The 57,671-nt window shown below is 39.3% G+C and carries 54 protein-coding genes and 1 tRNA gene (1 of these 55 running past the window's edge); 22 read left to right on the top strand and 33 right to left on the bottom strand.

Annotation, left to right across the window (positions count from 1 at the left end; genetic code table 11):
• The 4 genes in view from E4661_RS10795 to recF are tightly spaced (at most 21 nt apart) and all read right to left on the bottom strand, a layout consistent with a single transcriptional unit that may run on beyond the window.
• Positions 1-104, bottom strand: the 5' portion of a protein-coding gene (locus E4661_RS10795) for a GNAT family N-acetyltransferase (RefSeq protein ID WP_136467186.1). It extends 403 nt beyond the left edge of the window; only the first 104 of its 507 coding nucleotides appear in the window; it begins with the start codon at positions 102-104; its stop codon lies off the left edge, out of view.
• Positions 105-125: 21 nt separating this feature from the next.
• Positions 126-422 carry a DciA family protein gene (locus E4661_RS10790; RefSeq protein WP_136467184.1) on the bottom strand — a complete coding sequence of 99 codons (297 nt, stop codon included), beginning with the start codon at positions 420-422 and terminating at the stop codon, positions 126-128.
• Entirely contained in the window at positions 422-844 is a 423-nt protein-coding gene (locus E4661_RS10785; RefSeq protein WP_136467182.1) for a lipocalin-like domain-containing protein, read from the bottom strand. The genes E4661_RS10790 and E4661_RS10785 overlap by 1 nt, the downstream gene beginning before the upstream one ends.
• A 1-nt stretch (position 845) precedes the next feature.
• Positions 846-1,925, bottom strand: coding sequence for a DNA replication/repair protein RecF (recF, locus tag E4661_RS10780; protein WP_136467436.1), 1,080 nt, complete (start codon positions 1,923-1,925; stop codon positions 846-848).
• A 126-nt stretch (positions 1,926-2,051) separates the two neighbouring features.
• Here recF and E4661_RS10775 point away from each other — a divergent pair, with 126 nt between their 5' ends.
• The 7 genes from E4661_RS10775 (at position 2,052) to E4661_RS10745 (ending at position 8,299) form a co-directional block, all read left to right on the top strand.
• Positions 2,052-2,813 carry a tetratricopeptide repeat protein gene (locus tag E4661_RS10775; RefSeq protein ID WP_136467180.1) on the top strand — a complete coding sequence of 254 codons (762 nt, stop codon included), beginning with the start codon at positions 2,052-2,054 and terminating at the stop codon, positions 2,811-2,813.
• Positions 2,814-2,816: 3 nt separating this feature from the next.
• Positions 2,817-3,299 carry a 6,7-dimethyl-8-ribityllumazine synthase gene (gene ribH / locus E4661_RS10770; protein WP_136467178.1) on the top strand — a complete coding sequence of 161 codons (483 nt, stop codon included), beginning with the start codon at positions 2,817-2,819 and terminating at the stop codon, positions 3,297-3,299.
• 231 nt (positions 3,300-3,530) lie between these two features.
• Positions 3,531-3,815 (top strand): riboflavin synthase subunit beta, encoded by a 285-nt coding sequence (locus E4661_RS10765; protein ID WP_136467176.1) that lies wholly within the window; start codon positions 3,531-3,533, stop codon positions 3,813-3,815.
• Complete coding sequence (mutL, locus tag E4661_RS10760; protein WP_136467174.1) at positions 3,815-5,662, top strand: DNA mismatch repair endonuclease MutL; 1,848 nt, start codon at positions 3,815-3,817, stop codon at positions 5,660-5,662. Before E4661_RS10765 ends, mutL begins: the two co-directional genes overlap by 1 nt.
• Positions 5,663-6,397 carry a rhomboid family intramembrane serine protease gene (locus E4661_RS10755; protein ID WP_136467172.1) on the top strand — a complete coding sequence of 245 codons (735 nt, stop codon included), beginning with the start codon at positions 5,663-5,665 and terminating at the stop codon, positions 6,395-6,397.
• Between the two features lie 3 nt (positions 6,398-6,400).
• Positions 6,401-7,264: a rhomboid family intramembrane serine protease gene (locus tag E4661_RS10750; protein WP_136467171.1), complete on the top strand. Its 864-nt coding sequence runs from the start codon at positions 6,401-6,403 to the stop codon at positions 7,262-7,264.
• A gap of 129 nt (positions 7,265-7,393) precedes the next feature.
• On the top strand, positions 7,394-8,299 hold the full coding sequence (locus E4661_RS10745; RefSeq protein ID WP_136467169.1) for an endonuclease/exonuclease/phosphatase family protein: 906 nt from the start codon (positions 7,394-7,396) through the stop codon (positions 8,297-8,299).
• Here the strand turns inward: E4661_RS10745 and E4661_RS10740 are convergent.
• From E4661_RS10740 to udk, 11 genes are all read right to left on the bottom strand, one after another.
• On the bottom strand, positions 8,291-8,599 hold the full coding sequence (locus E4661_RS10740; RefSeq protein WP_136467167.1) for a DUF6122 family protein: 309 nt from the start codon (positions 8,597-8,599) through the stop codon (positions 8,291-8,293). The two genes, E4661_RS10745 and E4661_RS10740, sit on opposite strands and share 9 nt — an antisense overlap.
• Positions 8,592-9,224 carry a WbqC family protein gene (locus tag E4661_RS10735; protein ID WP_136467165.1) on the bottom strand — a complete coding sequence of 211 codons (633 nt, stop codon included), beginning with the start codon at positions 9,222-9,224 and terminating at the stop codon, positions 8,592-8,594. Before E4661_RS10735 ends, E4661_RS10740 begins: the two co-directional genes overlap by 8 nt.
• A 15-nt stretch (positions 9,225-9,239) precedes the next feature.
• Positions 9,240-10,940 carry a signal peptidase I gene (gene lepB, locus E4661_RS10730; RefSeq protein ID WP_136467163.1) on the bottom strand — a complete coding sequence of 567 codons (1,701 nt, stop codon included), beginning with the start codon at positions 10,938-10,940 and terminating at the stop codon, positions 9,240-9,242.
• Positions 10,941-10,988: 48 nt separating this feature from the next.
• Positions 10,989-11,690 (bottom strand): 4-hydroxy-tetrahydrodipicolinate reductase, encoded by a 702-nt coding sequence (gene dapB, locus E4661_RS10725; protein ID WP_136467161.1) that lies wholly within the window; start codon positions 11,688-11,690, stop codon positions 10,989-10,991.
• Between the two features lie 3 nt (positions 11,691-11,693).
• The gene (locus E4661_RS10720; protein WP_240751459.1) at positions 11,694-12,350 is read right to left on the bottom strand and encodes a DUF5683 domain-containing protein; all 657 of its coding nucleotides are present in this window, start codon (positions 12,348-12,350) and stop codon (positions 11,694-11,696) included.
• Complete coding sequence (locus tag E4661_RS10715; RefSeq protein ID WP_136467158.1) at positions 12,343-13,254, bottom strand: ParB/RepB/Spo0J family partition protein; 912 nt, start codon at positions 13,252-13,254, stop codon at positions 12,343-12,345. Before E4661_RS10715 ends, E4661_RS10720 begins: the two co-directional genes overlap by 8 nt.
• Positions 13,255-14,028: a ParA family protein gene (locus E4661_RS10710; protein WP_136467156.1), complete on the bottom strand. Its 774-nt coding sequence runs from the start codon at positions 14,026-14,028 to the stop codon at positions 13,255-13,257. It abuts the gene before it with no gap.
• A 135-nt stretch (positions 14,029-14,163) separates the two neighbouring features.
• Positions 14,164-16,242, bottom strand: coding sequence for a methylmalonyl-CoA mutase (gene scpA, locus E4661_RS10705; RefSeq protein WP_136467154.1), 2,079 nt, complete (start codon positions 16,240-16,242; stop codon positions 14,164-14,166).
• Positions 16,235-17,632 (bottom strand): methylmalonyl-CoA mutase subunit beta, encoded by a 1,398-nt coding sequence (locus E4661_RS10700; RefSeq protein ID WP_136467152.1) that lies wholly within the window; start codon positions 17,630-17,632, stop codon positions 16,235-16,237. Before E4661_RS10700 ends, scpA begins: the two co-directional genes overlap by 8 nt.
• Entirely contained in the window at positions 17,629-17,958 is a 330-nt protein-coding gene (locus E4661_RS10695) for an FtsB family cell division protein (protein ID WP_136467150.1), read from the bottom strand. Before E4661_RS10695 ends, E4661_RS10700 begins: the two co-directional genes overlap by 4 nt.
• A gap of 1 nt (position 17,959) precedes the next feature.
• Positions 17,960-18,568 carry a uridine kinase gene (gene udk, locus E4661_RS10690; protein ID WP_136467148.1) on the bottom strand — a complete coding sequence of 203 codons (609 nt, stop codon included), beginning with the start codon at positions 18,566-18,568 and terminating at the stop codon, positions 17,960-17,962.
• Positions 18,569-18,746: 178 nt separating this feature from the next.
• On the opposite strand from udk, the gene E4661_RS10685 reads away from it, so the two are divergent.
• Genes E4661_RS10685 through E4661_RS10675 form a run of 3 tightly spaced genes read left to right on the top strand, consistent with a single transcriptional unit; the run spans position 18,747 to position 22,245 of the window.
• Positions 18,747-19,247, top strand: a complete 501-nt coding sequence (locus E4661_RS10685; RefSeq protein ID WP_240751458.1) for a biotin/lipoyl-containing protein — start codon at positions 18,747-18,749, stop codon at positions 19,245-19,247.
• Between the two features lie 8 nt (positions 19,248-19,255).
• Entirely contained in the window at positions 19,256-20,698 is a 1,443-nt protein-coding gene (gene accC / locus E4661_RS10680) for an acetyl-CoA carboxylase biotin carboxylase subunit (RefSeq protein WP_136467146.1), read from the top strand.
• Between the two features lie 5 nt (positions 20,699-20,703).
• Positions 20,704-22,245, top strand: coding sequence for an acyl-CoA carboxylase subunit beta (locus E4661_RS10675; RefSeq protein WP_136467144.1), 1,542 nt, complete (start codon positions 20,704-20,706; stop codon positions 22,243-22,245).
• A 45-nt stretch (positions 22,246-22,290) separates the two neighbouring features.
• Here the strand turns inward: E4661_RS10675 and E4661_RS10670 are convergent, their stop codons facing one another.
• Positions 22,291-22,611: a GIY-YIG nuclease family protein gene (locus E4661_RS10670; RefSeq protein WP_136467142.1), complete on the bottom strand. Its 321-nt coding sequence runs from the start codon at positions 22,609-22,611 to the stop codon at positions 22,291-22,293.
• A 212-nt stretch (positions 22,612-22,823) separates the two neighbouring features.
• Between E4661_RS10670 and E4661_RS10665 the strand changes: the two genes are divergently transcribed.
• Positions 22,824-24,032: a multidrug effflux MFS transporter gene (locus E4661_RS10665; RefSeq protein ID WP_136467139.1), complete on the top strand. Its 1,209-nt coding sequence runs from the start codon at positions 22,824-22,826 to the stop codon at positions 24,030-24,032.
• 111 nt (positions 24,033-24,143) lie between these two features.
• Here the strand turns inward: E4661_RS10665 and E4661_RS10660 are convergent, their stop codons facing one another.
• From E4661_RS10660 to nagB, 3 genes are all read right to left on the bottom strand, one after another.
• A complete protein-coding gene (locus E4661_RS10660; protein ID WP_136467137.1) occupies positions 24,144-25,220 on the bottom strand; it encodes an anhydro-N-acetylmuramic acid kinase in 1,077 nt (358 codons plus the stop codon).
• Positions 25,221-25,230: 10 nt separating this feature from the next.
• The gene (locus tag E4661_RS10655) at positions 25,231-26,295 is read right to left on the bottom strand and encodes a glycoside hydrolase family 3 protein (protein ID WP_205728951.1); all 1,065 of its coding nucleotides are present in this window, start codon (positions 26,293-26,295) and stop codon (positions 25,231-25,233) included.
• Between the two features lie 347 nt (positions 26,296-26,642).
• Positions 26,643-28,577 carry a glucosamine-6-phosphate deaminase gene (nagB, locus tag E4661_RS10650; protein WP_136467133.1) on the bottom strand — a complete coding sequence of 645 codons (1,935 nt, stop codon included), beginning with the start codon at positions 28,575-28,577 and terminating at the stop codon, positions 26,643-26,645.
• Positions 28,578-28,794: 217 nt separating this feature from the next.
• Between nagB and E4661_RS10645 the strand changes: the two genes are divergently transcribed.
• Positions 28,795-29,544, top strand: a complete 750-nt coding sequence (locus tag E4661_RS10645) for a DeoR/GlpR family DNA-binding transcription regulator (RefSeq protein ID WP_136467131.1) — start codon at positions 28,795-28,797, stop codon at positions 29,542-29,544.
• 5 nt (positions 29,545-29,549) lie between these two features.
• The gene (murQ, locus tag E4661_RS10640) at positions 29,550-30,359 is read left to right on the top strand and encodes an N-acetylmuramic acid 6-phosphate etherase (RefSeq protein WP_136467129.1); all 810 of its coding nucleotides are present in this window, start codon (positions 29,550-29,552) and stop codon (positions 30,357-30,359) included.
• A gap of 3 nt (positions 30,360-30,362) precedes the next feature.
• Here murQ and E4661_RS10635 read toward each other — a convergent pair whose 3' ends face one another.
• Positions 30,363-31,484: a PQQ-dependent sugar dehydrogenase gene (locus E4661_RS10635; protein ID WP_136467127.1), complete on the bottom strand. Its 1,122-nt coding sequence runs from the start codon at positions 31,482-31,484 to the stop codon at positions 30,363-30,365.
• Between the two features lie 146 nt (positions 31,485-31,630).
• On the opposite strand from E4661_RS10635, the gene E4661_RS10630 reads away from it, so the two are divergent.
• Positions 31,631-39,949, top strand: coding sequence for a T9SS type B sorting domain-containing protein (locus tag E4661_RS10630; RefSeq protein ID WP_136467124.1), 8,319 nt, complete (start codon positions 31,631-31,633; stop codon positions 39,947-39,949).
• A gap of 81 nt (positions 39,950-40,030) precedes the next feature.
• Positions 40,031-40,327, top strand: a complete 297-nt coding sequence (locus E4661_RS10625) for a hypothetical protein (RefSeq protein WP_136467122.1) — start codon at positions 40,031-40,033, stop codon at positions 40,325-40,327.
• A gap of 295 nt (positions 40,328-40,622) precedes the next feature.
• On the opposite strand, the gene E4661_RS10620 is transcribed toward E4661_RS10625, so the two are convergent.
• From E4661_RS10620 to E4661_RS10595, 6 genes are all read right to left on the bottom strand, one after another.
• On the bottom strand, positions 40,623-41,078 hold the full coding sequence (locus E4661_RS10620) for a hypothetical protein (protein ID WP_136467120.1): 456 nt from the start codon (positions 41,076-41,078) through the stop codon (positions 40,623-40,625).
• Between the two features lie 10 nt (positions 41,079-41,088).
• Positions 41,089-41,811, bottom strand: a complete 723-nt coding sequence (locus tag E4661_RS10615; protein WP_136467118.1) for a hypothetical protein — start codon at positions 41,809-41,811, stop codon at positions 41,089-41,091.
• A complete protein-coding gene (locus E4661_RS10610) occupies positions 41,786-42,211 on the bottom strand; it encodes a hypothetical protein (protein ID WP_136467116.1) in 426 nt (141 codons plus the stop codon). The genes E4661_RS10615 and E4661_RS10610 overlap by 26 nt, the downstream gene beginning before the upstream one ends.
• Before the next feature lie 7 nt (positions 42,212-42,218).
• On the bottom strand, positions 42,219-42,575 hold the full coding sequence (locus E4661_RS10605; protein WP_136467114.1) for a hypothetical protein: 357 nt from the start codon (positions 42,573-42,575) through the stop codon (positions 42,219-42,221).
• A gap of 153 nt (positions 42,576-42,728) precedes the next feature.
• Positions 42,729-42,929 (bottom strand): Arm DNA-binding domain-containing protein, encoded by a 201-nt coding sequence (locus E4661_RS10600; RefSeq protein ID WP_136467112.1) that lies wholly within the window; start codon positions 42,927-42,929, stop codon positions 42,729-42,731.
• Positions 42,930-43,174: 245 nt separating this feature from the next.
• A tRNA-Lys gene (locus E4661_RS10595) sits at positions 43,175-43,247 on the bottom strand.
• Positions 43,248-43,364: 117 nt separating this feature from the next.
• Here E4661_RS10595 and E4661_RS10590 point away from each other — a divergent pair.
• Positions 43,365-43,880 carry a shikimate kinase gene (locus E4661_RS10590; protein WP_136467111.1) on the top strand — a complete coding sequence of 172 codons (516 nt, stop codon included), beginning with the start codon at positions 43,365-43,367 and terminating at the stop codon, positions 43,878-43,880.
• Here E4661_RS10590 and E4661_RS10585 read toward each other — a convergent pair.
• Together E4661_RS10585 and E4661_RS10580 are read right to left on the bottom strand one after the other, a co-directional pair.
• The gene (locus tag E4661_RS10585; protein WP_136467109.1) at positions 43,872-44,369 is read right to left on the bottom strand and encodes a phosphoribosyltransferase family protein; all 498 of its coding nucleotides are present in this window, start codon (positions 44,367-44,369) and stop codon (positions 43,872-43,874) included. The genes E4661_RS10590 and E4661_RS10585 overlap by 9 nt on opposite strands.
• 35 nt (positions 44,370-44,404) lie before the next feature.
• A complete protein-coding gene (locus E4661_RS10580; RefSeq protein WP_136467107.1) occupies positions 44,405-44,776 on the bottom strand; it encodes an RNA-binding S4 domain-containing protein in 372 nt (123 codons plus the stop codon).
• Positions 44,777-44,855: 79 nt separating this feature from the next.
• On the opposite strand from E4661_RS10580, the gene E4661_RS10575 reads away from it, so the two are divergent.
• Complete coding sequence (locus E4661_RS10575; RefSeq protein ID WP_136467105.1) at positions 44,856-45,869, top strand: FKBP-type peptidyl-prolyl cis-trans isomerase; 1,014 nt, start codon at positions 44,856-44,858, stop codon at positions 45,867-45,869.
• Between the two features lie 57 nt (positions 45,870-45,926).
• On the opposite strand, the gene E4661_RS10570 is transcribed toward E4661_RS10575, so the two are convergent.
• Genes E4661_RS10570 through E4661_RS10560 form a run of 3 tightly spaced genes read right to left on the bottom strand, consistent with a single transcriptional unit; the run spans position 45,927 to position 48,423 of the window.
• On the bottom strand, positions 45,927-46,556 hold the full coding sequence (locus E4661_RS10570) for an outer membrane beta-barrel protein (protein WP_136467103.1): 630 nt from the start codon (positions 46,554-46,556) through the stop codon (positions 45,927-45,929).
• 51 nt (positions 46,557-46,607) lie between these two features.
• A complete protein-coding gene (locus tag E4661_RS10565; RefSeq protein WP_136467101.1) occupies positions 46,608-47,561 on the bottom strand; it encodes a transketolase family protein in 954 nt (317 codons plus the stop codon).
• Positions 47,562-47,577: 16 nt separating this feature from the next.
• Positions 47,578-48,423 carry a transketolase gene (locus E4661_RS10560; RefSeq protein ID WP_136467430.1) on the bottom strand — a complete coding sequence of 282 codons (846 nt, stop codon included), beginning with the start codon at positions 48,421-48,423 and terminating at the stop codon, positions 47,578-47,580.
• A gap of 157 nt (positions 48,424-48,580) precedes the next feature.
• Here E4661_RS10560 and tgt point away from each other — a divergent pair, with 157 nt between their 5' ends.
• The 5 genes from tgt (at position 48,581) to E4661_RS10535 (ending at position 54,847) form a co-directional block, all read left to right on the top strand.
• A complete protein-coding gene (tgt, locus tag E4661_RS10555; RefSeq protein WP_136467099.1) occupies positions 48,581-49,711 on the top strand; it encodes a tRNA guanosine(34) transglycosylase Tgt in 1,131 nt (376 codons plus the stop codon).
• Positions 49,712-50,794, top strand: coding sequence for an LptF/LptG family permease (locus tag E4661_RS10550; protein WP_136467097.1), 1,083 nt, complete (start codon positions 49,712-49,714; stop codon positions 50,792-50,794).
• A 99-nt stretch (positions 50,795-50,893) separates the two neighbouring features.
• Positions 50,894-51,847 carry an acetyl-CoA carboxylase carboxyltransferase subunit alpha gene (locus E4661_RS10545; protein ID WP_136467095.1) on the top strand — a complete coding sequence of 318 codons (954 nt, stop codon included), beginning with the start codon at positions 50,894-50,896 and terminating at the stop codon, positions 51,845-51,847.
• A gap of 167 nt (positions 51,848-52,014) precedes the next feature.
• Positions 52,015-53,559, top strand: coding sequence for a replicative DNA helicase (dnaB, locus tag E4661_RS10540; protein WP_136467093.1), 1,545 nt, complete (start codon positions 52,015-52,017; stop codon positions 53,557-53,559).
• Positions 53,543-54,847, top strand: coding sequence for an asparagine synthetase B (locus tag E4661_RS10535; RefSeq protein WP_240751457.1), 1,305 nt, complete (start codon positions 53,543-53,545; stop codon positions 54,845-54,847). The genes dnaB and E4661_RS10535 overlap by 17 nt, the downstream gene beginning before the upstream one ends.
• Positions 54,848-56,099: 1,252 nt before the next feature.
• Here the strand turns inward: E4661_RS10535 and E4661_RS10530 are convergent.
• Together E4661_RS10530 and E4661_RS10525 are read right to left on the bottom strand one after the other, a co-directional pair.
• Positions 56,100-56,471 (bottom strand): hypothetical protein, encoded by a 372-nt coding sequence (locus E4661_RS10530; protein WP_136467089.1) that lies wholly within the window; start codon positions 56,469-56,471, stop codon positions 56,100-56,102.
• A complete protein-coding gene (locus E4661_RS10525) occupies positions 56,468-57,541 on the bottom strand; it encodes a DUF6688 domain-containing protein (protein WP_168796362.1) in 1,074 nt (357 codons plus the stop codon). The genes E4661_RS10530 and E4661_RS10525 overlap by 4 nt, the downstream gene beginning before the upstream one ends.
• Positions 57,542-57,671 lie beyond the last annotated feature (130 nt).

Raw genomic sequence — 57,671 nt, 5'->3', positions numbered from 1 at the left:
AATTCCAACCAGTTTGGGCTATTCAACAGCTCAAGGATAAATTTGGAATCTGTTACCTCAGCTTCGCAAATTTGCAATCTTGGTGTTTTGGTAATTGCTTTCATCCCTATATCCAATAATAGAGGTTAACGAAGGACGATTTTTTTTATCAACTCCCTACCCAGTTCCTCATTGAGCATTGCTACAATCTTACTTTTTCCCATACTTAATTCTTCACGAAGCACGGAAGAAGATAAGGACACGTATAAGGTTTCGTTTTTTAGTTCGACGCCATTGGTATAGTTGTTTACTCCGTTACCCATAAGTTTAGCCCATGCATCTTTGGCATTGACCTTGTCCATGCCTTTTTGTAGCTTATTTTCCTTAATAAACTCGTTTAACGCTTCACTTAAGGGAATATGTGAATTGTTTCTTTTTGCCATTATTTGGGGATTTGGATGGGCTGGAACCGTTTGTATGAATATAAAATACCTTCTTCATTTCGAACTGCAAAGGATGTTGAGTCCAATTGAATCAACTTTTCATCCCATTGGTCCAAACTGTTTTTATAAGTAAGGGTGAAAACATCGTTGGTTTTAATCATTGTAAAAGACTCTACATTGTTGGAAGTCGAATAGGTGCCATTAAATTTAGGCTGCATTTTTTTTCGAAAACCCGAATCACCATCTAAATGAATGAAGTCAATGGTAGAACTTATTTTATAATCTTTTTTGGACCCGTCAGGAAAGGTTACTTCGGAAATTTCCCAATACCCATTTAAATAATGAAGGTTTTCCTTGGGAATCAAACTTTCTTTGCAGGAGAAAAGCAATATAAACGTTCCAAAAAGTAGAATCCTGTTCATACTACAAGTTAAATATTTTATAGCTCTGCTGAATATTTTTAACAACGTTTTCTGTGCGTTCAGGATGCGTATCGCTGATGAAAATCTGTCCAAAATTTTCATTGTCCACCAACCCTACAATTTGTGAGACCCTATTTTCGTCCAATTTGTCGAAAATATCATCCAGTAACAAAATTGGGGTGGTTTTGGCTTGTGCTTTCATGAAATGAAATTGAGCTAATTTCAATGCTATTAAAAAAGATTTTTGCTGTCCCTGACTGCCAAATTTTTTAATGGGATGCCCAGCAATGGTAAAGTCTAGGTCATCCTTGTGGATGCCAACACTGGTATATTGTAGGGCTCTATCTTTGTCAAGGTTGGTATCTAAAAGTTCAATCAGTCTCTTTTCAGAAAGTTGACTTTTGTAGGATAGCATTATTTGTTCATCTTTTTCTGAAATATGTGCGTATTGTTCCTGAAATATTGGAATGAAAGATGAAATAAAATCAACTCTTTTTTTGTGGATTTCGGTCCCTAACTGGTCAAGTTGCTCATTGTATACGTCTAAGGTATCCTTATCGAAGGTGTTGTTGGCGACAAAATACTTTAGCAAAGAATTCCGTTGAACCAAAACTTTGTTGTATTTGATCAAGGTTTGAAGATAGGCTTTGTCCGACTGGGAAATTACACCATCCACAAATTTTCTACGTGTATCACTTCCTTCAATAATCAAATCGCGGTCAGAGGGAGAGATGATTACCAAAGGTAAAAAGCCAATATGTTCCGAGAACTTCTCATAGGCTTTACCATTTCTTTTAATTACTTTCTTTAAACCTTTTTTAAAGCTGCAAATAATCTTTTCTGTTCTGCCTTCTTTCTCAAATTCACCCTCTATTACAAAAAAATCGGTATTGTGCTTTATGTTTTGAGTGGAAACAGGATTAAAATAACTTTTACCAAAAGAAAGGTGGTAAATGGCATCCAAAATATTGGTTTTTCCTACTCCATTATCACCCACCAAACAATTGATTATGGGGTCGAATTCCAAGATTTTGGAATCGAAATTTTTATAATTAACTAAGGATAAGTGCTTTAAAAACATAAAAAATAAAAGAAACACAATGTTTCGATTGGTCTTGGAACCAATTAAAGAATCCAAAAATAACGAATAAATTAGCTTTCGGTTTTGGATAAAAACTTTATTTTTGCCCGATTAATAAAATCAAGGATGGCAACATACAAGAAGCGAGGCTTTAAGCCAAAAAATAAGGTTGAGGAAGTACAATTCGATGAGCAGGACAGTACAACCGCTGAGGTATTCAATACCTTGGATGAAAGTGCTTCCAAGACCGAGGCCTGGGTCCAAAAAAACCAAAACTATATTTTAGGGGTTATCGGTGCCATTGCTTTGGGTGTTTTGGGATATTTGGGATACAATGAGTTCATTCAGAAGCCTAAAGAAGCATCCGCCGCCAATGAACTGTATTACCCACAACAATATTTTGACCAAGCACTGACCAATGAAACCGCTAAGGATTCCCTGTTTACTTTAGCTCTTAATGGAGCTGAAGGAAAATATGGTTTTTTGGATATCATTGAGGAGTACAAAGGGACCAAAGCAGCAAATTTAGCCGAATATTCTGCAGGAATGACCTATTTGAACCTTCAAGAATATGACAATGCCATTGAGCATTTGGAAAAGTTTTCTTCCGATGACGCTGTATTGGGTGCTATGGCCAAAGGGGGAATAGGTGATGCTTTTTCCCAGTTGAACCAGCCCGAAGACGCATTGGATTATTACGAGAAAGCAGCTGCGCACAGTGCAAACGACTTCACTACTCCACGGTTTTTATATAAAGCCGGTGTTATAGCTCTCGATTTAGGGCAAAAAGACAAGGCTTTGAGTTTGTTTGAAAGAATTAAGAATGAATTTTCTGCTTCGCAAGAAGCAAATGGTGTCGATGCACTTATTGGGTTGACGAAAAATTAATACATGGCCACCGAGAATAAAAACTTATCGGCCTATGATAAGACCAAAATCCCAAATGCGAAATCTCTTCGGTTTGGGATTGTTGTTTCTGAATGGAATGAAACCGTCACAGAAGGGTTGTACAAAGGAGCTTTGGAAGCCTTATTGGATTGCGGTGCACTTTTGGAAAATATCGTCCGTTGGAATGTTCCGGGAAGTTTCGAATTGACTTTTGGTTGTAAAAAAATGATTTCTACACAAAATGTTGATGTGGTAATTGCCATAGGTAGCGTAATTCGAGGTGAAACCAGTCACTTCGATTTTGTATGTTCGGCGGCCGCGCAGGGAATCAAGGATCTGAATGTTCAATATGATGTTCCTGTGATTTTTAGTGTTCTTACGGATGACACCATGCAACAGGCCTTGGATAGAAGTGGTGGTAAGCATGGCAATAAAGGAACCGAAGCCGCTATAGCAGCCATAAAGATGGCAATGCTGGGAAAATAATCAGAATCTTAAGCTCCACTTCAAAATAGTTTCTGGTTTTACCTTGGGTTTATACTTGGAATTTACTCTTGAGCTTAAGTACTGGATTTGAACTTTAGCTTTAGATGCAGCGCTTGAACTTAAATTTTAGCTTTCCACTTGAACCTCAAACGCTGTTAACATTTTTTGGCAGTATGCATTAATTTGGCTTTTCGATTTTAATTACCTTTGAGGTTACTCGAAAAGGATGCCATGCGAAATTTTCTAAAGCTTAGAAAAAATAGGACGTTTGATTATTCTCCGCGATATTATAAAGGTGAAGGCAATCCGTATAAAATAGAACACAAACTAGATAAATTCCGAAGTACGGCACATACGCAACGAGGTATAAAAAACAAGGTTTCTTCTGCAATGGATGACCTGAAAACTGAAGGGGACAAGAATTTAAAACTTCGATTTCTTGTCATCGTTGCTGTTTTGATATTGCTTTTCCTTTATATCATCGACTTCGATTTATCGATATTCTTGAATCCCTAATGGCAGACATCATTAAACTTTTGCCAGACCATGTTGCCAACCAAATTGCAGCAGGGGAAGTGGTTCAGCGGCCCGCTTCGGTAGTCAAAGAATTATTGGAAAATGCCATCGACGCTGGGGCTACTCTAATTAAGTTGATTGTTAAAGATGGCGGAAAAACCCTGATTCAAGTGGTGGATAATGGTAAAGGGATGAGCGAGACAGATGCACGCCTTTCCTTTGAACGTCACGCTACTTCCAAAATTTCATGTGCTGAGGATTTGTTTAATTTGGATACCAAAGGTTTTCGTGGGGAGGCATTGGCATCGATAGCAGCGATAGCACATGTGGACATGCATACCCGTACCGAAAGTTCTGAAGTAGGCACCCATATTAAAATTGAAGGCAGCAAGATTGTATCCCAAGACGTAGCGGCTACTCCAAAGGGAACTTCAATTTCTGTCAAAAACCTGTTCTTTAATATTCCGGCGAGACGTAATTTCTTAAAATCAAATCAAGTTGAATTAAGGCATATTTCAGATGAATTTCATCGCGTGGCTTTGGTTCACCCCTCTATTGAGTTCCATTTTTACAATAATGGTTCGGAGCTTTTCAATCTTCCCAAAGCAGGACACCGTCAGCGGATATGCCATGTGTTCGGAAGTAAAATGAACAATCGTCTGGTTCCTGTGAATGAGGAAACGGAAGTGGTTAAGGTTTCTGGTTTTGTCTGTAAGCCTGAATTCGCCAAAAAAAGTAGGGGAGAGCAGTTTTTTTTCGCAAATAATAGATTTATAAAAAGCCCCTATTTGCACCATGCGGTTTCGGCAGCTTTTGAAGGTCTCATAAAACAAGATGTATATCCAGGATACTTTTTGTATTTGGAAGTAGATCCATCGTCTATTGACATCAACATCCACCCAACAAAAACTGAGGTGAAGTTTGATGACGAAAATACACTTTACGCCATTCTTCGTTCGACGATTAAACATAGTTTGGGACAGTTTAATGTAGCCCCAATATTGGATTTTGAGCATGATCCTAATTTAGATACGCCATACGCATACAAGGAAAAAGAAGCTTCAATTCCCAAAGTAACCGTTGATGCATCTTTTAACCCTTTTCAGGAGGTAGAAGCAAAACCATCTGGCCGTCCGGCTTACCAAAAACCAAATGTTAAGGGCTGGGAGAACCTTTACGAAGGTTTGGAAACGCCCATTGACACAGAAAGTTTTAGTAGTTTAGAGATTGAGTCTGACACTTTGGTGCAAGGCAATTTTTATAAAGATGCTGAAGGTGAGATACATGCAGCTGCAACTTTTCAACTCAGAAGAAAATATATTGTTAGTACTGTTAAGTCTGGCTTACTGGTCATTAATCAAAATAGGGCTCACGAGCGCATTCTTTTTGAACGATTTTTAGGAGAGATAACAGTAAAGGAAGGAATAAGCCAGCAGCTATTGTTTCCAATGGAGTTGTCTTTTTCAAAGCAGGATAGGGACGTGTTGCAAGAAATAGGAGAAAGTCTCACCAACGTGGGTTTTGTATTCGAAGAATTGGACAAAGAAACGGTAAAAGTGACAGGAGTTCCATTAGTGGTAGCGGAAAGCGCAATTGGCACGGTATTGGATCGCTTAATATCAGATTATAAAGAAGGATTTGAAGGGAACATGATTTCGCAGGCTGAACTGTTGGCAAGAACGTTGTCAAAAAATTTGGCCATTAAAACAGGGGATGTCTTGGATACGGAATCACAATTGGCACTTCTAAACGATTTGTTTGCGTGCAAGGAGCCTACTTTGAGTCCGTTTCAAAAAATAACGTACACTATTGTCCCAGAAGGGGATATTGAAAAAAAAATGAATTAAATGGGTAGATTGACCGAGGCAGTGAAGCATATATTAATCATTAATGTGATTTTGTTTTTCGCCACGCAATTATATGGAGATCAAATGTACCAGTGGCTTTCACTTTGGTTTCCAAAAAACAACAATTTTCAATGGTGGCAAGTTGTCAGCCATATGTTCATGCATGGAAATTTGATGCACATAGCCTTTAATATGTATGCATTATGGGCATTTGGTACGCCTTTGGAACGTGTTTGGGGTAGAAACAAATTTTTGTTCTTTTATTTTTCTGCCGGATTGGGCTCTGCAATGCTTCATACAGGCGTTAATTATTACTTGTTCAACGAAGGATTGAGTGCGTTAGTGAATGCGGGAATGACTGAACAGCAGGTGTTGGATATTATTTCGAAAGGGCAATATAATCCTGATTGGTACAATGTTGCTGGTCAAAGTACAATTCAAAACTTTTTGAGCGCCTATAATACGCCTGTTGTGGGTGCATCTGGAGCTATTTACGGAATTTTGGTAGCTTTTGCTTTTATGTATTCAGAAGCTCGATTAATGCTGATATTTTTACCAGTTCCAATCAAAGCCAAATATTTTGTCCCCCTGCTTTTGGCCGCAGATTTGTTCTTTGGAATAAGCAATGTAAATACTGGAATTGCCCATTTTGCGCATATTGGTGGAGCACTGATAGGTTTCATCATGATGTGGTATTGGAAAAAGAACCAGTTCAACCAAAACCGATGGGATTAGCATATGGCAGGAGGTCTTCAATATCAGTTTTCACGGCTTAATATTGCAGAAAAGCTTATTGCAATAAACGTATTGGTCTTTATTCTTGATGGTCTTTCCTTGGCATTACTGGGGGGAGCCGTTGTTGATTGGTTCCAATTGCCACGGGATTTTGTTGAGTTTTTGGGTCAACCATGGTCTTTGGTGACATATTCTTTTTTTCATGCAAGCATAGGTCACATTTTTTGGAACATGATTATGCTATACTTTGCGGGTCGTATTTTTCTTAATCTGTTTGATGCACAAAGGTTTTTGAATGTTTACTTTTTGGGGGTAATCGTTGGCGGTGCCATATTCTTATTAAGTTATTATGTCTTTCCCACCTTACTTGATACAAATACCGCATTGATTGGAGCGTCTGCTGGAGTGACTTCCATATTGATTTTTGTATGCGCTTATATTCCCAATCAAGAAGTTCGTGTTATTTTCTTTAATGTAAAACTCTGGTACATTGGAGCTTTTTTTGTTTTGGTCGATTTAATTAAAATTCCATACGGGGGAAATATTGGAGGTAGATTGGCTCATTTAGGTGGTGCTGCTTTGGGCTATGTCTATGCTCGACAATTATTGAATGGAAACGATATAGGTGCCGGATTTACAAAACTCCGAACCGCAATAGCCGAACTTTTTAAACCGAGAGAGAAAAAGGCTCCGATGAAAACCGTGTATAAAAAGAAATCTTCTACTGATAAGAGCAAATCGGATTATGACAAGGCTGCCAACCAGCGAAAAATAGACGCCATTTTGGACAAAATTAGTAAGTCTGGATACGAGAGCCTTTCCAAATCAGAGAAAGATTTTTTGTTTAAAGCAGGTAAGGAAGACTAGCACGTGAAAAAACTTGGACACTTGTGGAAAGTGATATTTTATGCGGTAAATATTTTTATTTCACTGCTACTTTTGGTGACTAGTCTTTTTTCTTATTCTACAGTTCAAATTATCCCAATATTTTCGTTTTTGAGCTTAGCTGTTCCCATTCTTTTTATCCTTAACTTTTTGTTCCTTGTTTACTGGCTTATAAAACGGAAAAAAAAGCTGGTTTGGTCACTTTTGGCCTTGCTTGTTGGATACTTAGCTTTCGGGTCTTTCTATAAAATTGGAGATAACGATATTGGGAGCAATGAAGATTCTTATCTCAAAATAATGACCTATAATGTCCATGAATTCAATAAATACGAGTGGATAAAGAAACCCAACGTTGGGGATAGTATTATTGGGTTTATAAAAAAGCAAAACCCTGATGTTATTTGCGTTCAGGAACATATTAGAAATAGATACGAACAACTGCCGGAATATCCCTACTGGAGTGAAACCTATCATTCAGCACCAAGGACTAAGCAAGCGATATTTTCCAAATATCCCATTGTTGAAAACGGTTCTCTGGATTTACCTAGAACTATAAACAATGTGATTTATGCCGATATCTTATACAAAGGCGATACAATTCGCATTTACAATCTTCATCTGCAATCGTTTAATATTGTTCCTTCCTCCGAAACGTTTTCTGAAGAACAAAGTGAGAAGAACTATCGAAGATTGGTGAAAACCTTTGCCAAACAACAGGAGCAAGCCAAAATATTTAGAGATCACAAAAATAAAAGCCTTTATAAGAGTATTGTTTGTGGGGATATGAACAATACACAATTTTCAAATGTTTACAGAACGGTAAAAGGCGATTTACAGGATACTTTTCTCGAAAAAGGTAAAGGATTTGGCAAGACGTATAACCTTTTAGGGTTTCCTCTTAGAATTGATTATATCTTGGCCGATCCTTCTTTCCAAGTCATTTCGCATCAAAATTTCAATAAAAAATTGTCCGATCATTATCCTGTGATGGCCACCTTAAGACTTAAATCAGATTAATAGACAATCTACAATATCTGCAATAATATGTATGATCAGTCCAAGTCCTAAAATTCTGGTAGACCTAAAGAAAGGCAAGGTACAGTAGATGATTATTGCCAGATAACTGTGCAAGGGATGAAAACCAATGCTGCACCGGTTCGCATCAAATATCGGAGTTGCCAAAAGATGGTCTAAATCTATTGACATTCCTGCCAGAAGAATCAGTAAGGTTTTAAGCTTTTTTTCCTTAAAAAAAATAAATGCAATAAGAACGGGAACTATAAAATGGATTCCGTAATGAATGATGAGCCTAAACATTTAAAAAGGTAAGCGGCTGGTTCTTTAAGTAACTTAGTGTATTTGGACCTTCATTGAACAATAAATCCAGGATGCTTAAATTGGGCACAAAGGAGTGACGTTCCTCGAAGACCTGTGAATATGTCTGGAATGGCACAATAGATTCTTTTTTAGCTTCTATCAAAAATCGGGCATCAAAATTAGATGAAACTTCTTTTTCGTAGGTACTGGTTTTTTCCATGGGAATCCGAATCCCCAAACAACCACCTATAATTTTTATGGTTTTTAAATTGAATTCAAAAAGTGAACTTTCCTGTTCTTCAAAAAGGAGTTTTAGATCATCTTCATAATACTCAAAGAAAGGAGAGGTCCTGTAGGCTGTCTCTAACGTACGCCAATGTAGTTTTCTCCATTTGTAACTGTCATCTATGGTGACATCAACATATTTTTGTCTTCCCTCATTTCCTCCAACATGTTTGATGGGAATGTTGAGCATATGTTTTCCCCTATCCGTACAGATATAGCACCTATTCCTATAAGTTTGCTTCTGGAAATTATCGTGTATTTCCCAGATTACATCCTTCTGTGCAAGGATAGAAAATGAGCCTATGCTTGGAAAATAGGAGGGATGTAGAACGGTCTTCAAACTAGAACACTTGATTTATTCTTTCTTTTTTCTGCGTTTTCGAATGAAATCAAAAACAAACCAACCGGCTATTACCATCAAGAAGTATTTAAAATAGGAAACAGGCTCTCCACTTCCTCCAACAGTTGTAAAAATTCGATTCCATCGGGGTCTCCATTTAAGTAAGCCTTCATTGAAATTATCAAAGCTCATCCAAAGAAAAACTGGCTTGCCAACAATATGGTTTGCTGGTACATAGCCCCAAGTTCGGCTATCTTCTGAATGGTCACGGTTGTCACCCATCATCCAATAATAATCTTGCTTGAACGTATAGGAGTTGGTTTCTTTTCCGTTAATAAACACTTTTTGTCCTGAAACTTTTACATCGTTATGTTCGTAGTCACGGATAATTTTTTTGTAGAGCGGAATAGTTCTGTAATTTATCTCAACGGTAGTGCCCGCTTCGGGAATATAAATTGGTCCAAAATTATCATTGTTCCACGGATATAGATTAGGTTTTTGCGGAAATGACCCCATATAAACTCCTTTGCCCTCATTGGTCTTGACCACGGAATCAATTGTGGAGTTACTTCGTAATTTGGCAACCATGTCATCTGTAAGATTGGCAACTCTAGATAATGGTTTTTCCTCTGTAAGCGATAATCTTAACTGTCGTATCGCTTCCGTTGGTATTCCCTTTTCGTCGGTGATGAGTTCAATTTTTCCATCTGGAGCTTGTCTTACCCCTATAACCATGGATGAAATGGCATCTACTTGGTTTTGACTTATGTTGTTTGCAATGTATTTTCTGATAAAATCAGTGGCTTCAATATCTGACAAAAGTCTACTGGATACACCTTTCTTGGAATAAATAGTGTAATCATACATGGGCTTGGCCCGATCAGAAAGTTTAAGTCTTTTTCCATTAATGTAGACAAAACCATCGATTATCTCTAAAGAATCTCCTGGGGTTCCCACACACCTTTTAACATAATTTGATTTTTTGTCGATAGGCTTTTCGACTTTTCTCTCAGAAACAAAAAATTGACGAACCGTATCAGCAGGCCAACTAAATACGACAATATCGTTTTTTTTGACCTCGTTGAATCCAGGTAGCCTTAAGTAGGGTATCTGTGGCTTATTTAAATAAGAGCGAGTCTTTAAAACCGGTAAAGTATCGTGAACCATGGGAGCAGCAACTGCTGTCATTGGAACTCGGGCACCATAGTGAAATTTACTTACAAAAAGGAAATCTCCAATTCTTAACGTCCTTTCCAGGGAAGGAGTGGGTATTACATAAGGTTGAATGAAATATGTGTGGACGAAAGTTGCGGCCACAATAGCAAAAACTATAGAACTTACCCATTCACCTAGTCCTGTTTTAGGCTTTAAGTCTCGATTTTCTATGTACTTCACATCCTCTACGTAGTTGAGATAATAAATGTAAAAGCCAAGTGTTAAGATGGCGGCCCAAGTATCTGTAAGTTTACTTTTTCCAAAACTTCTTACAGTTTCCACCCAGACCACTGGAAACATCAATAAATTGATAATGGGAATAAAAAGAAGTAAAACCCACCACCAAGGTCTGTTAATGATTTTCATCAGCACAATACCATTGTACACTGGTATTGCCGCTTCCCACGCTTTTCTTCCAGCTTTTGTGTAAAGTTTCCAGGTCCCTAAAAAATGAATTACCTGTACAATCAAGATGAAAATAATCCACTGTATACCGTCCATATAGAAGTTTATTTGTTTAGACTAAATGTCTGTACTGTTGTTACGTTTTTAATCAATGTTTAACACATCTTTCATAGAAAAAACACCTGTTTTCCCTTGAATCCACTCAGCTGCAATTACGGCACCCAAGGCAAATCCTTCGCGATTGTGAGCCGTATGTTTTATCTCGATACCGTCCACTTTACTGTTATAGGCAATAGTATGGGTTCCTGGAACTGTCCCCTCTCGTTTGGATTTTATTGGAACAATATCTTCACCTGTATCTTCCATGTTCCAATTTTGATACGCTGTATTTTCAATGATTCCTTCTGCCAACGTGATTGCCGTACCACTGGGAGCATCTAGTTTCTGGGTGTGATGTATCTCTTCCATTGAAACTTTGTATTGATCCAAAGCAGACATCATTTTGGCGAGATATGAGTTTAGTTCGAAAAAAACATTGACACCTAAACTAAAGTTAGATGCATAAATGAAAGCACCACTGTGCTTATTGCATATATCAAGGGCCTTTTCAAAATTGCCCAACCATCCTGTGGTACCAGAAATTACGGGTACATTGTTTTCAAAACAGGAAGTTATATTGTTAAATGCTGCATCTGGAGTACTAAAATCTATTGCGACATCCATATTCTGGAAATCTATCTCTTTTGTATCTATGTCTACTTTGGCAACAATGGTATGGCCTCTTTGAAGCGCAATTTGCTCTATCATTTTGCCCATTTTTCCATAGCCAAACAAACCAATCTTCATAAGTTAAAATTTTACGACCAGAGCCATTCCGTAGTTTGGTCTATTGGTCAGGGGATTAAGGTCTAAATAAGGTTTGAAGTCAATTGCTAATTGGTCATCTACATTGTACTGTTTCAGATGCGCATCAACATTGGCATCGATAATATTGAGTGTGTACATGACAATAGTAATCAGTAGGGAAAGGTCACGGTCCCGTTGTGTTCTTTCCTGTGCGTCCTGCAATGCTTCATCTGAGACATCAGGCGGAGAACCGGGCGCGTTGTCATTATTCAAATCGTAGAATATATCATCTGTAAACCCCGCCCTACGTCTTTTAAATGCATCTCTGGCCTTGTTGTATTCCGTATTGTTAAAAGAGTAGACATAGATTCCAGTACCAATGGCACCCCAAACAATAGGAGCTTTCCAGTATCTTTTATTGTATATCTGTCCTAATCCAGGAAATATGGCCGAGTAAAATGCTGCTTTACTTGGCGCCAACGGATTGATCTTTTTTTTCTCATATGTTACCTCCTCAATAGTAAATCCTTTTCCTTCTAAATCTTGAGCTAAAGAATCAATCTCTTGGGGATGTTCCTGATTGTCTTCTTTTTTTTCTTGAGAGAAGATGAACTGGCAGGATAGCAATAAAATGCACGAAAGAATGAGGCTTTTAATCACCTGTCAATAATTTTTTTAATCGCTGGAACTCTTCTTTTGAATGAAAAGGAATCACAATTTTACCCTTACCATTTTGTGAAGTGGAAATATCTACTCGGGAGGATAGGTGTTTTTTCATGGCATCCAATCCTTTTGAAATAAAATTGGGAACTTCTTTAGGGGTATTGACCTTTTTTAAAGGTTCTTTTAGGTTTTTAGATTCTTTATAAGCCTTCACTAGTCGTTCTGTTTCCCGCACAGAAAGGCCTTCTGAAACAATTTTTTCATAAATATTGATTTGGTCTTTTTTCTTTTCAATATTTATCAAAGCACGTCCATGTCCCATACTTACAAACCCATCTCGCATTCCTGTTTGAATTATGGGATGTAGTTTTAGCAGACGTAAGTAGTTGGTAATGGTGGAACGTTTTTTACCTACCCGGTCACTAAGTTTTTCTTGGGTTACTTGAACTTCATCAATAAGGCGTTGATAGGAAAGGGCAATTTCAATGGGATCAAGATCTTGACGTTGGATATTTTCGACCAAAGCCATTTCCAATGATTCTTGATCATTGGCAATTCGGATATAAGAAGGAATGGTTTCAAGCCCTACAATTTTGGAAGCTCTAAACCTTCTTTCCCCAGAAACGAGTTGAAATTTATTGAAATCTAGTTTGCGTACTGTAATGGGCTGGATGATTCCCAGTTCTTTTATGGAACTTGCCAATTCACGGAGTGCTTCATCATTGAAATTAGAACGCGGTTGAAACGGGTTCACCTCAATAGACTTTATATCAAGCTCGACCACATTGCCAATGACCTTGTCCGCATTTTTATCAGAAACTGATTGAATATCATTTTCCGGATCTTTCAATAGAGCGGACAGGCCTCTTCCCAAAGCCTGTTTTTTAGTTGCTTTCGCCATTTAAACTTTCTCCTTGTTTTTCTTCAATATTTCATTGGCCAAGTTCAGGTAATTGGTCGCACCCTTGCTGCTTGCATCATATTTGATAATGCTTTCACCATAACTTGGCGCTTCACTTAGCCTAACATTTCTTTGTATGATGGTATCGAATACCATATCTGCAAAGTGCTTTTTAACTTCTTCCACCACTTGATTGGACAAGCGTAACCTAGAATCATACATGGTCAAAAGCATGCCTTCTATATCCAGGTCGTTGTTATGGATTTTCTGAACGCTTTTAACCGTATTCAACAGTTTTCCAAGTCCTTCCAATGCAAAATACTCGCATTGAATCGGAATCATTACAGAATGAGCCGCTGTAAGGGCATTTAGAGTTAATAAACCCAAAGAGGGTGCACAATCTATCAGGACAAAATCATACTTATCACCCAGACTCTTAAGAGCTTCTTTTAGCATGTACTCTCTATTGTCCTTGTCGACCAACTCAATTTCAATTGCCACAAGGTCTATGTGTGCGGGAATAAGGTCCACATTTGGCGAATCGGTCTTCATTATGACCTCTTCTACCGGCATAGTGTGTTCCAGTAATTGATACGTGCCCTTTTCAACACCATCTACTTCAATACCCAATCCAGAAGTAGCATTGGCCTGTGGGTCTGCATCAATCAACAACACTTTCTTTTCAAGTACACCAAGTGAGGCAGCTAGGTTTACCGTTGTTGTTGTCTTACCTACACCACCCTTCTGATTTGCAATAGCAATTATCTTGCCCATTTCATAGTAAGTTAGGTGCTAAAAATACAATTATTTAAGACGTTAAAAAATGTATTTTGTTAACAGAAGGTGAATAACCCTGATAATGTGCGTTAAAGAAAGTTAAAGATAGTGTTTTAAGGGCTTTACAGGGGGTCAATCAGATAGAATGCGTAATATTTCGATGGCTGCTTCGCTGATTTTGGTACCCGGTCCGAACACTGCCACAGCGCCATTGTCCAGTAAGTGTTCGTAGTCTTGTTTTGGAATCACCCCACCGACGATAACCAAAATATCTTCCCGTCCATGCTTTTTTAGCTCCTTGATTACTTCTGGAACCAATGTTTTGTGCCCTCCGGCCAAGGAAGAAACACCCAAGACATGTACATCGTTTTCTACGGCTTGTTTCGCAACTTCCGAAGGGGTTTGGAACAATGGGCCAATATCCACATCAAAACCAAGGTCGGCATAACCCGTAGCCACCACTTTTGCCCCACGGTCATGGCCATCCTGACCCATTTTGGCTATCATGATTCTGGGTCTTCTACCTTCTTCCGAGGCAAAATCATCGGCCATCCTTTTTGCCGTATCGAAGCTTTTGTCGTTTTTAATTTCTTTAGAATACACCCCCGTGAACGATTGTATTTTTGCCTGATACCTGCCAAAAGCACTTTCCATGGCGTCACTGATTTCACCCAAGGTAGCTCTATGTTTGGCAGCTGTAACGGCTAAAGCTAATAAATTTTCACGTTCAGACCCGGTTTGCAAAGCCATTTCGGAAGCGGTTGTTATTTTTTTAAGGGCTATTTGAACTGCATTTTCATCCCTCCCAGATTTAAGGTTTTGCAATTGTTCAATCTGTTGTTTGCGAACTTTGTCATTATCCACTTCAAGGATTTGAAGCTCATCCTCATCCTTTAAAAGATATTTGTTGACCCCAACGATAGTATCCTGACCACTATCGATACGTGCTTGCTTTTTTGCTGAAGCTTCTTCAATCCGCATCTTGGGAATACCTGCTTCTATGGCTTGGGTCATTCCGCCTAATTTTTCCACTTCTTGAATCAGATTCCATGCTTCCTCAGCAATTTTCTGGGTGAGTTCTTCCACTACATGACTTCCTGCCCAAGGATCAACGGTTTTGGTAATATGGGTTTCTTGTTGCAGGTAAATCTGTGTATTTCTTGCAATTCTTGCTGAAAAATCTGTGGGAAGGGCAATAGCTTCATCCAAAGCATTTGTGTGCAAACTCTGCGTACCGCCAAAAGCTGCAGCCATGGCTTCGATTGTTGTGCGGGCCACGTTGTTGAAAGGGTCTTGCTCTGTTAAACTCCATCCACTGGTCTGGCTATGGGTACGCAACATCAGGGATTTTTCATTTTTTGGACCAAATTCCTTGACCAATTTAGCCCATAGCATTCGACCAGCCCGCATTTTGGCAATTTCTATGAAATGGTTCATCCCAATTCCCCAGAAAAAGGAGAGCCGGGGAGCAAAATCATCAATTTTTAATCCAGCTTTTATACCGGTTCTTATGTACTCGATTCCGTCCGCTAGAGTGTATGCCAATTCAATTGCGGCGGGAGCTCCCGCTTCATGCATATGGTAGCCAGAAATACTGATACTATTGAATTTGGGCATGTTTTGGCTAGTAAATTCAAAGATATCAGCCACAATTTGCATAGAAGGCGAAGGTGGATAGATATATGTATTCCTAACCATGAACTCTTTGAGAATGTCATTTTGTATAGTTCCAGAGAGTTTTTCCATGGAAACACCCTGTTCCTCTGCAGCAACGATGTAAAAGGCCATTATGGGAAGCACTGCCCCGTTCATAGTCATGGAAACTGACATTTTATCCAAAGGAATACCATCAAAAAGCACTTTCATGTCCTCTACAGAATCAATGGCAACACCTGCTTTTCCCACATCACCTATCACACGCTCATTGTCACTGTCGTAGCCTCGGTGTGTGGGCAGGTCGAAGGCAACGGAAAGCCCTTTCTGACCTCCTTTAAGGTTTCTCCGGTAAAAAGCATTGCTTTCCTCAGCTGTTGAAAAACCCGCATATTGTCTAATGGTCCATGGACGACGTACATACATGGTAGAGTAGGGGCCACGAAGAAATGGTGGAATACCAGCGGCGAAATTGGAACATTCATGTGCTGAACCTTCTTCTGGGTTCGATTTGCTATTTGTGGACAATTCCAGATTTTGAAGGTTCTTTCTACTCATTATCCAATCTTTTCTGTTCCAATGCTTCCGCCAAACGTCTTTCAATGATGGGTTCAATGATGGTTTTTCTGGGTTTTGTCTTTACAAAAGGATACAGCTCTAGGTCTCCCTTCATACGATTCTCGGTGTTCTGAAATTTATTGGTGCCCACAGATACGATTTCACCCGAATCAAAAAGTTGTTGCTCCTTTACCGCACTTTCTTTTAATTTTTTCTGGATGTTTCCCTTTTTTAGCTCTGCCAAAAAACCTCCAGAATTTTCAATCTTCTTGAACAATCTTAATGCTTTTTCCGCTAACTGTTCTGTCAATGATTCTACATAGTAGGAACCTTTTGAAACCTTTGAAGCTTCATCAAAATAACTTTCTTCTTTTAACAATAAAAGCTGATTTCTGGCAATACGGTCTCCAAACTCATTTTCCTTATGATAAATGGCATCATAAGACAGATTGCAAACAGCATCTGCTCCCCCTAGAATGGCAGACATACATTCTGATGTGGTCCGTAGCATGTTCACGTTGTAATCATATAATGTCTTGTTTCGTCTGGAAGGAAGAGCCAAAATATGACACTCATTTGAAATGCCATAAGCAGATGAAACGGTTTTCCATAACCAACGTAGTGCTCTTAACTTGGCTATTTCAAAGAAATAATTGCTGCCCACCGAAACTTTGAAATTAATAGATAAGGGTCTTTCGATTTTGCTAGTGGTAATATTGGAAAAATAATTGAGGTATTCGTTTGCATGGGCCAAACTATAAGCTAGCTGCTGTATCATATTGGCACCGGCATTTTGATATAAGGATAGATCAACACTAAGTGTTGAGCTGACATTTTGTTTTTTGGTCAAGTTGAAAATTTCTTCTAGAATAGAATGGTCTTTTTTTAGATTGTGGAACCAATTTCCTGTTCTTGCCAGATTACCAATAAGGTCAATATTTAGATGGATGCAGGTATTCTTTCCATGTAATAAAGAGAGTATATTTTCTAAGGGTTCAAGAGCCAAAAAATCAAAATTGAAATACAATGCAGTGGCTTCCAAATTGACGTTGGTCAGCAATGTCTGTACATCAAAATCTGTATTGGGAATTGTAAAAATCAAACTTTCTGCTCCTCTTTTCAGAACATCAACTGCTCTTTCATTGGCCAGCTTAGAATTGCCGACATATAGAGATTGGGCAATTCTCCAGTTATGGTCTTCTGGTAAATCAAATGTTTTTAATTCCCTTAAATCTTCAGTATGGTAAAAGGGTTTTATTTTGATGCCATCTTGAGATTCCCAAATGAGCGTATTATTATAATCTGCTCCCTTCAGGTCAAATTGGATTTTCTGTTTCCATTGTTTTGCGGAAACTTTTGGGAATTCACCAAAAAGACTAGATTTACTCATTCCCTTTTAGTTTTCAGACTGTCCTCATATTCAATCAAAAAGATCTCTTCATTCTCTTTCTTCATATAATACTTCTCGCGTGCAAACTTTTCCAGTTCTCCTTTGTCAGATAACTTTTCAAGAACCTCTTTATCTTTGTCGATTTCTCCTTGAAGGAATTCTTTCTGCTTTTCCAATTTTTTAATTTCTTTCCGCAATTCTAAATGGATGAGCAGGGAATTGGTGTCAAAAAACGCCATCCAAATGACAAAAATGGTGAGTACCAGCACATACATGTTGGTCATTACCTTGAACCATCTTTTGTTTCTTAACCCTTTTAGTCCCATTTTAATGTAGCCTATCGTTTATTATCGTACGTACCATATCAACGGCAACGGTATTGTAATGGTTATTGGGGATAATAATATCCGCAAATTCTTTTGAAGGCTCTATAAATTGCTGATGCATTGGTTTCACGGCAGTTTGGTATCTTGTCAACACCTTTTCCAAATCGTGCCCACGTTCGCGGATGTCTCTTTGCAATCTTCTTATTAAACGTTCATCAGAATCCGCATGGACATAGATTTTGATATCAAACATATCTCGAAGTTTAGCATTGCTCAGCACCAAAATACCTTCTACGATCATTACCTTTCTGGGTTCTGTTGGAATAGTCTTGGTAAGTCTTGTTTCTTCTACAAAAGAATAGATGGGTTTATCTATAGATTTTCCTTCTTTTAATTGCTCTAAATGGGAAATCAACAAGTCAAAATCTATCGAATTGGGATGGTCAAAATTAACTTTCCCCCGCTCTTCCTTAGTTAAATGTGAAAGGTCATTGTAATAAGAATCTTGAGAGATAACACCAACTTCGTTTTCCGGTAGTTGACCCACTATTTGATTAACCACGGTGGTTTTTCCGCAACCTGTACCCCCTGCAATTCCCAATATTAGCATGGTAATAATTTTAAGCCCAAAAGTAAGCATTTGATAAGATTTTCAAGTTACCAATATTGATGCATAGTTACATCTGTTCAGTTTAATAATGGATGATTATTATCATAACCCATAAAAGATTATGAAATTAGATTTGCTTAGTATTATGGCATTAATCTTATATTTATCTGGCTAACCCATGAGAACAATTTTTATGGAAAAGACGCATACCATCAAAGTAAATGGGAACTTTGATTTTCAATTATCAGAGGAGGATATTGTTGAACTGGATATTCTCAAAATAGGAAAAAACACCTTCCATATTTTAAAGAATGACACATCATTCAAGGTTGAGATTATTACCAAAGATTTCAACAAGAGGTTATACACGGTAAAGGTTGATGGAAAGGAGTATCAAACATCAATTGGTACACCATTGGATGAACTCATAAAAAAAATGGGTTTTGCATCCAATGGTTCTAAAAACATCAACTCTATATCGGCCCCAATGCCAGGACTTATTTTGGAAATTTCGGTGGAAGAGGGGGAAGAAGTGGAGGAGGATCAGCCGTTATTGGTACTTGAAGCTATGAAAATGGAAAACATCATCACTTCACCAAGAAGTGGAGTTGTTAAGAAAATTACTGCAAAACAAGGTGAAGCGGTTGATAAAAAGCAATTGTTGATTGAATTTCAATAAAATCGAGTATGAAAAAAATATTGGTTGCAAATCGTGGGGAAATAGCCTTAAGGGTAATGAAAACGGCCAAGAAAATGGGAATTTCAACTGTTGCAGTTTTTTCAGAGGCTGATAGAAACACACCACACGTAAGATTTGCTGATGAAGCCGTTTGCATTGGGAAAGCACCTTCAAGCCAATCTTATTTGTTGGGAGATAAGATTATTAAGGCCGCAAAGGAGTTAAATGTTGATGGGATTCACCCAGGATATGGCTTCTTGAGTGAAAATGCAGACTTTGCGGAATCCGTAGAAAAAAACGATTTGATTTTTATTGGGCCTAAATCTAACGCTATTCGTATTATGGGAAGCAAACTTATGGCCAAGGAAACGGTTAAGGCATATGACATTCCCATGGTGCCTGGAATCGATGAGGCCATTACAGATGTTGCAAAAGCACAAGAAATTGCCAATGAAATAGGGTATCCAATTTTGATAAAGGCATCGGCCGGTGGTGGTGGAAAAGGTATGCGGATCGTTGAAAAAGAACAAGATTTGGAATCTCAAATGGAGCGGGCTATAAGTGAAGCTACTTCTGCTTTTGGTGATGGCTCTGTCTTTTTGGAAAAATATGTTACTTCACCAAGGCATATTGAGATTCAGGTAATGGCTGATACCTATGGTAATGTGTTGCACTTTTTTGAGCGGGAATGTAGCATCCAAAGAAGACACCAGAAAGTCGTTGAAGAGGCGCCGTCCTCTGTTTTGACACCAAAACTTAGGGAGGAAATGGGTATAGCGGCAACAAAGGTGGCTAAGGCCTGCGACTATGTTGGAGCTGGAACGGTGGAGTTTTTGCTTGATGCCGACATGAATTTCTATTTTCTCGAAATGAATACCCGTTTGCAAGTAGAGCACCCTGTTACGGAAATGATTACGGGTATTGATTTGGTAGAGTTGCAAATTAAAGTTGCAAGAGGGGAGGAACTCCCAATTGAACAAAAAGATCTGAATATTCATGGACATGCTTTAGAGCTTCGTGTTTACGCCGAAGACCCACTTAACGATTTTCTGCCGAGTGTCGGTAATTTAGAAACCTATCAGCTTCCTGTTGGAGAAGGCATACGAGTTGATAATGGTTTTGAAGAAGGAATGGATGTTCCGATTTACTATGACCCGATGATTTCAAAATTGATTACCTATGGTAAAACCCGTGAAGAAGCGATTGAACTCATGTTGGAAGCGATTGATGATTATCAGATAAAAGGGGTGCAGACCACTTTACCCTTTGGAACCTATGTCTTTGAGCACGAAGCCTTCCGTTCCGGGAATTTTGACACCCATTTTGTTAAGAACTATTATTCGTCGGAAAGAATAAATGAGAAAAACGAAGGAGAAGCCAAGATTGCCGCTATGATTGCTTTGCATCAATATCTTGAAGACAAAAAAATCGTAAAACTACCCACAAACTAATACAGATGGATTCCAAAATAAAGATACTTAAAGATAAAATTGAAGAAGCTCATTTGGGTGGTGGTGAAAAGCGGATTAAAAAACAACACCAAAAGAAAAAGCTTACTGCCCGAGAGCGGATTCAATATTTGTTGGATGAAGGTTCCTTTGAGGAAATGGGCATTTTAGTGACCCACCGAACCACAGATTTTGGTATGGATAAAGAGATTTATTACGGAGATGGGGTGGTTACTGGTTACGGGGCTATCAATGGGAGATTGGTTTATGTATATGCCCAAGATTTCACAGTCTTTGGAGGAGCCTTATCTGAAACCCATGCCGAAAAAATCTGTAAAGTGATGGATTTGGCCATGAAAGTAGGTGCCCCTATTATTGGATTAAATGATTCAGGAGGAGCTCGAATCCAGGAAGGAGTAAAATCCTTAGGAGGGTATGCGGATATTTTTTATCGAAATGTACAGTCTTCAGGTGTTATTCCCCAAATATCTGCGGTAATGGGACCATGTGCTGGAGGTGCTGTATATTCTCCAGCAATGACCGATTTCATTGTAATGGTAGAAGAAACCAGTTATATGTTCGTGACAGGGCCCAATGTGGTAAAAACCGTGACCAATGAAGAAGTGACCTCCGAAGAATTGGGTGGAGCAAGCACCCACGCTGCAAAGTCTGGAGTAGCGCATAAAACCTCAAGCAACGATGCCGCTTGTTTGGATGATATTAAAAAGCTATTGGATTACCTTCCTCAAAACAATTCAGAAATTCCAAAGACACTCCAGTATACTTTAGGGGAGGAAGTCAGGGATGAACTTTCCAATATTGTGCCTGATAACCCCAATAAACCCTATGACATGCACGAAGTGATAAATGGGATTATTGATACGGGTTCTTTTTATGAGATTCATAAAGATTATGCCGAAAACATTATTGTAGGTTTTGCCCGACTGGGTGGGAGAAGTGTTGGGATAATAGCCAATCAACCGTTGTTTTTGGCAGGAGTCTTGGATGTAAACAGTTCTACCAAAGCAGCTCGATTTACTCGTTTTTGTGATGCGTTCAATATTCCGTTGCTGGTGTTGGTTGATGTCCCAGGGTTTTTACCTGGAACGGACCAAGAGTGGAATGGAATCATAATGCATGGTGCAAAACTGCTGTATGCACTTAGTGAGGCTACCGTACCAAGAGTCACCGTGATTACCCGAAAGGCGTATGGAGGGGCCTATGATGTGATGAACTCCAAACATATTGGTGCTGATTTCAACTTTGCATGGCCAACAGCAGAGATTGCTGTAATGGGTGCCAAAGGGGCAAGTGAGATTATTTTCCGCCGAGAAATTGCTGCAGCGGATGACCCGGAAGCCAAGCTGAAGGAAAAAGAAGCCGAGTATGCCGATAAATTTGCCAATCCTTATCGTGCTGCGCAACGAGGATTTATTGATGAGGTCATCTTACCAAAGAATACAAGGCGTAAGTTGTTAAAGGCATTTGCCATGTTGGAGAAAAAGCAAGTGCGGACCCCTAAAAAGAAGCATGGGAATATCCCTTTGTAAATGTAGGTTGTCAGAAGAAATGTCAGGTCGAGCGGAGTCGAGACCTCAATCCTTATTGGGATGATATTTGTGATGTGAAGCGCTTCTACATTCAGACAATATCTGTAGTAAATCAAAATCACCATTTGCCAAAGCAATTTTCTTTTTAGCGCTCCATTTTTTTATTTTCTTTTCAAAAGAAATAGCTTGGAGAACATCATTAAACTCTTGTTGGAAAATAAGTTTGACGGGTCTTCTTTTGTATGTGAAGGAAGTTGTGATTTTACCGTTTTTATGTTCGGCCAATCTTTTTGAAATGTTATTGGTGATTCCGGTATAGGTCAGCCCATCGGCGCAAAGTAAAATATAAACGTAGTAGAACTTCATGATTAATTAGGTCTCGACTGCGCTCGACCTGACAAATTAAAGAGGTATACTACGCTAATATTTGTTGCAATATAATAAGAAAAATAACCAAAGTCTTGACAAGGAAACAGACCCTAGTAATTTTCAGAAACCATAAGAACTTTTTATAGTTCTATATCTAAATACCTATTAAAAAAGTTCACTGTCGAAAAGGGTATATGTAATTTTGCAGCATGCAAAAAGACACCCGAAAACCCAATTTTGAGTTTATCGCTTTAATGGCCTCTTTAATGTCCATTGTGGCCTTGGCTATTGATGCGCTTTTACCGGCAATTTCGGATATAGGGATAACTATAAATAGTTTAAACCCCACCGACAATCAGTTGCTGGTTACCATGATTTTCCTAGGGTTGGGTGTGGGGCAACTGTTCTTTGGTCCATTATCTGATTGCTACGGCAGAAAACCGATTGTTTATGTTGGATTTACCTTGTTTGTTTTAGCAAGTATTATTTGTGTATTCGCACCATCCTTAGAAATTATGGTGATAGGACGTATACTTCAGGGGATAGGCCTTTCCGCACCGCGAACCTTGGCTATTTCCATTATTCGTGACACCTACAAAGGCGATTATATGGCGAAGGTTATGTCTTTTGTGGTTGCATTTTTTATTCTGGTGCCTGTTGTAGCTCCTGCCATTGGGAAGGTCATATTGGATAGTTTAGGTTGGAAGGCCATCTTTTATATACAATTGATTTTTGGTCTTCTGGTTTGCATTTGGTTTTGGAAAAGACAGCCTGAAACCCTTAAACCGGAATTTAAAATTCCATTTACAAGACATGTATTTGTTGATGGAACCAAAGAATTTTTAAAGTACAAAGAGACAATTGCATATACTTTGATGTCTGGATTGGTGACAGGGGCTTTTTTAGTATACCTGAGCGCTGCACAACATGTTTTTGAAGATATCTATCATTTAAAGGAAGCTTTTCCATACATTTTTGCCGGCTTGGCCATTTCTATTGGACTTTCTACATTTTTGAACGGAACTTTGGTGCTCCGATTCGGGATGCGTAAACTTTCATTAATGGCGCTTTTTGCTTTTTGTGTTATAGCCTTGCTATATGCTTTCATGTTTTGGAATTCACCAAATCCCAACATTTTTGTTTTAGTTGGATTTCTTTCAGCACAATTCTTTTGTCTTGGATTTATGTGGGGGAATTTTAGGTCAATCGCCATGGAGCCCATAGGCCATATTGCAGGAATCGGAGCCGCAATCAACGGTTTTGTATCAACCTTATTGGCGATTCCCATTGCCACCTTTATCGGGGATTTTGTTGAGACCAGTGTATGGCCGCTTTTTGCAGGTTTGGCCATTTGCGGACTGGTGTCTTTGCTTATCTATATGACGATACGAAAGTCAAGACAAGTGGCTACTGCGTAATGATTATCAGATAAAATTCTGTAGATGTCATGTCGAGCGCAGTCGAGACCAAGAAACATAGGTTTTAAGACTTCTCGACTGCGCTCGAAGTGACAGTAGCAATAACCCATGCTATTTTGGAAAGAAAATCTCCCCGCTGCATGAATCTTCAGCGGCTCCGGTAACAGAAGAGAGCACGTTGGTTTTATTTTCAAGGCGAAGAACTCCCATCAAAGCAAAAACCAATGCTTCTTTGAAGGCAATCAAGGTTTTGTTTGTCACCACCACCTCGACCGATGAGCCAAGTTTGGCTTGAAGGGTTTCTACAAAAAAATGATTTAGCGCTCCACCACCCGTAACAAATAATTTGTTCTGCGGTTTGATTACATGTTTGCGCACTTCAATGGCTATTTGCTCGCAGTTATGATGTATAAACGTATGGAGCAAATCAATTTTTTGTAAGTTGGATGCTTCAATAAGTGGAACAATCCTTTCTGTGAACCACTCATATCCGGTGGATTTAGGATAGGGAAGCTTGTAATACTCCAATTGATTCAATTTTAGCAATAGTGCTTCATCCAGCCTTCCTGAACGGGCAAGTTTTCCATCTTCATCGTAATCTAAACCTATTTTTTGAGTAATATGGTTGAGCGGCATATTCGCCAAACCAATATCATACGCAACGCGTTTTCCATCCTTTTCAAAAGACATATTGCTGATTCCGCCCAAATTCAAACAGAAATCATAGTCATGAAACAATAATTGGTCACCTATGGGAACGAGAGGAGCCCCTTGTCCACCTAGGGAAACGTCCTTAGTTCTAAAGTCGCAAATTACTTGTGCACCACTTGCATTGGCCAACGATTGTCCATCGCCCAGTTGAAAAGTGATTCCATCTTCTGGCCTATGGTGCGAGGTATGCCCATGACTCGCAATGAAATCAACTTCTAGATGCTCTGCTTCAATAAAAGCTTTGGATTGGTTCCCCAACCAGAGCCCATAATCTCGATGTAATTGGTCATGCTCATCTTCGGGTAGATAAATGGCATTTTTTAATGAATTTTTTAATTCAGGGTCGTACGAAACATCCTTGATTTTTTCAATGGAAAACTCCCATTGGTCGTTGGATTGCCATAAATGACAATAAGCCAAATCCAAACCATCCAAAGAGGTGCCCGACATTAACCCCAAAACTTTGTACACTTTCACTTGCAAAAAATTATAATTGTTTCTTGAGCTTTTTTATACGCTGATAGCTTTGCTCTATTCGTTCCTTAGAAATATGACCTTTATTCACTAGGGATAAAATATGATCTATTGCTTTTTTTGCTATTTCGGAATCAAAAGGTATTTCTACGCAATTTTCGTTTGACCCTTCAGGACATGGCGCGGCATTGTTGGAGAAAAGAAGTATATCAACCCCTGCAATGATTGCTTTTTCTATACTGGTCTCAAAATCATAAAAGTTGGAAATGGCCCTCATTTGCATATCATCCGAAATTATTACGCCTTCAAACCCAAAATCATTTCTAAGCATATTATTGATAATTTTTGGTGAAAGGGTTGAGGGAAGCGTATCCAAGTTTTCATTATAAACATGGGAGGTCATGATTACATCTAAACTACCATCCTTAATCAACTCTTGAAATGGGATCAGCTCTTTTTTGCTCCATGTGTGGGTTACATCGGCCAATCCCTTATGGGAATCTTTGTCGGAACTGCCATGTCCGGGAAAGTGCTTGGGGACGCAGATTATCCCTTGGTTTTGGTGTTCCTGAATGAAAATCCTGCTATTTGATAATACGCTCTCCTCATCATCCGAAAAACTTCGTTCTCTTTTTCCTATAATCGGATTTTCTGGATTGATGTTGAGATCAATGACAGGAGCGTAATTCATGTTTATACCCAATTCAGATAATTCGTGGGCCATGTTTTGTGCCCATATCCTTGTAGAATCTATATTATCCAAATCACCGATTGCTTGATGCGAGGCGTGATTTTCAAAACCATCTGCTAAGGTGAGTCGAGTAACAAAACCTCCCTCTTCATCAATTGAGATTAATAGTTCTGTGGAATCGATGGCCTGTAGATTTTGGTTCAACTTTTTAAGTTGGGTGGGAGATAGTACGTTACGTTTTACGTGTTCTTTGGAAGGTAAATCCCGACTATATAAAACGACCCCACTAATGTGGTAATCGTTTACCATTTTAAAAATGGCATCTTTTTCAGTTACTGAAATTCCTCTGAACCCGACCATAATCATTTGCCCAATTTTCTCTTTCAAAGACGGTTTTGCTTGAGCAAGTATTTCTTTTTTATCGGATTTGTTCGCACAAGAACTCAATAGTAATATGAAGATACTAAGGTTAAAAAAAACTTTAATGTGGGAGCTCATTTCTTTTTGGAATTTGACCCTGAAAGGTAACCCTAGGATCATTATTTGACTTCCTACGAATATAACTGGTTTTCTTTAAAGAAATCATGGTTCATAAGTCAAGCTGATGTCAAGGTGGAATAGTATGGTAACATGTTCCTTTAAATGAAAAAGACCTACACTTAATAAATGTAGGCCTTTTTACTTGACTAACTTAAAATTAATTCAACTCAAGAACTAAACTTGTATGTTCATAATTATTTGAACTGATATCTTACAAACGCTTCTATGGCCGCATAATCGGACATTCCTAGCGCTTTATAATGGTCTGCCGTATTTTTGTTCCTTTCTTCAGCTCGCATCCAAAATTCCCTGGAATCATCTCCTTGGAACATTACCCCATCTTTCTGGGATTGATGGCAGAATATGGCAAGACGTTTTCTCAAAACCTGCCCTGGGCTCATAGGTACGGCCATCTCAATTTCGTTGATGTCCCATTCATGCCATGCACCCCTGTATAACCATACCCAACAGTCATCCATAAAAGATTCATCTTTTAAGTGATCCACAGCGGCAAAAACGGCATCAAGACAAACTTTGTGCGTGCCATGTGGGTCAGCTAGGTCACCAGCAGCATATATTTGATGTGGTTTTACCTCACTAATAATGTTGATCATAATATCTATGTCAGCTTGGGAAAGGTCGTCCTTCTTTATTTTTCCTGTCTCATAAAATGGAAGATCTAAGAAATGTACCTGAGAATCTGGTACATTAAAGTATCGGGTAGCTGCTAAGGATTCGCCCCTTCTGATGTCACCTTTGAGTTTTCTGACTTCGATAGGGTCAAAATCAGCCTCTTTTTTTGCTAAGATTGCATCTACAATTTGTTGCGCTTCCGGAGTTGGTTGAATGGCATTGGATACTTCTGCAAACTTCAACGCCTCAGTATCAGAAACCGCAATGTTTCCTGAGGTTTGGTACGCAATGTGAACCTCGTGACCTTGCTCAACCAAACGATCAAAAGTACCTCCCATGGAGATAACATCATCATCAGGGTGAGGACTGAAAATGATAACTCTTTTTTTGACAGGAAGTGCCCTTTCTGGTCGGTTGGTATCATCGGCATTGGGTTTACCACCCGGCCATCCGGTTATGGTATGCTGTAGTCTATTGAACATTTTAATGTTCAGTTCATAAGAATCTTGTTGGGTCAATAGACCTGACATTCCATTGTCATTGTAATCCTTATCGGTTAGGCTTAAGATGGACTTGCCAGTTTTTCCACATAACCATACAATAGCTTTTGCAGTCAGTTCTTCAGTCCATTCGCAAGATTCATCCACTAACCAAGGTGTTTTGTTGCGCGTCAATTCTGTAGCTGCTCCTGTATCAAGCACAAAAGTGCAGTTTTTGTGTTCTTGAAGATAGGTGGCCGGTACATGTGAGGAAACCTCGCCCTCCACAGTTTTTTCTATTATTTCGGCCTTGTTTTGCCCCCACCCCAATAGTACAATACGTTTTGAGCTCATTACAGTGGCTATACCCATGGTAATGGCTTTTCGTGGGACATTATCGATGCCTAAAAATGCGGGAGCAGCATCCACTCGAGTTATATGATCTAAAGTAATAACCCTAGTAGCTGAATTATAATGTGAACCGGGTTCATTAAAACCAACGTGTCCGGTTCTACCAATACCCAGTAGTTGAAAATCCAATCCTCCTGCGTCCTTTATCTTCTTTTCATACGTAACGCAGTGTTCAATAACCCCTTCACCGGTAACTGTGCCGCTTGGAATGTTTACATTTTCAGGTGCAATATCGATATGATTAAACAGGTGCTCGTGCATAAAGTAGTGGTAGCTTTGCCTGTTTTCCTTTTCCATAGGTAGGTATTCGTCCAAGTTAAAGGTGGTTACATTGGAAAAGCTCAATCCTTCTTCCTTATGCATACGTACCAGTTCTTCATAAACTTTGATAGGTGAAGATCCCGTGGCAAGACCCAAAACGCATGGCTTTCCTTCGCTTTGTTTTTGCTTGATCAAATCAGCAATTTCTCTTGCCACTATTAAGGAACCATCCTTCGAATTTTCAAAAACGATGTTGTGAATTTTCTCAAATCGGGTTTCCTCGAACTGACCTACCGGTTTATACGAGATGTCGATGTTTCCTTTATTCAATGTTACTGTTTCCATGAAACCTGAATTTTACTAAATGTTGGTGTTGTTTTATTGGTTTTAAAAATCGAGAGTCAATGTTAAACAGGGCAAAAGTAGCAAATTAAATTGGATTTTGCCGTTTTTTGCTTTTTTTATTGCAGTTTTTTGCATTTAATAACCTTTACTTAACTTTAAAGTCGAATAAAACAGCAAAATTTGAAAATGTATATCTTTGCAAAATAGATTGATACCTATGCTAAAAGAAGAACGGCAACGTACCATTTTAAGCGAAGTGGCCCTGCACAACAAAGTGCTGTTAACAGATATAGCTGAAATGCTGGATGTGTCCATTGATACGGTCAGAAGGGATGTGAAGGAACTGGATACCGATAACAAACTTCGAAAAGTACATGGAGGTGCGGTATCATTGGGCTTTACCAACACAACCGTTAGAAACAATAATGTTTATGCGCTAGAGGAAAAACAGAAGATAGCAGAAAAAGCGGTAAGTTTTTTAAAGGATGGAGGCGTGGTTTTTATTGATGGAGGTACTACCTGTACAGAACTTGCACGGAAAATACCTGAAAATATTGGATTAACATGCTTTACGATGAGTCTTCCGGTAGCCTTAGAGCTTTTGGAGAAGTCAAATGTAAAGGTGATTTTAATTGGGGGAGAGGTCTCGAAAGATTCACAGATATCGATTGGGGCAAGTGCAATCCACCATCTGTCTGAAATACACGTGGATTATAGCTTTATTGGAACTGGCTATGTAGATTCAGTATATGGATTAACTGAGTTTGATTGGGATATTGTCCAAATTAAAAAGGCGGTGATAAAGGCTTCTAAAAAAACCATTTTACTCTCCATTTCTGAAAAATTGAATTCCCAGCACCGTTTTAAAACCTGCGATATTAATGCGATAAACACCATGATTACGGAATTGAACCCAAGCCATGAGCGTTTAAACCCATTTAGAAACCAAGAGATACACCTATTATAATGAATATGGACTATAAAAAAATCACTGAAAGCCCTTCGAATTATGACAATTTGGAGCAAATGGATACCGAAGCTATATTGGAAGGTATCAACAATGAAGATCAGAAAGTGGCAAAGGCTGTGTCGGAAGTCATTCCTCAAATTGGTAAACTGGTGGACGCTACGGCTGAGCGTTTCTTAGAAGGGGGTAGGTTGTTTTATATTGGAGCAGGAACCAGTGGTCGATTGGGCATTTTGGATGCTTCGGAAATTCCACCTACCTATGGGTTACCCCATGAAAGGGTAGTGGGGTTGATGGCCGGTGGAGATGTGGCCATACGCAAATCTGTGGAGCATGCCGAAGATGATTCAAATCAGGCTTGGAAGGACTTAAATGAATTCAATATAAACTCCAATGATGTTTTGGTCGGAATTGCGGCGTCGGGCACAACACCATATGTCTTAGGAGGCATTGCCGATGCGAAAAAGCATGGGATATTGACCGCAGGAATTACCAATAATCCTGGTTCGCCGTTGGCTACAGATTCAGATATTCCAATTGAAGTGAACGTGGGGCCAGAGTTTTTAACAGGAAGTACCCGCATGAAGAGTGGAACTAGCCAAAAGTTAGTGCTTAACATGATAACTACATCCCTAATGATTAGGATAGGTCGTGTCAAGGGCAACAAAATGGTTGATATGCAATTGAGCAACAACAAATTGGTCGACAGGGGTACCCGTTATTTGGTTGAAGCATTGGATATTGAATATGAAGAAGCCGAAAAGGCTTTGAAACAATACGGTTCGGTAAGAGAGGCGATTAAGGCTTTAAAGTGAGGTTTATTCCTTAGGAATTAACTTGTAAATACCCTTTCCTTCGATTCCAACATAAATAAATCCATCAGGAGCTTGTTTTACATTTCGAACACGGCCCATGCCGTCCAATAGTTTTTCACGATACACCACCTTGTTATTTTCAATCACCAAGCGTTCCAGATATTGAAAAGCCAAAGACCCAACGAGTAGGTTTCCTTTCCATTTGGGATAGTTATTCGAAGAAACAAACGTCATACCACAGGGCCCTATAGAAGGGGTCCATTGGTAAAGAGGTTGTTCCATTCCAGGACGTGAGGTTTCGTCAGTAATCTTGGTTCCACTGTAGTTGATGCCATAGGTAATAACCGGCCAGCCATAGTTTTTCCCTTTTTCAACAATATTGATCTCATCCCCGCCTCTAGGACCATGTTCATGTTCCCATAATTTTCCTGTTTCTGGATGAACCGCCATTCCTTGAGGATTTCTATGTCCATAACTATATATCGCTGCCTTTGCACCGGATTTGGATACAAAAGGATTGTCTTCAGGAATTTGCCCATCATCATGTAGTCGGTAGATTTTTCCTCCATCCCTAGAAACATCTTGCGGGTTTACATCTCGGTTTCCTCGATCTCCTACCGAAAAATAAAGATATCCGTCATTATCAAATACAAAGCGAGATCCAAAATGTTGTCCTTTGGTAGTATTTGGCGCAGCTTTGTAAAGTACTTTTTTTTCTACAAGTTTGCTGTTGTCCAGTTTGGCGCGCATTATCGTTGTATTGCCACCTTTACCACCTCCATCATTAGAAGAGTACGATAAGTAGAGCCAACCATTTTGCTCATAATTTGGATGGAGCGCGATATCTAAAAGACCTCCCTGACCTCGAACGTAAACATCGGGTAGACTTGTTATTTCTGTAGTACGACCATTCTTAAAATGCAGCAATTTCCCCGCTTTTTCAGTAATCAATATACCTCCATTGGGTAGAAATACCATGCCCCATGGGTTTTGAAGATTGGAAACTACGGCTTCGATAGTAAAATCAATGGTTTTCGGAAGATTAATGCTATTGTCCCGTTTTTGGGCACAAGATGTACTAAGCATTACAACGAAAAAATAGGGAATTAGAGCACTTTTTTTCATAGATTTACGTTGAAATTATAGATTTTATAGACGAACTACGGTTTTTTGTAGTCGAAAGATAAAGAGAATATATAAGTTTAGATAATTACTATTTAGAATATTAAGGTCCCAAATCCGCAATATTCTACCATAACAAGACTTAACCTATGCTACCTAAAAAAACAAGGCATTTGCTATATGCCGTGTTATTGGTGCTTATATCAATTTGTTGTTCCACGGTATTGGCAAAAACTGAAACGAGCAATCTTCTTGCTTCGCTTGTTTCTTTGGTTTCAGATTCTAAGGAAAAAGAGGAACATCCTGCGGTCTTAAAACAGACCAAAAAAGTTGACAAAGACTTTTCGTTGACAGCTTCAAGCAGTATGTTTATGACTATCATCCAAGGCGCAGATGAGGAAGTGGTTTGCCCCAATGATGGTAGTACATTGGCAAAGTTCTTTCTGTGTGGGACAAGTGATGTCAGAACACTTACTCTTAGCCAGTCCGGTGGGAGTTATCAATGGCAGCAGCTTGATACAAATACTTGTGCTCCAACTGTCGTAGATGATTGTCCAACGATAAATACTGCATGTACCTGGAATACGGTCGGGACTAGTTCAACTTTTGCGTTGGATTCAGCTGGCGAGTTTAGGGTACGTGTGGGTTCAGGGCAATATTTTTACTTCAAATCCACCCTAAATCCTCTTGACCCCCAATTGATCAAAGAAGATATTATTTGTGGTAACCCTGGAAGAGTAGAAGTTACCAATGTACCTGCTGGATATGAGTACAGCCTAAACAGTTCGGCAGGGCCTTATCAAGACGACCCATTCTTTGATGTGACCACAGCGGGTAATTATATGGTTTGGGTGCGATTGAAGAATGTATCGGCAAGTGCTTGTTTGTTTCCTTCAAACTCGGTTGATGTTCAGGATTTGGACATTACAATCGATGTAACCGCCAATGATATTCTTTGTAGCGGTGAGTTAGGAAGTGTGGATGTACAGGTTTCCGGAGTGCCGGGATTTTACACCTATCGTTTGATTAAAAACGGAGTTACAGTGGATACGTTTGGACCCAATGGGTCAGATTCCTATACATTTGCCAACGTAAGCCCTGGCACATACAGTATTAGGGTAGATACGAATGATTGTTCTGAGACCATCACCACAGATACTACAGGAAATCTCATAGAAATTGGAAATGGGATTAGTCCTTTGGATGTTTCGGCCACCGCTTCTGATAGTTTTGGTTGTGGCGCCACTTCTGTAGATGTTAATCTCACAACCTCGGGTGGAACCGCACCATATCGCTTCAGTGTTGATGGGGGTCCATTTGGTTCCACATACACGGGCTCAACCACATTTACCGTCAATACGGCAGCCACCTATGCTATTTTGGTAGAAGATGCCAATGGCTGTCAACGCAGCGCATCGGTTGATGTTCCAAATATCCCGCCTCCAATTTTTAACATTATTGAGGAAGATGCTAATTGCGGTGGTATAAATGATGGTAGAATTACCATTGATGTAACAAGTGGATTTGGTTACGAAATTGAGTATAGTATTAATAATGGTACCAGCTATCAAATAAGTAATGTGTTTTCCAATTTAGCTCCTGGAACTTATGATGTGGTGTTGCGATACGAACAAGATTCTTTTACTTGTACTACTTCCCCTCAAACAGCAACTGTTGGTACACCATCGACCATAACGGCTACTGCCACTCCGAATTCTGCACCCACATGTACCAATGAAACAGGTGGGCAAATTACTATTTCTGGAGTTTCGGGTGGAACCGCTCCATATGAATATAGTGTTGGTGCCGGTTTTGGAACGGGCACAGTATTTTCAAATCTGGGTATTGGAACTTATACCCCGTTGATTAGAGACGCGAATGGATGTGTACAGGCTTTGCCAGATATTGTTTTTAACACATTGGATAAGCCAACCAACTTGGATTTTTCCATATCAAGTTTAGACTGTATCACAACCACAGCTTCTGTTTCATTAACGGTTACTGGCGGTACAGCTCCTTACATCTACGAAATTGTGGCACCCGCTGCTAGTGCAATCAATAATGGCAATAACGATACGTTCACTGGTGTTGGACTGGGAACCTACACCTTTAGGGTAACCGATAACGAAGGATGTTCTTATGATGAAAACTATGCCATTACAGATATTAGTTCCATAGGAGTTCAAGGTCAACAGACAAGAGTGGTAACCTGTGTAGGTGATTCTGATGGGGAAGGACGTTTTCTTGTCGATGGATTTAACACAACTTATAGTTATAGCATAGATGGAGGAACCGTATTCACAGCGCAAAATGCAAGTATCATTCCCTTAACTGGATTGACAGCCGGAAGCTATGTGATTTCCGTGACAGATGAGGAAACCAACTGTACGGATACAGCTACCTTGGTTATTGAGGAACCCACAACGGCCTTTGCCATTTCCAGCTTAGATGTTACCGCTATGAGTTGCCAGAATGGAAACATAGGTTCAGTAAGGGTGAATACTGTAGGCGGATGGGGTGGTAATCGTTATACACTAACCCAGCCAGATAGTTCTACTAGAGGGCCAAAAAATGGAAGTGTGTTCTCTAATCTTTCCCAAGACGGGACATACCAGGTTAGTGTGACAGATGCAAATGGATGTACGGTAACGGATAGCTTTACATTGACCTCTTTACAGGCTCCAAGCTTGGCCTTGGATTCAGGAGCTTCTGACTTATGTTATGATAATTTTACCGCAGCAACCTTGGTGGTCAATGCAACCTTGGGTGCCGCACCATATCAATACCGAATTAATGGAGGTGCTTTGGGTGCCAGCAACACTTTTTCCGGACTTACCCCAGGAACATACACCATAGAAGTCGTGGATGCAAATGATTGTAGGGATACGGTTACCCAGATCATTGAACCCCAAGTGACAGCATTGGCAACAACCATTCAAGAATTGGATTGTGCCGGACCGCCAGCACAAATACAAGTAAACATTAGCAATGGTTATACTTCTGGAGGGAACTATGACATTTACGAAGTGAGCATCAATGGTGCGCCTTATACTTCTGACAGCAACAATATAACAGGGAATTCATTCGTATATAGCATTCCCAATGATGGGTCTATCATTTCAGATACAACATACCAATTCTTGATAACAGATAGTGAAGGATGTACAACTGAGTCAAATATTGTGACCATTACCCCTCCTGAAACCATTTCGGGCTCTGTTGTGGGCATGGACACACAATGTGGTGATAGTACCAGTGGTATTGTGGAGCTGATACCGGATACAACACAGGGAATCCCGCCATATGAATTTAGTAATGATAACGGTGCAACTTTCAGTACGCAAAATATTTTTTCGGGCTATGGACCCGGAACACATGGAGGCTTTGTTATCAGAGACAGTAGAGGATGTGTAAGCCCCGCATATGATGTAACTATTGGAGCAAGTGCTCCGTTGGATGCCACAGTTACTCCCACTCCTGCAGTTTGTTCTGCGGGAAATGTTCGCGGTTCCATTTCAACAACTATTAATAATGGAGTTTCCCCGTTTGATTATGTTTTATTGGATGCAGCTGGAAATCTGGTGGCCCAGTCATTGGCCACGACCAGTACAACAGTGAATTTCCCGAACCTTAATGTCGGGAATTATACTGTGGTTACAACCGATTCCCAGGGCTGCGAAGACAGGGATGATGTTGTTTTAGACCAAAATGTATTGGATTTGATTCCGTTAGATGTTACACCGCCGGTATGTTCTGGAACTGCTTTCACTTACCGTGTTCGAGCTACAGGAGGTACGGCTCCATATGAGTTTAGGTTGGTTGGAGACCCTACATTTCAACCTGGTACGGGTGTGAATGGAGATGAATATGATTTTACAGGACAGGTGACCTTCGGTATTACATATTTTGTTGAGGTACGTGATAATTTGGGTTGTACCTATATTGAAGAGATTGACCCCATTGCAGCAACTAATCCGGTTATCGTCACCGCAACCGCCACTACAGCTTCCTGTAATGTGTCTGGAACGGGAGAAATCAATTATGAAATTTCCGGCTTGCCGGCTAATCCCGCAAATTTTGAGGTTACGCTCGAAAATACCGATACTGGAGCCAATATTTCCGGCCCTACGACCTACACCAATGAACCGCTTCCTTTTAATGATACATTCACTGGATTGGCGCCGGGCAATTACCAAATTATTGTTACCGATACGGATTCTGGTTGTAGTGCTAGCACTAGAGTCTTTATCGGATTTAGCTCTCCTACTATCGTCGTAGACAGTAACGTGCAGGCTACCTGTAATGCTGGAGCTTTTGTTACAGTAAGAGGATTTGGAGGAACAGCACCTTTTGGATACGCCTATGTGCCCACAGGTGACCCCGCTCCAACAACTTTTGGAACGGACACCACTTTTGAAATAGCCGGTCCTTATCCCTCTGACTATGATTTTTATGTGCAAGATGCCAATGGATGTACTGCATTGACCACGGTCACGGTTTCCCAAGAACCGGGAATTCCAACTCCCACAATTGATGTAATAAATCAATGCACGGCTACCAGCGGCTATCAGATTAATGTTACTGCTCCCTTGACTACTGGACCTGGTCCGGAAACGACTTTCCAATATGATATTGGTAGTGGTTTTCAAAACAGCCCCAATTTTGTTGTACCGAACCCGGGAAGCTATATAATTACCATAAGAGATGGTAATGGATGTACCGATACTATCACGGCAGATGTTTTTGATTTCTTTGCGATTACGGCTGATGCTACATCATTTCCGACTTGTAATGCGGGAGATGGTGTCATTACGGTGAATACAACTGGGGGAAGTGGGAATTTTGAGTTCCAATTAAGGGATGCCGGTACTTTAGCAAATATTGGACCAGCGCAAAGTTCTAATGTATTTAATAGTGTATTGCCTGGAGATTATAATATTTTGGTTACAGATTTAAGTTCGAACACTTTTCCGCTTTGTTCCGATGAAGCGATTGTAAATGTGTCCACGGTAAACACACCGGTTATTACCGCTACACCAAGAACAGACGTAAGTTGTAATGGCGCTGCGGATGGTTCCATATTTGTGGAACTTCAACCCGGCAGTGATACGGATACTCCAATAAACTATGTTTTGTATGATGGTCCTAGCTCAACAGTACTTGCTGGCCCACAAGCATCTCCTTTGTTTGATAACTTGGCACCAGATACTTATCAGGTAGAAGTGATTTCTGACCGAGGGTGTACAGATCGTTCCGGAAATGTTGTAATTGGAGAACCATCACAGCTACAGGTTAATGCGGCCAACACACAATTTAGTTGTAATCCTTCGAGCAATCAATTCAGTACTGCTACTATTACAATTTATACCGATACCAATGGTGATGGTACGGGAACGGCTACGGGAACCGGTCCGTATACTTATAGTATGAACGATGGTACTCCTCAATTTGATGGAACAAATTTCCAAACAAGCAATGTGTTTGAGGTAATAGATAATGGTACCAATCAAAGTATTATTCTGACCGCCAGAGATCAAAATGGATGTGAAGAAACTACAACAGTCAACATTAACACACCAACAGATATAACATTTAGCCATAATGTGGGGCAAATAACCTGTGACGCCTCAGGAACTGGTGTTAACCCTGGATTTATCGAAATTATCGTAAACGAAGGTGCTGGAAACTATGAAGTGGAAATTCTTCCTTTAGGTTCCGAGCCCGCTAGAAATTCTTCTGGTACAGACAGGGTTGTTTGGCCAATTTCAACTCCTGGAGATTATATTTTTGCAGTGACCGACATTGGTAGTGGGGGATGTTCTTATCTAACCCCAACCATCAACATGCCTGAATATAATACTATTGAAGCTGTTGTTGCAGAAGTAGAACCGGTAACTTGTTTTAATGGTAGTGATGGGGTAATTAGTCTGGCTATCAACAATTATAGTGGAACCTATAATTATGAGGTGTTCTCCAGAGATAACGCTGGGGTTGAAACATCAACGGGTGTTACGGGAAGTTTTGATACCAATGCACCCATAAACTCTCCTGAAAGAATTACAGGAGTACCGGCGGGAAATCTTATTGTTCATATAGAAGCTTTGGATTCACCATTTTGCGACGTTGTTAGTAACGTTGTTACCGTGAGATCTCCTGACAGGGCTCTATCTGTAACAGCTGTACAAACTACCGAGGTTACTTGTAATGTTCCTGGATTTGGTGAGATTACGGCCTCTGGAGATGGCGGTTGGGGAACCTATGAATATCAATTGATCGCTCCAGATGGTGTTACTGTTTTGGTAGATTACCCAAATACGAATCCAATTTTCCAGAATCTTTCTACAGGAACCTACACGGTAAATGTCAGGGATTTTAGGGGATGTGAGGAGAGTACCAATATTAATTTGCCGCTACCTACACCAATTACTGCCGATATCCAAGTAGTACAACCGTTGCGTTGTAATAATGACAATGATGGAATTATAGAAGCGCACAATGTGACTGGAGGTCAAGGACCTGGCAATTATCTATATCAGTTGAACCGGATTACAGATGGTACCAATAGTGGATTGCAGACGACCCCTACATTTGCTAACCTGTCCGCTGGAGACTACACCATAACCATTTTTGACGGATGGAACTGCAGTTTTGTTACATTGCCAATTACTGTACAAGACCCAGAAATTGTTATAGCTGAACTTAGAGAATTACAACCACCTGGTTGTGGCGATTTGGGAAGAATGGAACTTACCGTGACAAATCCTGAGGTAGGGGTAGACTATTTTTACCGTAGATCAGGTACATCAGACCCTTTTACCCCTTTTGGTACCGGAATGACCAGTGTGGAAATCGCAGCGGATATTACTATAGATCCAGGACCTTTCCAATATGATGTACAAAATTCTAATGGATGTCCATTTGAGCTCTCAAATCAGATTTCGTTGGATCCAGCTGCGCCTCTGGTTATTGCATTGGACTTAACAAATGCCACAATCAATTGTGCTGGAGAAGCAACAGGAATCATTAGATCTGAAGCGTTTGGAGGAATTGGAAGTTATGTCTATACACTTTTAAATTCAAACACCCCTCCAAATCCAACAGCTGTAAATACGGTAAGACCGGCCCAAAGCTCAGGAATATTTAGAAATCTTGATGCTGGAACCTATTACGTTTATGCACAAAGTGGAGGGTGTGAGGCTATATCGGACCCAATTGTTATTGATCCCAAACCACCATTGGTTTTGGAATATTTAGAAGCTGTTCCCGTTGTTTGCGCCGGAGATGCCAATGGTCAGATTATTATTGAGGCCAGTGGAGGTACTGGAGACATAAGGTATTCTATTTCAGATACTTTAAGCGAGTTTTTTGAAGGAGACGACCCGACAAATCCAAACAGAAAGACATTTGATGACTTGGCTCCAAGAACATATGATATTATAATTCAAGACGATTTGGGATGTACCATTACCCGAACGGTAGAAATAACCCAACCGATGGAATTGGTTGCGGGAGTTGTAGCAACCACCCCAGAAACCTGTTTGGGTGATGCTGATGGAACCTTGACGTTGCAAGTATCAGGAGGTACAGCGCCATATTACACAAGTGTCAATTCTGCTGATGATGCCGATTTTGTACAGAATAACGCACTATATTTTGATAATTTGATGGGAGGGGAGACATATGTGATTTTTGTACGGGATGCAAATGGCTGTCAAACCAACGTCATTGCAGATATCGGAATAGGAATTGAACTGATGGCTGAACCTATAGTGGAATATGGTTGTGAGGGTATTTTCCCGAATAGTACGGCAACGGTGTCAATTGCAGATGCTTCATTGATTCCCAATTTGTTGTTCTCTTTGGATGTTGATGATGTCCAGTTGGCGACCGACCAAAGGATTTTTGGTGACTTGCCTGCGGGTGAACACACGGTTTATGTCTACCATCAAAACGGATGTGTAACTTTCGCGGAATTTGAAATTGATGCCTATGAACCATTGACATTGGAAGCTATGAAAACAGGACCGAACGAAATCACCGCTGTAGCAACAGGAGGTTTCGGAGGGTATGAATACTTTTTCCAAGGTGAATCCTTCGGAGAAGTCAATGTTTTTACCGTAAACCATGATTCAAATATCAACATCATGGTAAGGGACCAAAATGGATGTGTTGCTAATTTGGTAATGCCATTCGACTTTGATGGAATGCCAGAGATACCACCTTTTTTCACCCCAGACGGTGATGGTTTAAACGATTATTGGTACCCACAGAACAGGGAATTCTTCCCAAATATAGACGTAATCATATATGATCGTTATGGAAGAGTTGTGGCAAGACTGGACCAAGTGAAAAAATGGGATGGTATGTATGAAGGTAATCCGTTGCCCACAGGAGATTATTGGTACGTTGTAAATGCAAATGATCGTGAAAAGCAGCGATATGTCGGGCATTTTACACTTTATCGCTAACTAAAACTCTTTTTTCCTATATTTAAGGCAAGTTATCCGAGACGATTTTGGTTCTCATAGGATGTCAATAAGCCCAACTGAATGGACAAAAATGTAAACTCTGAAAATCCTTCCTTTCTTACGGATGAACGTGCCAATCTTGATTATTCCATTTTTCAACTGAATCTTATTCTTAACGGATATGATGATGCGGATAAACCCTATAAGATAGACTACAATGTTTTACTTATGAGCTATCACCTATGGGATGGTAAGGATTTAGAAGAATTTTGTCAGAAACAAACCATAAGTTATTTTCTTTTGAATCCTACCAATGATTCAGCTGAGGCTAGGGAAGCTTTTTATCTGGAAATTAGAGAGTTTTTATCCGGAAAATAGGGCGCACTAATTTTATGTTTTGTTTTTAAAGAGATTCTGTTTCGCAAGCACAAATTTCCTGTAGCGATTTATTTTATCATTACTCTTTTTATCTATTAAAACAAAAATATGGGTAGAAGAAAATTTATGGAACACCCGACGCTTCTAATTTTGGAGATGCTTTGAAATCAAAAAGAGTGGATTTTGAAATATTGGAAGCCTCGAACTGGATAGGCGGGTGTCTTAAAAAAATGATGGGTTCACGACAATATGGTTGGTGGATTTTCAAACCTTTCTTGTGGATATGGGCTTAAGCCTATAAGAATTTATGGGTCTTGAACATGGCAATAAAGAAATCATCATTGTCGGAATCCAGTATGTACAACCTGTTCTGTTCCTCACCGTTATCCAAATAAACTGACAACCTTGTGTCCGCATCTGTACGGTTCTCTTTGTGAACTATTGCAGGAACTCCCTTTATGGTCAATCTTCTGAAATAGATGGTCTCTGAGGTTTCCTCGACATCCTCCAAACGACCGAAACTTAAGAGGCCTTGGTCAAAGAAGATTGTCAAATTATCATTTTTAATTCTACCAATGTAAGTATCTATACCTTGGTCTTCGACCAGTTCCCATCCTTCGGGAGTGTTTATCTGAAAAGTTCTTGCAAGAATGGTATTTGGAAAATCTCCATTTGAATCTTCTTCCCCATTATTTGAACACCCTATGGAAAGACATGTAATCATTATTAAAGCAAGGATATTTTTGGTCATAATTCGTATATTATTCCAAAGGATATTTTGAAATATCTGGTTCACTATATTCAAAAAGCCCAGATTCATGGAAATAGTTGGCCATGGCCAATCCATCTCCATTTGATTTTTTAGTAGCTCTTAGCTCAAACCACTTTTCCATAAATTGATTCTGTTCTACCAATTCAGTCTTGGTTTCACTTACCATCTGGGTCAAGTCCGACAAATCGTTTTCATCAAACACCTTCACAAAGAAACTACTACCATAACTATTTATGCATAAATCCCCCATTGATTCCCAAATTGCATTGTTACAGTCATTGGTGTCCATTGTGAAATGTGTATAGGAAATGATTTCATTTTTGTTCAAATCCGAGATTATTTCGGTTATTTCCTCACAACTTTTAGAAGTATTGAACTTTAACGGTATCTCCTTGAACTTATATTTTGCAATGGTTTGAACTGTGTAGTCATAGTTTTGGTCAACAACATCGATGGTTGCAATAAACTTTTCGATTTCATTATCGTTAAAACTAGTGTCAATTGCAATTAGGATAAATTCGTTTGACATGTCCCCCAAAATATCCTTTGCCCCATTGTAATATTTGAAATTTATAAAATCACAACTGTTTTGGTCAAGGTTCGTTCCATCATCATTTGAGCAACTGATTAGGAAAGTACCGATTATTACAATTAGTATATAATTCCTCACAATGCTGTTTGTTGTTTTAATATTGGTACAAGATGCTTTCATCAGAATTTGCAATAATCAATCTGACTTGATTACCTCCAACCTGTAGATTTGAAATATCGAACGTTGATTCTTTGGTGATATATGCTTCGCAAAGTTCCTCGTTCCTTAACGATAGCCTTATCCTCCTTCGAGGTGTATTCGGTAATGTAACAGCTTGTGAGGCTATCAACTTCAGTTCCCAACTATCCCCATCACAGCCACCTGAAGCAAAGGTGATTTTTAAACAATCCCCATTTATGTCCAAGTCCATGATTTCCAATTCATCAGAAGGTGCATTATCAAATTGTTCGGAACTTACCAATGTTCTAAAGTCACAGTCTGTTGGTGTTTCGTTATCATCATTGTTTGAACATCCAACTGCAAGACATAAAGTCGTTATGAGAGCCAATATCTTTTTCATAGGAATATTATTGTTTTTGATAATATATAACTTCTCTGTCAAACCCATAACATTGTTCGTTGGTAAAGTCAATTGTAAGTATATTGTTCTGAAGTGAATAGTTATGGGTTGTGGGCTGGACACCAACGAACATTTTGCCCCTATATCCAATCGTGATTGAATCCTTGTTCAGGCTATAATCATAATTATCACTGGTCATAAATTCATTTGACCTTAGAAAATGGTTTTCCGTCTTAAAATCCAAAGTATCTTTTTTGTCCAGCGAAATCCATACGCCCAAGTCCAAAGAATTTGGAATGTCCTCTTTTGTGCAACTAAGGAGTAAAATGCACAGGACCATAAAAACTAGTATATTTTTGACCATGACCAAATCGTTTTTTTTAAGATATAATAGTGGCTCATGGGTTGCGCCAGTTCCATTGAAAATATCAAATGAAATAAGGACAAAGAGGAATTTTCTCTAAAATACCATCCATTCCATCAAACAAAAGAGAAACCAGGTCTGATTTTACTTCATCTAAGTAATGATTGATTTTGCACCATTGCCCTTTGCTTTTTGCCTCTTGGCATCCCAATGGTCTATATCGACCTTTTGCTTCAGGCTGATATTGGCCCGTTTTCCGTTAAGGGTAATCCGTAGATAAATTTTTGTAGCGTTGTTGTCGACCCTTTGGGAATATACCCAAAAAAGGATTGAAAATGTTGAAGAAGTGCGCATAGTTGTCGTCTTTTAAAATTGAACATTTGTTAAAGACAAAAGCCAAATCAACTTTGCAGGTTTCTTGGTTTTTAGATCATCAAATCAAAATGTGTTGACGTTTTGTTGACGATTTTGTAAAAGTGTTGACGATTTGTGAACCTTTAAAACCAAATCGAATCAAATTTTATGATTGTCCAAAAATCACAAAACCTTGCCAATCATATATTTAGCAAGGTTTTGTTAAAATTTGTTTTTCTATCCAGTGACCTGACTGGGGCTCGAACCCAGGACCCTCTCCTTAAAAGGGAGATGCTCTACCAACTGAGCTATCAGGTCAAAAAAACGCCCCACTAATCTGCGTAAGCGGGTGCAAATATAAGCCCAATAATTTATTTGGCAAGCCCAAATAATGATAAATTTGTGTTTTTTTGAAATCACTTTTAAATCTTATAAATGAAAGTAGTTTTGGTAGGTTATATGGCTAGTGGAAAGTCGTCGGTTGGAAGGCTGTTGTCCAACAAGTTAGATATTCCATTTATAGATTTAGACGAGTACATAGAGCAGCAGCAAGAAAAATCCATTCCCGAAATTTTTTCTGAAAAAGGTGAGATTTTCTTTAGAAAGCTAGAACACGAAATGTTGTCCAAGGTTTTAACTGAGCAAGAATCGGTACTCCTTTCCACAGGTGGGGGCACACCATGCTATAGCAATAATATGGGCACTATACTTGGGACAGCTGACCATTCCATTTATCTCAGCTTATCGATTCCAGCTCTTGTGGACAGAATTAGTAAAGAAAAGAAAAGTAGGCCTTTGGTTAAAAACTTGACAAATGAGGAACTTCCGGAGTTTATCGGGAAGCACCTTTTTGAAAGAAGACAATTTTATACGCAAGCGCAGCACACGGTAAATTGTGACAACAAATCTTTAGAAGAAGTAGTTGAAGAAATTAATCAGCTTCTACTCTAAATAAACAGCATCGTTCTTGGTTTGGAACTCCACCCGAATGTGTTCATTTAGTGAAGTGGAAAGGGAAATGCCTTTATAGTCGGCCTTAATAGGGTATTTTTTGTGGTTCCTGTTGACCAGAACGGCAGTTTTTAGCTGTTTAATCGGGGTTTTAAGAAAATGATGAACGCCATATATTAGCGTGGTTCCAGAATTCAGTACGTCGTCAACCAGCACAATGGATTTATTTTTGTAGTCGGCCTCCTCAATAGAAGTATTTACCCCACTTTTTAATGGATTCTTTTTATCCATAGTAAGCCTGCAAAGCACAATTTCGGCTTCAGTGATTTTTTTAAGGACCGTCGCTATTTTCTTGGCAAAATTTAGGCCACCTCCGTCAATACCGGCAACCACAATCTCTTCCTCATCCACATTGGCTTCGTAAATTTGATGGGCTATTCGTTTTACCTTATGCTGTATTTGTTCGTGGGTCAGGATTCGGTTTACCATAAGAAGTGCTTATTGGTTCAAAGATAAAAAACAGATCATTCCGATTCGTCCAAATAACCATCAATATCCCTGCGGTCTTTTTTTGTGGGGCGACCCATTCCTTTTTTACGGTAATGATCTTTAGCAAATTTGAGCAATTCGGTGTGCTCGAAAGCCTCTTTGGGGGTGGTATCCTTCCGATACATATCAACCAATTTAGCCCCGACACGGCTCTCCGGAATATCCAAAACAACAAGTTGGTAATCTATTTGGTTTTTCCTTATGACTATTTTGTCCATAGGAAATATCTCCCTAGAGGGTTTCACAGTGCTACCATTTACTTTCACATGCCCTTTTTTAACAGCATTTGTGGCAACGTTTCTTGTTTTAAAGTATCTAATACACCAAAGGTATTTGTCTATGCGCATAAACTCTGCAAATCTTTGTTAACGCAATACACAAAAATAACGGAAAATTGTATCTTGCGCAGCTAAATTATATAGTTAAATGAAGTACGGCATTTTTAGTTTGTTGTTGGTAGTGGCATTGTTCAGCTCTTGTAACAATGATGACAATGGGGGAGGACTTGAGGTAATCCCACCTAGATTACTGGCAGATGTGGCCATTGAGGATGACGAGGAAATCAGAGAGTTTCTAGAAACTCATTTTTATAACTATGAGGAATTTCAGAACCCTCCTGCCGGTTTTGATTATAGAATTAAGATTGACACTATAGCTGGTGAAAATTCTGATAAAAAACCAATGTCTGACTTCGTGGGCAGTAAAGAAATCAAAGTTTCTTCATCTGAGCATTTATTAAGCGAGGAAGAAACAGACATTGTCCATACACTTTATTATATTTCTGCTAGGCCTACTACGGAGGAGCTTAAGGAGATACGTGAGCAGAAAAGCTGTGAGGATTGCTTTCCTACTGTTGCTGATTCTGTTTTTGTACGTTATGAAGGAAAGCTTTTGAATGGAACATCGTTTGATGCTTCTTTAAACAATCCTATATGGTTTGATTTGGCAAGGTTACAAGATCTTACCCAAGGATTTAGAGGATTTGCGGAAGGAGTTCCAAATTTTATAAAGGGAAATAACATAATAGATAATGGAGACGGTACAGTAACCGTTGAAGATTATGGGGTTGGTTTGATTATTATGCCTTCTGGTTTGGCAACTTTTAATAGGGCGCAGGGAGCAATACCGCAGTATGCTCCGCTCATGTTTACTGTAGACTTGTTTACTTTGAACAGAACTGATCACGATGGCGACGGTATCCCTTCTATTGAAGAGGATGTCAATGGAAATGGTTACCTATATGATGATAATACCGATTTGCAAGATGAGATTGATGCTAGACTTACGGTAAGATTTGCAAATTTTCAGGATGCGGATGATGATGGTGATGGTGTATCTACTAGAAATGAAATATCCGACGACAATGGCAACATCATAATCCCTTACCCTGATTCAAATAATGACGGTACTCCTGATTATTTGGATCCTGATGTAAATTAAAAAACAAAGAAAAAGCCACCTAAAAGGTGGCTTTTTTATTAAAAATCATTTCTTTTTTTATCTGCGATTACTTCCACTGAGTTTTAGGGATAACGCAAATATTATTTGCGAAGGTCTAGAGTCTACCCGCCCTTCTACATTGGTAATGTTGTTGCCTATGAACCTAGCTTCATTTTCTGAAAATCCGCGCTCATAGCGAACATCCAATCCAATTCTTCCCAGATTGACGCCTACACCAGCATTTAATCCAACGGAAAAATCATTTTCTACATCTTGAACTCTTAAGTCGCCAAGATCATTGTCCAAAACATATTGAAAAGCAGGTCCGGCAAAAACGTGCAAAGGCCCTATAATTTTAACCCCAATAAGTACTGGAAGATCCAACTTGGAAAGATCATAATCGTTAGTAGCATTATTAAGGTTATAAGAACTCTTGGTTTTGGTGTACACTAGTTCTGGACGAATGTACATTTTAGGGAAATCTAGTTTTCCCCACAAACCGAAATGGTATCCGGTTTTACCTTCGGCACCCTCTACAACATTTTGTGCAGAGTTGCTCACAGTTTGAATCAAGTCACCGTTCTTGTTGTAACTAAGTCCTCCCTTGATTCCCCATCCTGTACCACTTTGGGCGAATGCAGCAGTTCCCATTAGGGCAAAGGCTGCCATTAGAAGTGTTTTCTTCATAAGTGTTTCGTTTAATTGATTGTAGAAATATCAAATATGATACCGAAAAATCTATTTTCGTTTCAACACTTTTAAAACGGCTTCTTGGATGGCTTTATTGTTTAATCCGTATTTCTCCATCAACTGATCTGGGGTTCCGCTTTCCCCAAAGGTGTCTTTAGTGGCTACAAATTCTTGAGGTGCGGGAAGATGACTTGCCAATACACGGGCAACACTTTCTCCAAGCCCTCCGAGATAATTATGCTCTTCTGCGGTAACCACGCATCCTGTTTTCTTTACAGATGCCAAAATAGCCTCATCATCCAAAGGTTTTATGGTGTGGATGTTGACTACCTCAGCAGAAATACCTTGACTTTCTAAAGCTTCGGCCGCAAGTAATGATTCCCAAACTAAATGTCCTGTAGCGATAATGGTCACATCAGTACCTTCGTTCAACATTAATGCTTTCCCAATTTCAAATTTTTGGTCGGCAGGGGTAAAGTTTGCTACTTTGGGTCTTCCGAATCGTAAATAAACGGGACCTTCATGTTCTGCAATAGCAATGGTCGCCGCTTTGGTCTGGTTAAAATCGCAAGGGTTGATGACGGTCATGCCAGGAAGCATTTTCATCAAACCGATATCCTCCAATATTTGGTGCGTAGCCCCATCTTCTCCAAGGGTAAGTCCGGCATGTGAAGCACATATTTTGACATTCTTATCGGAATAGGCTACGGATTGGCGGATTTGGTCGTACACTCTCCCTGTAGAGAAATTGGCAAATGTGCTGGTAAACGGAATTTTTCCACCTACAGTTAAACCTGCTGCGATTCCGATCATGTTTGCTTCAGCAATCCCAACTTGGAAGAAGCGTTCCGGATTTTCTTCAATAAAAGTTTCCAGTTTTAAAGAACCAACTAGGTCGGCGCATAGCGCCACAACATTAGGATTGGTTCTTCCCAATTCGGTCATTCCTGCTCCGAATCCACTTCGGGTATCTTTTTTTCCTTGATCTGTATATTTGGTCATGTCTGTTGCTTAAAAATTAATAATCACCTAAAGTTTCAGGGTTTTGGTCAAGTGCCGTGGCCAATTGTTCATCACTGGGCGCCTTGCCGTGCCAAGCATGGGTGTGCATCATAAAATCCACACCATTGCCCATTTCAGTGGTCATGACCACGCAAACAGGTTTGCCTTTTCCAGTTCTACTTTTGGCTTCGTTCAATCCTGCAATGACCTGATCTAGATTATTTCCATTTTCAATTTCCATGACATCCCATCCAAAAACTTTGAACTTTTCGGCAACATCACCCAAAGGCATTACATCTTCGGTGGAACCGTCAATTTGCTGTCCGTTTCGGTCAATAGTGGCAATTAGATTATCGACCTTTTTCCCAGCGGCATACATAATGGCCTCCCAATTTTGACCTTCTTGCAATTCTCCATCTCCATGCAAACTGTAGACTAAATGATCATCACCATTCAACTTTTTGGTCAATGCCGCCCCGATAGCAACCGACATACCTTGCCCCAAAGAACCAGAAGCAATTCTAACTCCGGGAAGACCTTCGTGGGTCGTTGGGTGACCTTGCAATCGGGAGTTGATAAGTCTAAAGGTGTTTAATTCATCAACAGGAAAATATCCTCTTCGTGCCAATACGCTATAAAAAACAGGAGAGATGTGGCCATTGGACAGGAAAAAAACATCTTCACCATGTCCGTCCATATCAAATCCTTCCTTCAAATCCATAATTTCATTGTAAAGGGCAACAAAAAACTCGGTACAACCCAAAGACCCCCCAGGGTGACCCGAATTCACCTTGTGGACCATCCGTAAAATGTCCCTTCTAACTTGGATTACTAAATCCTGTAATTCTTTACTGTTTGGCATCATATTTAATTTATGGAGGCAAAAGTAACGGCAATCGTTCTGCTACACAAGCACTAACACATTATTTTACGAAATGCTTTTTAACAGTTAAACTTTATTTTTTTGTTAAGGCTTTCTGGGAATCAGATAGCTATATTTGCGGTTTTAAAAGTACAGGTTGAAGTTTACATTAGTAAAGAAGGATAATCAGAGCAAAGCCAGGGCTGGTGAGATGGTTACCGATCATGGAACAATACAGACCCCAATTTTTATGCCCGTGGGAACGGTAGCCTCTGTAAAAGGAGTGCACCAGCGTGAGTTGAAGGAGGAAATCAACCCTGATATCATTTTAGGGAATACCTATCATTTATACCTCCGACCCGGAATGGAGATTATGGAAAAGGCTGGAGGATTGCATAAGTTCATGGGTTGGGATAGGAATATTTTGACCGATAGCGGAGGCTACCAAGTATATTCGCTTTCTGATAACCGTAAAATACAAGAAGAAGGGGTTAAGTTCAAATCCCATATTGATGGATCAAGACACTTTTTTACTCCCGAAAATGTCATGGAAATCCAGCGCACCATAGGTGCGGATATCATCATGGCTTTCGATGAATGTACTCCTTATCCCTGCGATTACAATTATGCCAAGCGATCCATGCATATGACCCATAGATGGTTGGAGAGGTGCATATCCCATTTGGAGAAACTACCTTTTAAATATGGATACTCGCAGAGTTTTTTTCCTATTGTTCAAGGCTCTACATATAAAGATTTAAGGAAACAATCGGCAGAATACATTGCAGGAGTAGGGGCAGAGGGTAATGCCATTGGTGGGCTTTCTGTAGGAGAACCGGCGGAAGAAATGTACGCTATGACCGAAATTGTATGTGATATTCTACCAGAAGATAAACCAAGATACCTCATGGGGGTCGGTACACCAATCAACATATTGGAAAATATTGCCTTGGGGGTTGATATGTTCGATTGTGTAATGCCCACCCGAAATGCTAGAAATGGAATGTTGTTCACAGCTCATGGTACCATCAACATCAAAAACAAAAAGTGGGAAGCTGATTTTTCTCCCATAGATGAAATGGGCATCACTTTCGTGGATACCGAATATACTAAAGCTTATTTACGTCACCTTTTTGCTGCCAATGAATATCTGGGCAAGCAAATCGCTACTATCCATAATCTCGGATTTTACCTTTGGTTGGTACGTACAGCAAGAGAACGTATTTTAGCGGGGGATTTTCATGAATGGAAGACAAAAATGGTAAAACAAATGGACAAAAGATTGTAAATGTTCACGATACTCGATAAATACATCTTAAAACGCTATTTGATTACCTTTTTAGGAATGCTCATGCTTTTCGTTCCCATCGGGATTATGGCCAACTTGGCGGAAAAGGTGGGCAAAATTATCGATAATGAAGCTCCTTTATCAGAAGTTATTGTGTTTTATGGCAATTTTACCTTAGTAATCGGAAACCTGTTACTTCCTATATTTTTGTTCCTGTCCATAATCTTTTTTACTTCAAAATTAGCGAGTAATACAGAGATTGTCGCAGTTTTGAGTTCTGGGGTTTCGTATTGGCGTTTTCTTAGACCTTATTTAGTGGGTGCAACGCTGGTTGCGATACTTATTTTTCTAATGGGAATGTTTATAGTTCCTCATGCCAGTATTGGTTTCAATGAATTTGAATATAAGTATTTTAAAAAGGGAAGGAAGGTTCAAGAAACAAGTAACATCTTCAACCAGTTAAATGATAATGACTATCTATATGTGAGCAGTTTTGATCCCAATCGAAAAAATGGAAAGGATTTCACATATGAACGCTTTGACCAAGACAAAAAACTGGAATGGAAAATTTCAGCAAAGAGTATTCGATGGGTAGAAAAGGATAGCATATACAGATTGACCAACTACGTAAAGCGAAAGCTTAGAGGAGATGTAGAAGTTGTTCAAAGGAAAAGAAGATTGGATACATTGTTCACCTTTAAAATAGAGGACCTTACTCCGGTTTCGTATGTTGCCGAGACAAAAAACCTTTTTGAACTCAATGAGTTCATAGATGACCAAAAACGAAAAGGCGCTTCCAACATCAATACATATATTTTGGTGAAGTATAAAAGATGGGCTTTGCCCATTGCTGCGTTCATCCTTACGATCATTGCGGTTGCCGTTTCTTCCGTAAAACGCAGGGGGGGAATGGGGCTGAATCTTGCTTTTGGTATAGGTGTGGCCTTTATTTACATATTCTTTGATAAGGTATTTGGTACTTTGGCAGAGCAATCTGGTTTTTCACCTTTGCTTGCGGTGGTCATTCCTAATCTTATTTTCGGCGCATTCGCAGTATATATGCTTATGAAAGCGAAGCGGTAAATAGACAATATTTTTAATGCATCAAGTTTTTATGAGTGTGGTGTAAAGTTTTATATTTGTCCCCACTATATTTTGATATCAACCTGAAATCAACTTTACATGGAGTATCTCGATTTTGAACTTCCCATAAAAGAGCTAGAGGACCAATTGCAAAAATGCATGGTCATAGGAGAGGAAAGTGACGTTGACGTCAGTGAGACCTGTCAGCAAATTGAAAAGAAACTTGACGAAACGCGCAAGGATATCTATAAGAACCTTACCGCTTGGCAGAAGGTGCAACTGTCAAGACATCCTAACAGGCCGTATACCATGGATTACATCAATGCGATTTGTGGTGATACCTTTTTAGAGCTATATGGCGATAGAAATGTAAAGGATGATAAGGCAATGATAGGCGGTCTTGGAAAGATAGGAGACCAAAGCTATATGTTTATCGGGCAACAAAAGGGTTACAATACCAAAACAAGACAATACCGAAATTTTGGTATGGCCAATCCAGAAGGGTATCGCAAAGCACTTCGCTTGATGAAATCCGCAGAAAAGTTTGGAATCCCTGTAGTGTGCTTTATTGATACTCCTGGAGCTTACCCAGGTATTGAAGCTGAGGAGAGAGGCCAAGGTGAAGCTATTGCAAGAAACATTTTGGAAATGACCCGTCTTAAGGTGCCGATTATTGTTGTAATTATTGGTGAAGGAGCTTCTGGCGGTGCTTTGGGCATAGGAGTGGGCGACACTGTTTTGATGCTTGAAAATACATGGTATTCGGTTATTTCACCTGAATCTTGCTCCTCTATATTATGGCGTAGTTGGGAATTCAAAGAGCAAGCTGCAGAAGCCTTGAAACTTACCGCGACTGATATGAAAAAGCAAAAGTTGGTAGATGAAATTGTGCGTGAACCATTGGGTGGGGCACATACCAATAGAGAAAAAACTTTCGAGACCGTAAAGAATAAAATTTCCGCTCATTTTGAGGAACTCAAAAAGTTATCACCAAAAGAATTGGTGAAAACAAGAATGGAAAAATATGCCTCAATGGGTGTCTTCAACGGATAATTAGGGTTTTTCAGCGGTCATTCTTTTTTATTAGATTTTTTCTTCAAACATTTTTACGTTGTTAACAAGCTTTATGAGTTTTCAACAGTAACTTTGTTGAAGACCTGTGAACATCGAGTTCCTTAAAATTAAAGTTAACTAAAGGTTAATTAGCTACATTCGCACTTATGGACAAACCAAGCCCTGTTGTAGGTCATAAAGTTGACAAGTCCACGCTCATTACTTTAGAGCATGGTAAAATTCCCCCTCAAGCTGTTGATTTAGAGGAAGTTGTGCTTGGTGCGATGATGATTGACAAAAAAGGTGTGGATGAGGTAATAGATATCTTACATCCCGATGTTTTTTATAAAGATGCCCATAGATTTATTTACGATGCTATCTTCAAATTGTTTGAATCATCGGAACCTGTGGATTTATTAACCGTTTCTTCCCAATTAAAGAAAGATGGTAAGTTAGAAGCTTCAGGTGGGGATTTTTATCTCATAAAACTGACCCAAAAAGTAGCTTCATCGGCGCATATTGAGTTCCATGCGCGTATCATTCTTCAAAAATACATCCAACGAAGTTTAATTAAAATTTCGAACGAGATAATTGAAGATGCTTACGATGAATCCACGGATGTATTTGATTTGTTGGATAGTGCCGAAGCGAAACTGTACGAGGTCACCCAAGGTAATTTGAAACGATCAGCCGAAACCGCTTTGGATTTGGTTATTCAGGCCAAGAAAAAAATAGAGGAAATTTCAAACAAGGAGGGTACAAGTGGAATTCCTTCGGGATTTGACAAATTGGATAAGCTAACATCAGGGTGGCAACCCAGTGATTTGGTCATTGTTGCTGCAAGGCCTGGTATGGGTAAAACAGCATTAACGCTTTCCATGGCACGGAATATAGCCGTTAACTCAGGGATTCCAGTTGCGTTCTTTTCTTTGGAAATGTCATCCGTTCAATTGATTACAAGGTTGATTTCTTCTGAAACAGGGCTTTCTTCCGAAAAACTGCGTACCGGTAAATTGGAAAAACACGAATGGGAGCAGTTGAACGTAAAGGTGAAGGCTTTGGAAAAGGCCCCTTTATTTATTGATGATACTCCATCCCTGTCCATTTTTGACCTCAGGGCAAAAGCACGAAGATTGGCATCCCAACATGGAATACAGCTGATAATCATAGATTATTTGCAGTTAATGACCGCGGGGGGAAGTCAAAAAGGAGGTAATCGCGAACAAGAGATTTCTACCATTTCACGAAACCTAAAAGCGTTGGCAAAGGAATTGAATGTTCCCGTGATTGCACTGTCCCAGCTTTCCAGAGCAGTGGAAACGAGGGGAGGAAGCAAGCGGCCGATTCTATCGGATTTAAGGGAATCTGGAGCTATTGAGCAGGATGCTGATATTGTATCGTTCATTTATCGCCCTGAATACTACAAAATTGATGAATGGGATGACGAAGAACGTACTCCTACACAAGGTCAAGCAGAATTTATTGTTGCCAAACACCGTAATGGTGGATTAGAGAATATTAGGTTAAAGTTCATTGGGGCTCTAGGTAAATTTGATAACTTGGATGACTTTGATTCTCCATTCGAATTCCAATCTAAAATGAATGCGGATGAGGAAAACCCCTTTGCGCCACCAAGTCTGCCCAGTGCCGATGAGGCTTTTGGCAGTACAATGAACAGCGACGATGACCCGGATAATGACGTACCTTTTTAAGAACTTTACTTTGTCATTTCGAGCGAAAGCGAGAAATCTCACTTTTATTTTTGTTTTTTTATTTGTTCTTAAAACTACAGCTTCAGTAATCCTTGTTCCGATGGATGCCGAAAGCCAGAAAAACCATTTGAAGGCATACGGTATTACCTATTGGGTGTTGACCAAACAACAAAAAGTACAATGGCTGTTGAACTATAGAGGAGGCTCCTTTTTATTGCCAGATGGAGAATCTATTAGAAAAGAATGCCAGATACGCGGGGTTTCTTTCGAGGTATTATCAGATGCCAAAGCAGAATCTATTTTAGACGGAATCAGCAGCCCTTCGCAAAACCAAGAAGCGGTCATATTGGAAAAGGCACCAAAGATTGCTGTCTATTCCCCAAAGGGAAATCAACCGTGGGATGATGCCGTAACTATGGTATTGACTTACGCCGAAATTCCTTATGTAACCATTTATGATGAAGAGGTACTGGACAATAAATTGGCACTTTACGATTGGTTGCACTTGCATCATGAAGACTTTACCGGGCAATATGGTAAATTCTATGGCGCATATCGGGCAGCACCTTGGTATATAGAGGGTAAAAAACAAGCCGAAGCATTGGCTACAAAGCTTGGGTATTCTAAAGTGTCTGAGCAAAAAAGAGCGGTTGCCTTAAAAATCAGAAATTATGTGATTGGTGGTGGGTTTATGTTCGCCATGTGTTCCGCTACCGATAGTTTTGATATTGCGCTTGCCTCGGAAGGTGTTGATATCTGTGAGCCCATGTTCGATGGTGACCCCTCAGATGCCAATTATCAAGGGAAATTGGATTTTAGCAGAACATTTGCTTTTACCGATTTTATTTTGGAGCGCAATCCATTGCGATATGAGTTTTCTTCGATTGATATGACCAATAAACGGAGAGGTGTTCCCAAAGAATCGGATTATTTTTCGTTGATGGAGTTTTCGGCCAAGTGGGATCCCGTACCCACTATGCTAACGCAAAACCACACCAGTTTGGTAAAAGGGTTTATGGGGCAGACCACAGCCTTTACTCGTGATGAGGTGAAGCCAACGGTCATGGTTTTGGGAGAAAACAAACTTAACAGCGAAGCGCGATATATCCACGGTATAAAAGGGAAGGGCTTCTTTACTTTTTATGGCGGGCACGATCCCGAAGATTACCAGCATAGAGTAGGGGACCCCAAAACCGAATTGGAACTGCATCCGACTTCGCCGGGATACCGCCTTATTTTAAATAATGTGTTGTTTCCAGCTGCAAGGAAAAAGAAGCAGAAGACTTAATCCATTACATAACTTGTAATTGACCAAAGCCATCAAATTCAAATCATTTTTGTACTTGTAAGCATCTGCTTATACTATTATTGTCTGCTCATTAACTAACTCTTTAAAATACTCTTATTCTTATGAGTCTTGTTCTACCTTGGTAACTTTTGGGATTGCTAATGCTAACTCTAATGGCTCTTCTATAGCCTGTAGTAAGGTTCTATTTCGGTGGTTAAAGTGTATATGAGCTTGCTCATAATTTATTGTTTTAATCAATTTAAGGTTAACAACCTTTCACTTATGATTAATTTTTTTTCTTTAATAACAACAAACAATACATAAGAATACTTATTATATAAACCCAATAAGGGATTTTAAAAATACACTTCATGAATTTTTCACCAAATAACTCATTCTCATCACTATATAGAATATAACCATTTATTCCATCAACATTATTTAACATAATATTTTCCTGTACCAAATTGTTTTTAAAGCATAAAAAAACTGTGGTGTCTCCATGAAGCCTTATAATGACTAAGAATAGTTTCATCAAAAACATTATTAATGTTACTATACAAAGAAATTTCAAGACTTTTTTATTGATTAACCGCATTGTCATTTTAACTCAAGATTATATGCCTCCTCCATAAGTTTCGGTCCTTTAACATTTCCAACCCCTCCATTATAGAATACCATAACATTGTTTAAGCTGTCTATTTTTTGCCCAACCTCATACCTTGGGTTTACATTGATTTTTTTAGACACAAAACATCCAATTGTAAGCACTATAAAAACCCCACGGAGGAAGAAAATACATTTGTAGGCATCTTGCCTATACTATTATTACGCCTACCCATTAATTCATTATTTTAAAATAAACCCAAAGAAGGATAAAGAAAGTAGGGAGTGAAAGAACCATAATCAGGTTACTATTTCTCTTTGTTATCTGTTTTCTTTTTTGTAGAAAGAATATTTCACCTAATAAGCCAAAAGACCAAAAGGCATAAAACATCAAAAACCACGGAATAATGCTAAGTACATCACCAGTACCACATCTTCTGCTAGGATTTAATGTGGATAAACCAATAATTACGGAACTAAACACTAGTATTATAAATACTAAAACTCTTAATAAAACGTGCTTTAAGATTTGGCTCATCTTAATAATCTATGATTTGAAACAAACTCTCGATAGACATATGAAGTTCTTAAATTTAAACTTTAAAATCTGAGTCAAATTGACGGACGGCCCTTTTGAGTTGACGGATTAATGGCAAGGATACCCCGCACTAATATTGGTTAGTTTGTTTTGCTTAAATAGGATGATTATGCCACAATATGGCCTTCCTGAAAGTGGACATTCTTTTAAAACATCTTTTATTTTAATGAATCTTGTGTCCTCATTTTTCCATTCTCTGAATATTGCAATACCCATATCTTCACGCTTTTTTTCAAAAACTGAGTAGGAGTCTCCTATGTTAAAAATTGCTTTGCAATATTCCAACTCCACATTTTCACAGGCTTTGGTTGCATTATATTTTTTTCGATTACTTTTTTTGATGTATTCTATTATCGCGTGCCCTGCTCCTAATAAGCTTATAAGAATGATTGCAAACAAAATTGTTTTTCCATTTTTCATGAATATTGCCTTTTTATCAATGCCTCAGGATGCGTGCAGAAGAGGTATAAAAAAATAAGAAATAACCATTCCAAAGGCTTCATGAGCAAATAGGTCAAATTGGATCTTTTGGTCGTGTTTATTTTTGATGATAGGTTGTACCCGTAGATGTCATAGTTTTTACGGATGACCTTATGCAGTCTTGGAAGATTTTTCTGAATCACTTCCTCAAAGGCATTCGCAACCATTAATTGCCTGTTTACTATGATAGGGTTTCCGTGCCTTGTGCCCATTCGAACCGGTTTTACGATTTTAGGAGATCCTATAGCAGCAACCGTGCATAAATAATGACCCTGATGATCTAAGAGAGGTGGGTGCATTTTCTGGGAAAACCGCCAGGTGGTGGTATCGGTGAACACTTTTACCATGCTATCATAATCTTGCCCAAAGAGCATTAAAATTACCGTTACCAAAAAGAAAACCGGAAAAATAGATAGCACGATCGCCAATGGATATGCTTTTCGTTTTAAGAGAATTCCATGCAAGTAATTTAAAGTGGGGTTTGTGTATTCATAATTATCAAAACGAGTTGCTATAGCGTCAAAGCTTTTGAACAACACATAAAGAGAGCTTATACTGGTCACCAACGGATAAAAAAAGAAAGGTGTAATGCTGAATTTATCTGGAGGGCCATCTGACAGATTGATTTCATGTTTATAATCGATAGAAGTTTGGGCAATGATAAATATGCATATTATGATTCCGATGATAACCAGCGCATAACAAACCACCCAGGTAAGTGGGGGTAGCGTTTTGCTTTTAAAGCATAACAATCCTTTGGCAATGAGGTACAGCGCATAAAAAGCAAATAAGGTCCAAATATGTTGCCAACCGAAGGGGGTATAGCCCTCGTCCAATATATCTATGGCCACATTATATTCGTTGCTGTTCATTAAAAAATAGAAGGCAAAAGCAAGAAATGCCAATAAATGGATCCATAGTGTGATAATGGTGAGTATTGACACATCGGATTTTAGTGCCAAATAGGAGAAAAATAGAATGAGCAGAAAAAATATAAAGATTACGATCATTGCTTATTTGTACTAGCCACTACTTAACCTGACAGTTGTGGTTAATCTGACACTTGAAAAGAACCTTTAAGCTCATTGTATTCGATGAGCTTTTCTTTTGCTAAAAGTATGGAATCCTCAAAAGTCTGCA

Origin of the sequence: Flagellimonas onchidii, assembly GCF_004804315.1 — a bacterium.
Taxonomy (GTDB): domain Bacteria; phylum Bacteroidota; class Bacteroidia; order Flavobacteriales; family Flavobacteriaceae; genus Flagellimonas; species Flagellimonas onchidii.
The sequence above is the reverse complement of the archived record's forward strand: the minus strand, read 5'-3'. Positions and strand labels throughout refer to the sequence as shown.

What these genes read in the sequence shown, in the direction of transcription:
- E4661_RS10790 (WP_136467184.1), bottom strand. Translation starts at nt 422, where the DNA reads ATGGCAAAAAGAAACAATTCACATATTCCCTTAAGTGAAGCGTTAAAC.
- E4661_RS10785 (WP_136467182.1), bottom strand. Translation starts at nt 844, where the DNA reads ATGAACAGGATTCTACTTTTTGGAACGTTTATATTGCTTTTCTCCTGC.
- recF (WP_136467436.1), bottom strand. Translation starts at nt 1,925, where the DNA reads ATGTTTTTAAAGCACTTATCCTTAGTTAATTATAAAAATTTCGATTCC.
- E4661_RS10775 (WP_136467180.1), top strand. Translation starts at nt 2,052, where the DNA reads ATGGCAACATACAAGAAGCGAGGCTTTAAGCCAAAAAATAAGGTTGAG.
- ribH (WP_136467178.1), top strand. Translation starts at nt 2,817, where the DNA reads ATGGCCACCGAGAATAAAAACTTATCGGCCTATGATAAGACCAAAATC.
- E4661_RS10765 (WP_136467176.1), top strand. Translation starts at nt 3,531, where the DNA reads ATGCGAAATTTTCTAAAGCTTAGAAAAAATAGGACGTTTGATTATTCT.
- mutL (WP_136467174.1), top strand. Translation starts at nt 3,815, where the DNA reads ATGGCAGACATCATTAAACTTTTGCCAGACCATGTTGCCAACCAAATT.
- E4661_RS10755 (WP_136467172.1), top strand. Translation starts at nt 5,663, where the DNA reads ATGGGTAGATTGACCGAGGCAGTGAAGCATATATTAATCATTAATGTG.
- E4661_RS10750 (WP_136467171.1), top strand. Translation starts at nt 6,401, where the DNA reads ATGGCAGGAGGTCTTCAATATCAGTTTTCACGGCTTAATATTGCAGAA.
- E4661_RS10740 (WP_136467167.1), bottom strand. Translation starts at nt 8,599, where the DNA reads ATGTTTAGGCTCATCATTCATTACGGAATCCATTTTATAGTTCCCGTT.
- lepB (WP_136467163.1), bottom strand. Translation starts at nt 10,940, where the DNA reads ATGGACGGTATACAGTGGATTATTTTCATCTTGATTGTACAGGTAATT.
- dapB (WP_136467161.1), bottom strand. Translation starts at nt 11,690, where the DNA reads ATGAAGATTGGTTTGTTTGGCTATGGAAAAATGGGCAAAATGATAGAG.
- E4661_RS10715 (WP_136467158.1), bottom strand. Translation starts at nt 13,254, where the DNA reads ATGGCGAAAGCAACTAAAAAACAGGCTTTGGGAAGAGGCCTGTCCGCT.
- E4661_RS10710 (WP_136467156.1), bottom strand. Translation starts at nt 14,028, where the DNA reads ATGGGCAAGATAATTGCTATTGCAAATCAGAAGGGTGGTGTAGGTAAG.
- scpA (WP_136467154.1), bottom strand. Translation starts at nt 16,242, where the DNA reads ATGAGTAGAAAGAACCTTCAAAATCTGGAATTGTCCACAAATAGCAAA.
- E4661_RS10700 (WP_136467152.1), bottom strand. Translation starts at nt 17,632, where the DNA reads ATGAGTAAATCTAGTCTTTTTGGTGAATTCCCAAAAGTTTCCGCAAAA.
- E4661_RS10695 (WP_136467150.1), bottom strand. Translation starts at nt 17,958, where the DNA reads ATGGGACTAAAAGGGTTAAGAAACAAAAGATGGTTCAAGGTAATGACC.
- udk (WP_136467148.1), bottom strand. Translation starts at nt 18,568, where the DNA reads ATGCTAATATTGGGAATTGCAGGGGGTACAGGTTGCGGAAAAACCACC.
- E4661_RS10685 (WP_240751458.1), top strand. Translation starts at nt 18,747, where the DNA reads ATGAGAACAATTTTTATGGAAAAGACGCATACCATCAAAGTAAATGGG.
- accC (WP_136467146.1), top strand. Translation starts at nt 19,256, where the DNA reads ATGAAAAAAATATTGGTTGCAAATCGTGGGGAAATAGCCTTAAGGGTA.
- E4661_RS10675 (WP_136467144.1), top strand. Translation starts at nt 20,704, where the DNA reads ATGGATTCCAAAATAAAGATACTTAAAGATAAAATTGAAGAAGCTCAT.
- E4661_RS10670 (WP_136467142.1), bottom strand. Translation starts at nt 22,611, where the DNA reads ATGAAGTTCTACTACGTTTATATTTTACTTTGCGCCGATGGGCTGACC.
- E4661_RS10665 (WP_136467139.1), top strand. Translation starts at nt 22,824, where the DNA reads ATGCAAAAAGACACCCGAAAACCCAATTTTGAGTTTATCGCTTTAATG.
- nagB (WP_136467133.1), bottom strand. Translation starts at nt 28,577, where the DNA reads ATGGAAACAGTAACATTGAATAAAGGAAACATCGACATCTCGTATAAA.
- E4661_RS10645 (WP_136467131.1), top strand. Translation starts at nt 28,795, where the DNA reads ATGCTAAAAGAAGAACGGCAACGTACCATTTTAAGCGAAGTGGCCCTG.
- murQ (WP_136467129.1), top strand. Translation starts at nt 29,550, where the DNA reads ATGGACTATAAAAAAATCACTGAAAGCCCTTCGAATTATGACAATTTG.
- E4661_RS10635 (WP_136467127.1), bottom strand. Translation starts at nt 31,484, where the DNA reads ATGAAAAAAAGTGCTCTAATTCCCTATTTTTTCGTTGTAATGCTTAGT.
- E4661_RS10630 (WP_136467124.1), top strand. Translation starts at nt 31,631, where the DNA reads ATGCTACCTAAAAAAACAAGGCATTTGCTATATGCCGTGTTATTGGTG.
- E4661_RS10625 (WP_136467122.1), top strand. Translation starts at nt 40,031, where the DNA reads ATGGACAAAAATGTAAACTCTGAAAATCCTTCCTTTCTTACGGATGAA.
- E4661_RS10620 (WP_136467120.1), bottom strand. Translation starts at nt 41,078, where the DNA reads ATGACCAAAAATATCCTTGCTTTAATAATGATTACATGTCTTTCCATA.
- E4661_RS10615 (WP_136467118.1), bottom strand. Translation starts at nt 41,811, where the DNA reads ATGAAAGCATCTTGTACCAATATTAAAACAACAAACAGCATTGTGAGG.
- E4661_RS10610 (WP_136467116.1), bottom strand. Translation starts at nt 42,211, where the DNA reads ATGAAAAAGATATTGGCTCTCATAACGACTTTATGTCTTGCAGTTGGA.
- E4661_RS10605 (WP_136467114.1), bottom strand. Translation starts at nt 42,575, where the DNA reads ATGGTCAAAAATATACTAGTTTTTATGGTCCTGTGCATTTTACTCCTT.
- E4661_RS10600 (WP_136467112.1), bottom strand. Translation starts at nt 42,929, where the DNA reads ATGCGCACTTCTTCAACATTTTCAATCCTTTTTTGGGTATATTCCCAA.
- E4661_RS10590 (WP_136467111.1), top strand. Translation starts at nt 43,365, where the DNA reads ATGAAAGTAGTTTTGGTAGGTTATATGGCTAGTGGAAAGTCGTCGGTT.
- E4661_RS10585 (WP_136467109.1), bottom strand. Translation starts at nt 44,369, where the DNA reads ATGGTAAACCGAATCCTGACCCACGAACAAATACAGCATAAGGTAAAA.
- E4661_RS10580 (WP_136467107.1), bottom strand. Translation starts at nt 44,776, where the DNA reads ATGCGCATAGACAAATACCTTTGGTGTATTAGATACTTTAAAACAAGA.
- E4661_RS10575 (WP_136467105.1), top strand. Translation starts at nt 44,856, where the DNA reads ATGAAGTACGGCATTTTTAGTTTGTTGTTGGTAGTGGCATTGTTCAGC.
- E4661_RS10570 (WP_136467103.1), bottom strand. Translation starts at nt 46,556, where the DNA reads ATGAAGAAAACACTTCTAATGGCAGCCTTTGCCCTAATGGGAACTGCT.
- E4661_RS10565 (WP_136467101.1), bottom strand. Translation starts at nt 47,561, where the DNA reads ATGACCAAATATACAGATCAAGGAAAAAAAGATACCCGAAGTGGATTC.
- E4661_RS10560 (WP_136467430.1), bottom strand. Translation starts at nt 48,423, where the DNA reads ATGCCAAACAGTAAAGAATTACAGGATTTAGTAATCCAAGTTAGAAGG.
- E4661_RS10550 (WP_136467097.1), top strand. Translation starts at nt 49,712, where the DNA reads ATGTTCACGATACTCGATAAATACATCTTAAAACGCTATTTGATTACC.
- E4661_RS10545 (WP_136467095.1), top strand. Translation starts at nt 50,894, where the DNA reads ATGGAGTATCTCGATTTTGAACTTCCCATAAAAGAGCTAGAGGACCAA.
- dnaB (WP_136467093.1), top strand. Translation starts at nt 52,015, where the DNA reads ATGGACAAACCAAGCCCTGTTGTAGGTCATAAAGTTGACAAGTCCACG.
- E4661_RS10535 (WP_240751457.1), top strand. Translation starts at nt 53,543, where the DNA reads ATGACGTACCTTTTTAAGAACTTTACTTTGTCATTTCGAGCGAAAGCG.
- E4661_RS10530 (WP_136467089.1), bottom strand. Translation starts at nt 56,471, where the DNA reads ATGAAAAATGGAAAAACAATTTTGTTTGCAATCATTCTTATAAGCTTA.
- E4661_RS10525 (WP_168796362.1), bottom strand. Translation starts at nt 57,541, where the DNA reads ATGATCGTAATCTTTATATTTTTTCTGCTCATTCTATTTTTCTCCTAT.